Here is a 57,671-nt window from a genome sequence, read left to right on the forward strand (position 1 = left end):
AAAAGCACTTACCAGCAATCCTTAATGCAATGCGGCTGAAGGCATCGAATGGCCTGGCGGAAGCTATAAATGCCAAAATCCAATACATGAAGCTTAGAGCCAAAGGCTTTAGAAACAAACAACGGTTCAAGACAGCGATACTGTWCTATTTTGGGGGGCTTGATATGACTTTCCACCATGAACGGTGAAGAGCCTTATTCATACAGCTTATTGGTAAGGAAAGCCAAATGGTGTGCACGCTTTTTCGAGGCACATTCCAGGGAAAACGCATGAAGATCCGCGCCACGCCTGGGCTAGCAACTTAATGACTAAATTGTCACTTAGGTCTGAAAACCGTGCGTTATGCCATGTTTATTAATTAAAATAAGTGAAAATAAAGGATCAATTTGTTGATCATTTTCAGTGCGATTTAATGGTCTCCTAACGTTTAGGAGATTAAGAATGACAGAAGATAAAAGTCCATTTATGCATTTCGTTTCCATTAGAGACATTCGCCAAGAAGGTAAAGTTGAACATACGTTATCAGATATTATTTTGATAACGATTTGTGCGGTGTTGTCTGGTCATGATACCTGGAAAGGTATTAGTGATTATGGACGTAAGCAGCGTGATTTTTTATTACGCTTTGGCTTCTCAGGTAAAACATCACCCTCGGCAGATACGATTGCAAGAGTGATGGGAACCATCAGTACAAAAGCATTACAAAAAGCCTTCATAGAATGGATGAAGTCGTGTCATGAATTAACGGATGGTGAAGTCATTGCCATTGATGGAAAAACACTGAAAGGATCGTATAACAGAGCAACAGACCAAGCTGCGATTCATATGGTTAATGCGTTCGCAACCGCAAATGGTGTATGCCTTGGACAGTCAAAAGTAAATAGTAAAACCAATGAGATTACTGAAATACCTAAGCTGCTGGAATTGCTCGATATTTCTGGGTGTTTAATTACTATAGATGCCATGGGTTGTCAGCGAAAAATCGCACAGAAAATCATTAATAAAAATGCGGACTATTTGCTCGCTGTTAAAGGAAACCAAGGTAAGTTAGACAAAGCGTTTGATAATTATTACCGACCTTCAATGCTTCAACATTTTGATGGTGATAGCTACTCATCACAAGAGAAATCGCATGGACGTTTAGAAACACGATGTGCACTCATCAATACCGATTTAAGTTTATTAGGTGATTTGGCTTATGATTGGCCTGAATTAAAAACGATGGGCATCATGGTCAGTGTTCGACAAGAAGGCAAACATGCCGACGAATCCGATATTTCTGTGCGCTATTATATAAGTTCAAAAGCACTGACAGCGAAAGAGCTTCATGATGCCACTCGCTCGCACTGGTTAATTGAATCAATGCACTGGCAACTCGATGTTGGATTAAAAGAAGACGCATGCCGAATTAGGGTAGATGACCGAGCGGAAGTTTTTGCACGAATAAGGCAGATGGTTTTGAATTTATTAAAGCAAGAGAAGAGTTTCAAAGCCGGCATCCAACGCAAGCGAATGATGTGTGCGATGGACCAAGATTACTTAGCGACCGTGCTGGGAAGCCTTTCATGACGCGGATGTTCATGCGTTTTCCGTGNCGCATGCCGAATTAGGGTAGATGACCGAGCGGAAGTTTTTGCACGAATAAGGCAGATGGTTTTGAATTTATTAAAGCAAGAGAAGAGTTTCAAAGCCGGCATCCAACGCAAGCGAATGATGTGTGCGATGGACCAAGATTACTTAGCGACCGTGCTGGGAAGCCTTTCATGACGCGGATGTTCATGCGTTTTCCGTGACAGCGGGCGATAATCCGATCGCTTAAGGTAAATTCGGCGCTATACAGATAAAACGGCTCGTTTTTCACTGCTTGCCATGTCAGGCTTTTTTGCGCACGCCACGCGGCTTGGTTAGGCAGCACTGCATAAATGGGGTGAGTTTGTAAGGGTAAGCTTTGTAAGCACTCAGGCTGGGTGTCGGTGAGCATAGTGATTGCCACATCAATCTCACCATTGATCAGGGCTTGTTCGGTGCGCCGCCCCCCGTATTCAACAATACTGAGCGCGACATTTGGGTAACGTTGACGGTATTCACGTAACACATTGGCATACAGCGGCCCTATCATCGGTGGCATCCCTAATCTAAGCTGGCCGCGCGCCAGTTGGTTGAGATCGTCGAGCTCAGTATTTAGCTGCTCAAACTCAGCAATAATGCTCTGCGCACGCTGATACACCACCTCTCCAGCATCGGTTAACCAAAACCGCCTTCCCTCTCGGTGCAACAATGGCTGACCCACATCTTGCTCAAGGTTACGCACCATTTTACTGATTGTCGGTTGCGTCACATGCAATGACGCCGATGCGGCGGTAAAGCTCTGCTGTTCCACCAAGGCAATAAAATAGCGCAACGCACGAATATCCATAAACGGCCCTTAAAAGCTAATCGTTAACTATGCCATTTTGGCATAGTTTAAATAAAAAAAAGTCACTTTATTCACTCTCTGCTAAGACGTAAACTATGAGCCATCTCACAGATTCTTGGCACGCCTTCGATGCAATTGATTAAAAACGCCTTACTTACCCTACTACAAGTCTTTGTCCTTGCTGGCATTTGGTTCTTGTCTGATTGGTTGGTCACCACCTTTGCTATTCCACTACCGGCCAACCTCACCGGTATGTTGCTGTTATTAGGCGCATTAATGTTGAAAATTGTCCGTGCCGATTGGTTGCGTCGCGGGGCAGCCTGGCTGTTAGCCGAGATGTTACTGTTTTTTGTGCCGGCGGTGGTGGCGGTGGTCAACTACCAAGATTTATTGCTGCAAGAAGGCGGTAAGATCATGGTTGTCCTGATTCTAAGTACCGCGATGGTGATTGCGTCAACCGCTTGGGTGGTCGATAAAGTGTATCGTTTTGAGGTTAAAATGGCACGCCGCCGCAGTAACCACCACGCGCACCACCCTGATCTAAAACCGGAGTGCTAAGCCATGATGTCTGCTTTACCGACTTGGCTTCATGCCTCGTTATTGAGCGTCACCTGCTTTTTAATGACCCTTGGCTTTTATTACATGAGCAAATGGCTGTATCGCCGCCACCCCTCCATTCTGGTGATGCCATTGTTGCTCGCGCCCTTGCTGATTGTCGCGGTGGTGGTTGGGTTTAAGATCCCGTATCAAGACTACATGGCGCAATCTTACTGGCTGCTGTGGCTGCTGGGCCCGGCGACTGTGGCGTTTGCGATCCCTGTGTATGATAACCGCGCGCTCATCCGCCGCCATTGGTTGTCACTGTCAATCGGTGTGACTGTATCGGTGCTGGTCGCGATTACCAGTACTGTGGTGTTAGCGCGGGTGTTTGAGCTGTCTGAACTGCTGCAACGCAGTTTGGCGATGCGCTCAATTACTACCCCTTTTGCCGTGGAAGCCACCAAAGCGATTGGCGGGCAAAGCGATCTCACCGCGCTGTTTGTGGTTCTCACTGGCGTAATTGGGATGGCAATCGGTGAAAGTATTTTGACCGTGATTGCGATTCGATCACGCTTGGGACGCGGCGCCAGTTTGGGTGCATCAGCCCACGGTGCCGGTACCGCTAAAGCGTATCAAATTGGTCACGAAGAAGGAGTTGTATCTAGCGTGGTGATGATGATTGCCGGCATGGTCACTGTGTTACTTGCACCTGTGTTAGGCCAGTTGCTTTGGTGATCCTAACCGCTTTATTGATCCTTGTGTGACTTTGTACGCTATCTATTGCTATAAATAAAAATGAGTGAGTTGATGAAAGTTTCTGCGCAGTAAGCAGGTCTTACACAGACAAACTCTGATAACGAGGCAATAATGAAACAGCGTAAGTCAATTTGGCGAGTCATCGCGTTCACAGTATTCAGTTTGCTATCGATAGCAAGTTATGCGGCGGTGAAAGATACCGCCACTACAGACCAAGGCTACCAAAAAGCGACCCTTGCTGGCGGCTGCTTTTGGTGTACAGAATCTGATCTTGAAAAGCTCGACGGCGTGATTGATGTGGTGTCTGGCTACTCAGGCGGTGAGCTTGAAAACCCAACCTATAAAGAAGTCTCGTCCGGCACCAGCGGGCATATCGAGGTAATTGATGTCACCTACGATCCCAACTTGGTGAGTTATGAGCAGGTGTTAGACCAGTTCTTCCGTCATATTGACCCCACCGATGACCAAGGCTCGTTCGTTGACCGTGGCCCGCAGTATCGCCCCGCGATCTTTTATCGATCTGAAACGCAAAAACAAATTGCTGCCGATTTTATGGCGGAAATTGACGCGTTAGGCGTGTTCACAAAGCCGCTGAAAACCGAGTTGATCCCATTTGAGAAATTCTGGCCAGCGGAAAGTTATCATCAGGATTATTACAAAAACCACAGCGTGCGTTACAGCTATTATCGTTACGCATCGGGTCGTGATCAGTATCTGGACGAGATTTTTGGTGACGATCGCAAAGACAACCCGCTCACCTTGCGAGAGATGATTGATGCGCAAAAAGCGGAGGATAAGACATCAACGAATAATCGCTACTCGCGCCCCTCGGATGAAAAAATCCGCGCGATGTTGTCAGACATAGAGTACGAAGTCACACAAGAAGACGGCACTGAACCCGCGTTCCAAAACCCGTATTGGGACAACAAGCAAGTCGGTATTTATGTCGATATCGTTTCGGGCGAGCCGCTGTTCTCCTCCACCCATAAATACAAATCCGGTACCGGCTGGCCAAGCTTTACGCAGCCCATCGATAAGCAGTATGTGGTTACCAAACCGGACAACTCGCTGTTTTTCAGCCGCACCGAGGTGCGTAGTAAGGTGGCGGATTCGCACCTTGGCCATGTGTTTGAGGATGGTCCCGCACCCACCGGCTTGCGTTATTGTATGAACTCAGCCGCAATGCGCTTTGTGCCCGTCGATAAAATGGCCGAGGCAGGTTATGAGAATTACCTCTACCTGTTTGAATAAGTCTTCCTTTGCGTACGTCCTTTGCGTGATTGGCTTGGAAACCTGCGGTAGAGTATAGCTCTACCGCTTTTTTACGCGAGGCATTGGATGCACACGATATTGATAACCGGATTTGAACCCTTCGGCGGCGAGAGTGACAATCCATCTTGGCAAGTGGCACAAGCATTAGAAGGCTGGCAGCCCAATGAAGAGTGCATCGTTAAAGCCGTGCGCCTGCCCTGCACCTTTGACGATAGCTTACCGACGTTACACAGCGCGCTAGAATCACTCAGTCCGGTGATGGTGATCGCCCTTGGCCAAGCCGGTGGCCGCGCCGAGATAAGCTTAGAGAAGGTAGCGATCAATTATCAGAACGCGCCCATCCCGGACAACGCCGGTAAGCAGCTGCATGGCACGCCGGTGGTGCCATCTGGGCCCAACGCCTATTTTTCTACCTTACCCCTCAACCGTTTAGTGAACGCATTAAACGAAGCCCATCATCCTACCAGTATGTCTTACACCGCGGGCACCTTTGTGTGTAACCACGTGTTTTATGGCTTGATGCATGCGCTGGCTCATCACACCGAGGTACGCGCCGGCTTTATTCATATTCCCTACAGCCCAGCACAAGCGTGCAAACACCGCGCCCCGAGCATGCCGGTGGGTGATGTGGTAGCAGCGATGAAGATAGCTATTGAGTTGAGTTTATTGGATGATGATGCCACTACCGTGTGTGAAGGCATGTTGCACTAACACGCGTTAGATGGCGCTCAGACGATGAAGCTCAAACAATGACACCTAGCAGCGGAGCACAGTTACGGTTACCGTGCTCCTAACCTAATCGCTTAAAACAGCCACTCAGTGACGAGATCGTTGTCGGTCAGCACGCTATCGAGAAAGGCAAACAAATGCGCATTCATCGGTGCCGTATCAAAGGCGCGAATGGAGGCAGGGTCTTGAATAAAGCGCTTGTTAGCGGCCTCGCCCTCTGGATAGGCGGCTTGCAGTAAGCCTTCAATCGCCAGCGGCGTCAACTCAAGGTGGCATTGAAAGCCATATACCCGTGGTCCGTACTTCACGATCTGGCGCGGACAGCCTTCGCTGCTAGCCAATACACGACTATTGGGTGTCAGCCCCGGCATATCATGGTGCCAATGGCCCACAATTTCTTGTGGGGCAAAATGCGGCATATGCTCATCAATGTGGCCATCTTCGGTTAACTGGATGGGGAAATAACCAATCTCTGGCTCGGGGCTTTTCTGATACGACGCGCCCAATGCTTCACCAATCAGTTGCGCGCCGAGGCAAATCCCTAACACCGCGCTGCCTTGTTCGATACACTGCCTAATCAGCGCTTGCTCGCGTTGGCTATCAAAATGGGGGCACTCAGACTGTGGCGTATTTGGACTTTGCGGCCCGCCGAGTACCACTAGCAGATCAATGCCTTCACCGCTTTCCGGCAATGGCTCGTCCCGATATAAGTGACTGGTAGTCACATGATAAGCACGCTCATCACACCAATCTAAAATAGCACCTGGGCCTTCAAACGCCTCGTGAATAACAAGATGGACGCGCATTCCTCACTCCTTGGGATTTGTTTTACGCACGATTGCGGCTAAGCATACTATATTGAGCCGCGGCCTCAAACCTTGCCCACCACGAGTGGCGGGCGCGCCATAAACGCTTGAGTCAACAACTGAAACAGCTGCTCGGTTGCCGGCAGTTCATCTAAGTGCGCGGCTAATGGAGTATGCACCTCGGCCTCAATGCGATCGGCGTGACCACACAACTGATTACACAGCGATACAGGGGCAACAATATGTTGGCAATCGGCATCAATCAGCAGACACGCTTGCGCCAGCATCACCGTTTGTTTGGCATCGTCTGCGCCCATTCCTGCACCCGCGCTTAAACGCAGGATACGCTGGGCGGTTCCCACCACTTTTTTGCCATCAATATTGAGGTTGTAGTCACCATCACAATACGATCCGGGCGTGTCACCCACCGTCGTCGCAATGCCTAACTGCTGGAAAAAAGACTGTAAAATGGTGCAAAAATACTGGTAAGCCGTCTGGATATGATAAGGGGTGTTATTCGGCCACACCGTCAGATAAGACACGTTAATCACGCCGGGCAGTTGCGGCACCGGCGCACCGCCAGTTCGGCGGCTTTGTATTTGCCAACCTAACGCTGATAGGGCGCTGCGCAATTCAGGCGTTTGTGGCCATTTTTGGCCCGCCGGCAGCACCAAGGTTTGCGCATCTGGCTGCCAAAGCAGTAATGCCTCGTTGAGCTCGCTCTGCTCTATCCGGCGGATCAGCGCCTGCTCTTTATCGAACGCAGACGCCACCGACAGCGAGGGATAACGCAAAATCGTTTTTTGAGTCGCCATCATGCACCTGCTGTCGTTATATTCCTATTATTCGGCTATTAACCGAACAAACGCTGCCAAATGCTTGGGTTGCGTTTGTCGTGGTACTCTTCACGCAAGGCATCGATTTGGCGCATGCCTTGTTGTGCCTTATCGAGGTCGCCTTCGCTCAGCGCGGCATCAATTCCCTCTACCGTCACCGCCAGTTTATCGAACCCTTCCATGAAGGTCTCTGCTTTTTCCGGTGGATAGCTGCCCGCTTTGGCTTGCGCGATCAGGGTTTCTAATTTCGCGACCGGTGCTTGCATCGCTTCGATACTTTGTGCGCTCGCCGCCTCTTTAAAGGTCATTTTCATTTCTTTCATGATCGGCTTGAGCTCAGAGGCTGAGACATTCAGCGACAGCAACACCGCCACCGCGCCCATAAGTATGACTTTCTTCATTTTTGCTCCATGTGATTGTTTTTTAGTAATAATAATGCGCCATTATATTACTCACTTCTCACGGCATTGCCTAGCTAAGAAGCGTAAAACAATGTAAAGCACTTACACATCTCGCATCCAGATGGTATGATTAATTGTAAATGATAATGATTTTAAGTCAGAAAATATGAAACAGCCTAGCTATCACCTCACGCACGTTATTGATACCCAAACCATCACACCCAATATGCAACGCTTGACCTTACAAAGCGACGCATTCGCGAACTTCCCCGCTGACTGTGAAGGCAGCTATATCAAGTTACTGTTTGATAAAACGGGCAGCACGGATCTGAGCGGAGTAGCAGAAGGTGAGCGCCCTGTGATGCGCACCTATACCATTCGCCGTTTTATGCCTAGTCAGCACCAAATTGAAGTGGATATGGTTCGCCACCAAATCGAGCAAGCCGACTGTGGCTTTGCCGCGCGCTGGGCGCTGAATGCCCAAGTGGGTGATACTATTAACATTGCCGGCCCTGGAACGATTGCGCCGATTAATCGCGACGCGGATTGGTTCTTTATGGTTGCCGACATGACCGCGTTGCCGGCACTATCAGCCAAGATCAAAACCTTGCCTCGCGATGCCAAAGGCTATGCGGTGATCCAGCTCGATACCGCAGAGGATGCCCAACCACTCGACGCCCCCGCAGGCATGGAGATCATTTGGCTAACTACCCCGACGTTGGCCGAGACGGTAAAAGCACAGCCTTGGTTAGCCGGGCAAGTGTCGGTATGGTGTGCCTGTGAATTTGAAAGCATGCGCGCACTGCGCCAGTACTTCCGCAACGATCGTGATGTTGAGCGCGAATTTATCTACATCAGCAGCTATTGGAAAAATGGCGTGACTGAAGAAGGCCACAAAGTGATCAAGCGCGAAGATGCGGAGAATAATCAGTAGGCCTAAACACCTTTTTTCACCTGCAGTGAGCGTGCTTATCGCGTCTCTACCCGCATAAAAAAAGCGCCGATATCGGCGCTTTTCTCGTTTAAGGGGGTTACCCTTTGATTATTTTGCTTGCTTATCGAGCAAGTCGAAGAAGAAGGCATATTCCAATGCATCTTCTTTAATCCGCTTAAAGCGCCCCGATGCGCCGCCGTGGCCGGCTTCCATGTCGGTTTTAAACACCAGCGTATGGTTGTCGGTTTTCAGCTCACGCAGTTTCGCGACCCATTTCATCGGCTCAAAGTACTGCACTTGTGAGTCATGCAAGCCTGTGGTGACCAACAAGTTGGGGTAGTCTTGCGCGGTGACATTGTCGTACGGTGAATAGCTAAGCATGTACTCGTAGTAGGTTTTGTCGTTGGGGTTGCCCCACTCGTCATACTCGTTGGTGGTCAGTGGAATTGACTCATCCAACATGGTGGTGACAATATCCACAAACGGCACATGCGCGGCCACCCCTAAATACAACTCTGGCGCTTGGTTGATGATCGCGCCCATTAGCAAGCCACCTGCTGAGCCGCCGACGGCAAATACCTTGTCTTTATCGCCATAGCCTTGCGCAGTCAGCGCTTTGGTCACATCAATAAAGTCGTTAAAGGTATTCTTTTTGGTAAGCTTTTTACCATCGTCATACCAAGGACGACCTAGCATTTCAGAACCGCGAATATGCGCAATCGCAAACACAAAGCCGCGATCCAACAGGCTTAAACGCGTGGTGGAGAACGTGGGCTCCATGGTGGCGCCGTATGAGCCGTAACCGTATTGATAAATCGGGTTGGTACCATCTTTTTTGAAGCGGTCTTTACGATACACCAAAGACACAGGCACCTGCGCACCATCACGCGCGGTGATCATCACCCGCTCTGACTGGTAGTTGTCCGGATTAAACTCACCCAGCACTTGGTTTTGTTTGAGCATTTCACGCTCGCCCGACGCCAAATCAAACTCGTAGTAGGTGCCCGGTGTGGTCAAGCTGGTGTAGTACACACGCACAGCGGTGTTATCCATCTCTGCATTACCCGTCAGATAAGCCGCATAAGCCGAATCATCAAACTGCAACGGATATTCATCACCGTTAATCAGGTTTCGCACCGTGGTACGCGGCAACCCATTTTCGCGCTGCTCGTACACCAAGTGGTTGTCGAACAAGGTGAAATCAACCAACTGCACTTTATCATTTGGCGCGATCACATCTTGCCATTGGCTGCGATCGTCACGCTCGCTTTGATGAACCTTCATCAAGCGGAAGTTCACCGCTTGGTAGTTGGTATAGATGTAATACCACTCACCACGCTTCGCCACGTCATATTCGATGCCGGTTTCTCGCGGATAAAACGCTTGGGCGGTGGCATTCGGATCATTGGCATCCACGAGCGATACGCCGCTGGTTTCAGTGCTAGAGTGCCAAATAAAGATTTGCTCACCGTCTTTGCTTTTGCTCAAGCCGGTGTAGTAGCTGGTATCGGTTTCTTCGTAAATTAAATCATCAGCGGATTGCGGCGTGCCCAGACGGTGGCGATACACCTGATACCCCAGCAAGGTTTGCGGATCTTTTTTGATGTAGTAGAAGGCTTGGTTGTCGTTCTGCCACACAACACTGCTCGACGCGCCTTCAACCTTATCATCGAGGTACTCACCGGTGGTGAGGTCTTTGACTTGAATGCTATAAACGCGGCGGCTGAGGGTATCTTCCCCATACGCTAATAGGTTTTCGTTTGGACTGACGCTCAGTTGGCCAATGCTGTAAAACTCATGTCCTTTCGCGAGCGCGTTGACATCTAAAATTACCTTTTTGTCGGTGCCCGCAAAGTCTTTCGCACGCACATAGGTGCGATATTCATCGTCGCCTTCCACTTCACTGGAATAGAAATAACTGCCTTTTTTGACGGGCACCGAGGCATCGTCTTTGACAATACGCCCTTTGATTTCATCGAATAGTTTGGCCTGCATTGGCTCAGTGTGCGCGAGCACCTGATCGGCATAGGCGTTTTCTTGGTTAAGATGGGCGATCACATCGGGATCTTGGCGTGCATCGTCACGCATCCAATAGTAGTTATCCACGCGCGTGTCGCCGTGAATGGTCATTTCATGAGGGATTTTTTTCGCGACAGGCGCACTCAGTTCGCCTGGGCTGGAAGCTTTCACGTGTGACTCTCCTTGAAAACTGCACCCTGAGAGCAAAGACACCGCCAGTGCTCCGGTGAGTAAAATGTGTCGGGACATACTTTTCCTTCAGGTTTATTTAGCCATAACAGTAATTTAACAAACAAGCATTACTTTACTGACCTGAGGGCAGCAAGCAAGTTCCAATAAACAATCTTCTTTTTATCGTTCGTAAAATGACTCTCATTCTAATGCGTCCGGGGTACAAACATCATTGTTTTTAGCTTTAAACGGCAAATTACCGTGTTTTAGCCGTGTGGGGTTAAATCATCGACACACTTCGTAGACGTAAAGAACGGCCGCTCGCAACAGCATTACGCCGGCACGAGCATCATTGCCGATTGGGCGGCGACATCAATGCCCTGCCCGCTCGAGACCGTGACGCCCGTTAGCATATCGCGCCAATCATTTTCCAACGTCACTGAGAGTGATTGCGGCTCCAGGGATTTATTTAACACCAATATGCCTGCCTCTCCCCGTTGAATCACCAACCAGTCATCGGTCGCCTCCAAGACACGCATGGGCTCACCATGGGTCAAATTATGGAAGGCGATCATTTGCACCATCTTTGGATCTTTCCACGCATTTTGCCAGCGTGGTTGGCCGTCTCCCCCTTTGATACCACTGGTATCAAGATCGGTATAAATCAGTGGCACACCACCATCACGCCCCAAGATATACCCGTAAGCCAGCCACTCGCTCGCTTCGTCCATCACCAAATCCAAGAAAACATCATTGTTGGGAATGTCATGGGTAATGGCAAACGTGATTGCACGCCCTTTCGATAAGGCTTGGCCGAAGCAATAAGGGTCAATCAATGATTTGAGGCTGCCTTGGTTGGAAAACGCCTGATAAAGCGTTGAGAACAGCGGAAAGTCGTAGGCACCTAAACAGGTTTCTTGTAAATAGGGAGCCAGAAAGAGTTCATATTCTTCTTTGCTTGCGCCACCGTCGGTGATGATTTCACCAAAAATATGCGCATCATGGGTGATATCATCGGTCCACACGCGTTTGAGGTGCTCTAAGGTCATGTGCTTGGCCGCATCAATCCGAAACCCTTTGACGCCAATTGCTTTCAACGCCTTAAGGTAAGCACGTTGCTGCGCAATCACATGATCACACACTCGCAGTGTTGGTAACCCTGGATCGCTAGGCCCGCCGCTAATACGCCCATTTTGTACTTGCCAGGTGTCCTTCCAATCTTGTATGCCAAACGCATCAACGAAGTCCTGCTCAGTAAACAGTGGCTGAGATAAATCACCGAACAATGTCAGTTCGCGATAGCGCTCTTCATGCGCTTGATAAGTTGCCATCACCGTTTGGCTGGGATAATTCAAATCAGTGCGAGCGTGCGCTTCATTGGCCATATGATTGAAAACCACATCGACGTACGTAAACACACCAACACGGTTTAACGCTGCCACCATCGCTTTGAAATCCGTGGTGTTTCCGAGCGCATTTTCAATTACACGATAATCTTGCGGCTGGTACCTTAGCCACCAGCGTTCATCTTGCTCGCTTTTCATCGGAGGGGATACCAGCACCGAGCCATATCCTAGCGCGCTGATCTCCGCCGCGCGTTGGGCAATATCCGCGTACTTCCAATCAAAAGCATGCAAGATAACATTGGCTCCCATTGATTGGGTATCTTGTAAGCCGTTCATATCTGTCTTCTCATCGCGTTTAGGCATCGACTGTGATCCCGTTGTTGATGGCTAATTCAATAGCCAAAATTATAAACGCTATACACGCGCCGCCCTCCTCCTTTGGCTTCTTGTGTAAGGATGATAAGCAAGGCGTAGCTAGTGTTTTGCTGAGGATTAAGCGACCCTCGCTGGCCTGTATAACGGATGCCAAAACAGTGAAGGACGAAATGGATTTGGCTCTTCAAGCTGGTTTGTAACCAGCTTTGATCAAGGCATGGCGTGTAGGGGTGTACACCTTAAATGTGTTTTTCCCTTCATGCTTGGCACAATAAAGGGCATCATCCGCTTGCGCCAATAAGCAATCAATGTCGAGCACCTCGATGGTGGTCGTCACTCCGATGCTGGCAGACAAGCTCATTTCAAGCGCTGAGCCGCTGTTTTGAACCGCGCGGAGTAGTTCTGCCGATAACTGTTGCGCATTGGCACTGTCACTATAAGGCACCAAGACCGCGAATTCTTCTCCGCCCAAACGTCCGACAATCCCTTGATCATCCACTACTTGTTCGAAAACGTCAGCACAATGGATCAGCACCTTATCACCAATAGAATGGCCAAATGAGTCGTTAATGGTTTTAAAATCATCCAAATCGATCATCAGTACACTGATTGGGAAAGCGGCTGTATCAACACGCCGTTTGGCTCTCGACAAAAAGGCGCGGCGATTAAACAGTCCAGTTAAGCTATCTCGAGTCGCTTCGTGGTGGAGCTTCTCGTACACTCGCTCTAGCTTATAAAGAAAGATAATTAGGGTATTGATCACGCTATAGGCGATGCCCGACAAAATCAGCCCTGCTTGTAATAGCGAGGTGCCCAGCAGTTGAGTAAACAGATCAGGATAGAAATATGCAAATGTCGCCCTACCTAAATAGGCAACACCGAATCCACCCATTACCAAGATGAGCCAACGCTTTAGACGCTGGCCGCCTGTGTTCGTACTACTCACAATGGTTTGAGTCATCAGCCCTAACTGCATACTGACGATCAAGCTGGCGTAAATCACACGACTCCCGATGTCATCAAGGTATGACGACATCGATACCACGGACAGAAGAACAGGTAGCACCAACTGCCAGCGCGGTACGTCGCGCGCAAAAATTCTTCCCAGCGCCCAATGGCTAAACGAAAATGCCATCATGACACAGGCATTATAAAAAACGATGTCTATGTAGGGATGAAGGTACGGACGAGCAAATAAGACAAGATTGCTAAAGCCATGGATAAATAGAGATACCGCCCACCCATTGATACCAGGTTCTTGACGGTTTTGTAACAACAAAAAACCTGCTAGCAGCCATTGGGTTGCCGTCAGCGTTATAAGGAGTGTTGGTGCATCGAGTTCAAACATAAGGTGGACATTATTCAAGGCATGATCTTACTGTACCACTTTCTCAGTGGCGGCTTGGGGCAATCGATGTGCGCGATATCAATTTCTATACGTTAACTTCTATCACGCTTTCAGTCACCGAGTGCTTATCGCAAGGGATAAAGCGTACCGACTAGTTGCGATATAATACTTTAACGATATGCCAGCCAAATTTGGTTTTTATCGGCCCAAGCGGACGCAATAACTCACCACTGAATACGGCTTTATCGAAAGGCGGAGCCATGTCACCACGACGAAATTCGCCCAGGTCACCGCCCCGTTTTCCCGATGGACATTGCGAGTGCTTTTTCGCAAGCGTTTGGAAGTTTGCACCTTTTCTAAGCTGGTCTAGCAAAGAGGTTGCTTGCGATTTGTCTTTCACCAATATATGAAGGGCTGCTGCTTTTTTGGTCATCAGGACGTCTCGTAAAATTAAAGCCGCTCAGTATACCGGATTTCTTCCGCTGGATAACCAGAATTGTAAGGCGACCAGAGCCGACTTACACGGAGGGAACCCAGGCAATGATATCGGCAAAGATGAGGATTAGCACAAAAATCAGCACATATTCATTAGAGGTGGAAACATAAAATAGAAAAAATCTCACTCCTCCGACCTTTTTAATGCCAGCTCTATCCAGTTTCGTCATTCCCGACTGCTTTTGATTGCTATCTATCGCTATCGCACTAACACCCCTTAAAACGCTGATTTGATCGCATTTTGGTGGAAAAAACACATTAGAGAAAGCAGCGTTTATCGTTATAAAAAGCATCAAAAAGAGATCTATATCACACTGCTGACACGTTGATATTCATCTGACTTTAATAATTACACCTCTGATGGTTAAGCTGTTTGTATTGTCTGTTATTTGTGTAAAAACATTGGCAGATGCTTTTACGGGTATAGGAGAGAGAGGCGAGAACTGCCACCTCACTCACTGAGAAAAGGATCTTAATCACATTCTCGTTCACCACGATTGAAAGCTAATCCACATACCGGAGGGACATGATGTCCATTTATAGCCACCTTAAGCAATTGACTGCAATTTCATGCGTTGCCGCCGCATTAGGCTTCTCAGCCATGGCCAATGCCGACACTTGGCGTTATGCCCACGAGGAGTACGAAGGTGACGTGCAGGACGTCTATGCACACAAATTTAAGGAGTACATTGAAGATAACTCAGAACATTCATTGCAAATTTATCGCTTTGGCGAGCTCGGCGAGTCTGACGATATCATGGAGCAAACCCAAGCGGGCATCTTGCAATTTGTTAACCAATCACCCGGCTTTACTGGTTCGTTAATCCCTGAAGCACAAATCTTCTTTATCCCTTATCTGATGCCAACGGAAATGGACACTGTGGTAGAGTTCTTCCGCCAGAGTAAAGCGGTCAATGAAAACTTCCCTGAGCTGTACGAAGAGCAAGGCCTAGAACTGCTCAAGATGTATCCAGAGGGTGAAATGGTGATGACGGCAGACGAGCCTGTCACCGAACCTGCAGACCTGGAAGGGAAGAAAATTCGTGTGATGACTAATCCACTGCTGTCATCTACCTACGAAGCGTTTGGTGCAACGCCAACGCCATTACCGTGGGGTGAGGTATACGGCGCGCTACAAACCAACATGATTCAAGGCCAAGAAAACCCGATTTTCTGGATTGAATCAGGCGGTTTGTACGAAGTATCACCTAACTTAATCTTTACACACCATGGTTGGTTCACCACTGCATCAATGGCGAACAAAGAGTTCTTTGATGGTTTGTCTTCTGATGATCAAGCAATGATCCGTGATGCAGCTGATTATGCGTTTAACGAAACGGTTCAACACATCCGTGGTCTTGCAGAGAAATCGCTCGATAAAATTCAGTCGGCAAGTGACGAGGTGACCGTGACACGCTTGACCGATGCACAGATCGAGAAATTTAAAGCACGTGCACCACAAGTGGAAGAAACCTTCTATGAAATGACCGGTGAAAGCGGTAAAGCACTTCTTAACCAATTTAAGAAAGATTTGGAAGCCGTTACTAACTAGTTGTCAGTCGTACAGGCACCGCCCCACGCGGTGCCTGTTTATTTGAGGAATACGCAATGACCGATTCCGACTCTCTCAAGTACCACTCCGAGCTACCTGGCCTCCTTGGTAAACTGGATACCCTGATTTGTAAAATCGAATCCTTTATGTTGGCTGCCGGTGTGCTCTTAATGGCCCTGAATACCTGTGTCAACGTCATTGCACGCTTTGGCTTTGGACAAGGGTTATTTTTTTCAGGCGAAATTAATCGCATTTTAATTATATTGATCACCTTTGCAGGAATTGGTTATGCCGCTCGTCATGGCCGCCATATACGGATGTCTGCCCTTTATGACACCTTGCCATTCACAGGCAGAAAAATTCTAATGACTACGATCGCGCTTGTGACCGGCCTGATAATGCTGGTATTGGCCTATTTTTCTTATCAATACATTGCCTCTGTCTATGATCGTGGCCGTATTTTACCTGCCCTCGGCTTTGAAATTTGGTGGATCTATATTTGGGTGCCGCTTGGGTTTGCTATCACCGGTATTCAATACGGACTCACTGTTTATAAAAATCTCACATCACCCGATGTTTATCTCTCCGCTGGCGTGCTTGACGGTTACGCTGAGACTGAAAGTGAAGTTTAAATAGGCACCAACCACTATGGCCATGACTTTAATGCTCATCATGATTGTCTTGCTCGTGCTCGGCTTTCCGATGATGATCCCACTTACGGCTGCCGCCTTAACCGGTTTTTACATGATGTTTGGCGGTGTCGGTCAAATGGATACCTTTATTCAGCAAGTGTTAGGCGGCATTCGGCCCGCCTCGTTAATTGCTGTGCCCATGTTTATTCTTGCTGCTGATATTATGACTCGGGGACAATCAGCGAATCGCTTAATTGATATGGTCATGACCTTTATCGGCCATATTCGTGGTGGCTTAGCGATCAGCACCGCGACCTCTTGTACCTTATTTGGTGCGGTATCAGGTTCTACCCAAGCCACTGTTGTCGCAGTAGGCTCAGCCCTACGCCCTAAATTGCTTCGAGCAGGCTACAGTGATTCGTTTTCGCTTGCCTTAATCATCAATGCCAGTGATATCGCCTTTTTGATCCCACCCAGTATAGGCATGATTATTTATGGCGTGATCTCGGAAACATCGATTGCTGAACTCTTTATCGCCGGGATAGGCCCAGGCCTAATGATCCTCACCTTTTTCTCGCTTTATTGTTTGTATTACGCCACTATCAATAAAGTACCAACGGAACCCAAAGCCAGTTGGAGCGAACGTCTAACGGCGACGCGCAAAGCATTATGGCCACTGATGTTCCCACTCATCATTGTTGGGGGTATTTATGGCGGCGTCTTTAGTCCAACCGAAGCAGCGGCCGTGTGTGTGCTTTATGCCATGATTCTTGAGTTTGGCGTATTCCGATCATTGAGCCGTAAAGACGTGGTCATCATTGCACGGTCAACGGGCTTAATCACCGCGGTGGTCTTTATTCTTGTTGGCGTCGGTAATGGATTTTCTTGGATTATTTCATTCGCGCAAATTCCGCAAACCATTCTCGAGGCCGTGGGGATCAACCAAATGGGGCCGATGGGTGTCTTGGCATCTATCTCTATCGCCTTTTTCGTTGCTTGTATGTTCGTTGATCCGATTGTAGTGATTTTGGTATTAACGCCCATATTTGCACCTGCGATAGAAGCGACTAGTCTTGATCCTGTCCATGTTGGGATTGTGATCACCTTGCAAGTAGCGATTGGCTCAGCCACTCCGCCATTTGGTTGTGACATTTTCACGGCCATTGCCATTTTCAAAAAACCCTATTGGGAAGTTATCCGCGGAACGGGGCCTTTTATCGCGATGCTGCTTCTATCAGCCGCGCTGTTGGTGATGTTCCCGCAGATTGCGTTATTCCTACGTGATATCGCGTTTGGGTAACTAAACAACAGGAGTCATTGATGTTTAAACGAATACTGGTAGCCGTCGATGGCTCATATTCTGCATTAAATGCGTTAGATAAAGCGATTGAGCTGCAGCAACTCACCCATGCTGAACTCTACTTATTGTGTGTGTTTAAACATCACAGCTTGTTCGAGGCGTCATTGTCGATGGTTCGCCCCGATCGATTACAAATCCCAGATCAAACCTTAAGCGAATACGCCCGCAACATTGTCGAGCAAGCCAAGCAACACGCACTTGAAAATGGCGGCGAAGGTGTGCGCGGGTTTGTCAAAGGCGGGCGTCCTTCCAAAACCATTATCAAGTTTGCGAAAAGCAAAGAAGTGGATTTGATTGTCATGGGCGCACATGGCACGCACTCCGATAAAGACGGGATGTTTCTTGGCAGTGTGTCTCACCGTGTGGCAGGGCGGGCACATTGCCCCACGATGGTCGTTTAACTCTGTGTTGATGGCCTGGTACCTGTATTAACGGCGTCCCTGTATTGACGGCGTAGTATCGGCCATTCAATCACCCATGCTATCGACGATAAAAACGCCGGTCGTTTAAGACCGGCGTTTTTTGCTTACAACGAGGTTTTTCTCGAACAGAACGCGGGCTTATTGAATATGGAAATAGTGGCTATTGAGCACTAAATGCACACCAATCGCTGCGATATAGCCCAACATGATCACCGGCGCCCATTTTAAGTGCCCAAAGAAGGTATATTTACCGTGCGCTTGCCCCATCAGCGCGACACCGGCCGCAGAGCCAAGAGACAACAAGCTCCCCCCCACACCCGCTGTTAACGTAACTAACAGCCAGTTACCGTGTGACATCTCAGGGCTCATGGTTAATACCGCAAACATAACAGGAATGTTGTCTACCACCGCCGATAGCACACCGACAAGTGTATTGGCCCAGATCGGATCCCATTCTAAATACATCACATTCGACACCAGCGACAGATAACCAATCAAACTCAAGCCACCCACGCACATCACGACACCATAAAAGAACAGCAGTGTGTCCCACTCTGCATGGGAAATACGGCGAAAGACATCAAACGGGACCACTGAACCGAGACGACTCAGCGCGGCTTCATCATTTTTGGCTTCAGCAATCGCCCGTTTCCGCGCCAGAGAACGTGGTAACGTTCGGCGCAGGTAAAAACCAAAGAACTGCAAATACGCGAGGCCCATCATCATGCCCATGACCGGAGGGAAATGAATCAAGCCGTGGAAGGCAACTGCCGTTGCAATCGTGAGCAAAAACAGCACCATAATTCGTCGAGCGCCACGCTTTAACTCGACATATTCTTGCATCACGTCCGGCTGAGTGCGTGGAATAAAGCGTGACATGATAAAAGCTGGGATCACGTAGTTCACAACAGATGGAATAAACAAAGCACCAAATTCGGTGAAAGTAACCTTGCCCGCCTGCCAAACCATTAAGGTGGTGATATCACCAAAGGGACTAAACGCTCCGCCGGCGTTCGCTGCAACCACAATATTGATACACGCGAGGTTTACAAAACGTGGATTGTCGCCCCCAATTTTCAACACAATGGTACACATCAGCAGTGCGGTTGTGAGGTTATCAGCAATCGGCGAGATGAAGAAAGAAAGTACCCCAGTAATCCAAAACAAGGTTCTTAGGTCATAGCCTTTACTTAAGATCCATGCCTTTAATCCATCGAACAGGCGCCTCTCTTCCATCGCCGAGATATAGGTCATTGCCACCAGCAAGAAAAGCAACAACTCTGCGTACTCCAGCAAGTTGTGCTCAAGCGCGGCATGCGCCGGTGCCATATTTCCCCATTGTGAGTATGCAAACCCGATCAGTAACCAAATCAGCCCCGCGGCTAACAATACAGGCTTTGATTTTCTTAAGTGGAGCTTTTCTTCCAACATGACTAGGCTATAAGCAACCGCAAAGATTGCCAAAGACACATACCCTACCCATGACTGGGTGAGATCCAGTCCCTCGCCTGTTGTAGCGGCAAAAGCCGTTGGCGACACTACCGCCAACGCCGCAACCAAACGCTTCATCCTTGAGCCTCCAAATTTTATTTCCTTATTTTTGATATAACAAACAGCGCGCTCTGTGGCATTCACTCCGAACGCTAATTGTTTATTTTGTCGTCTTAGGTCACCACAGAACAAAAACGAACATAATATTAACAAATATGGCGATAACGTCTATTGATAACCATGATGAAATCACAAAAAAGAAGTGACATTCTCTACTGTCAAGATTAATAATATCAATTTACTAGTCGATGTTCGCTGTTATATCTGGCAAAAATCGACTAGGTTTAAGAAAAGTGTACGAAATGTGCCATCGCACGCTGTTCGACTAACAATAACAAATAGATAACATCGCAACTGCATCGTCGCGGTTGCGCAAGGATGTGTGAGTAACAAGAAGGGAGTCACCATGAAAACACTAAAAATTGCTGCCGTTGTATGTGCAGCGGTCTTATCACTGGGGCATGCACCATTCGCATTTGCCGAGACCGCTCGCGTCGCCGTATCCCAAATCGTTGAGCACCCCGCTCTTGACGCGACCCGCAACGGTCTGCTTGATGGCTTGGAGAAGAAAGGATATATCCAAGGTGACAACTTGTCGTTTAAATATCAAACTGCGCAAGGTAATCCAGCAATTGCGGTGCAGATTGCGCGTCAATATGTTGGAGAACAACCTGACGTCTTAGTCGGTATCGCGACACCATCAGCGCAAGCGCTCGCGGCTGCAACACGCGACGTACCCGTCATTTTTACGGCGGTAACAGATCCTATCGGCGCCAAATTAGTGAAAGATATGGCTGCGCCAACGGGTAACGTCACCGGCTTATCTGATCTTTCTCCTGTTGCCCAGCATGTGGGGCTGGCCAAAGAGCTGCTTCCCAACCTGTCGACGATTGGAGTGGTTTATAACCCCGGTGAAGCGAACGCAGTGACATTGGTTGATCTGTTAAAAGACGCGGCAGCAGAGCACGGGATAAAAGTGATCGAAGGCACGGCATTGAAAAGCGCAGATGTGCAATCTGCTGCGCAAGTTGTTGCCACCCAATCCGATATTATCTATGCGCCAACAGACAATACTGTTGCCAGTGCGATTGATGGTTTAGTGGCCGCTGCAAACTCAGCAGATACCCCTGTCCTAGGTGGATCGACGTCCTATATCCCCAATGGCGCGGTCGTTGCACTTGGCTTTGATTATTACTCCGTCGGGGTGCAAACAGCGGACTATGTTGCGGCCATCTTAGACGGCGAGCCGATTTCATCTCTACCTGCCAAAGTTGCGGAAGGGTCTGACTTAGCCGTGAACCGTTCGGCTGCAGACAAGTTGGGGATCGACGTGCCAGCTTCTATCTTGGATCGCGCCTCACGAATCGTAGAGTAGTTAGGCTCAATCTAGGAGTAGTAAATGACGGCAATTGCGTTTTTCGGCACCCTAGAAGTCGGCCTAGTTTATGGCTTGGTTGCGCTAGGTGTCTATCTCACTTTTCGTGTACTCGATTTTCCCGATTTAACGGTTGACGGCAGTTTCCCGATGGGCGCCGCCGTTGCCGCTACTATGATCGTGGCGGGTTATAACCCATGGTTTGCGACCGCAATGGCGATTTTGGCTGGCGGCATCACCGGATTAGTCACTGCTTTTCTCACTGTAAAGTGCGGCATCCTCAACTTGCTCGCCAGTATTTTGACCATGATTGCCGCATTTTCGGTAAACATTCGTATTATGGGGCGACCCAATATTGCCTTACTCGGCGAGGAAACCATCCTAACGCCATTTGAATCACTCGGTATTGCACCCGTCTATTTGCGTCCCTTAGTCGTGGGCGTATTAGTGATTATCAGTGGGCTACTCGTGATCCGCTTATTAGCCAGTGATTTTGGCTTGGGGTTACGCGCAACGGGCGTTAATGCGCGAATGGTTCAAGCACAAGGCGGCAGCACGGCGATGTACACCTATTTTGGTCTCGCCCTTTCAAATGCCTTTGTTGGCTTTGCCGGTGCATTATTTGCGCAAACCAATAGTTTTGCCGATGTGACCTCTGGCGTAGGGACCATTGTTGTCGGTCTCGCCGCCGTGATCCTCGGACAAACATTACTGCCTGGACGTAAAGTCTGGGTCGCCGTTGTGGCGGTGATTCTGGGTTCCATTTTATATCGCCTCGCCGTCGGCTTTGCACTATCGAGTGGCATGTTTGGTCTTCAAGCCTCTGATCTCAACTTGGTTACCGCGGTACTGGTTGCCGTGGCATTGATCGCTCCCAAAATGCGCCAACAGTATCAAAAGTCCAAACGCGCAAAACAGGCGGAGGTGTCAGGATGATCTCGTTGAACAATATTCAGGTCACGTTTAATCCAGGGACCGTCCTCGAAAACCGTGCTCTGCGCGGCGTAAGCTTAACCATTCCCGAAAACGAGTTTGTCACCATCATTGGTTCCAATGGCGCAGGCAAATCAACCTTACTGGGCGCCGTCACCGGTGAAACGCCGATGATTGGCGGCCAAGTTATGATTGACGATATTAATGTGACCAAGAAGGCTGTGCATCAGCGCGCCACCCTTGCCGCACGCGTATTTCAAGATCCACTTGCGGGTACCTGCGCGTCGTTAACCATCGAAGAAAACTTGGCGCTGGCTTATCGGCGAGGTAAAGGGCGCGGTTGGTCACGTGCGCTTGGGAGTAAACGTCGTAAATTGTTCCAAGAGCGCATTGCGATTTTGGGGTTAGGTTTAGAAGATAGACTAGGGGATAGCATTGGTCTGCTGTCTGGAGGTCAGCGTCAGGCCGTAAGTTTGGTGATGGCCACCCTGTCAGACAGCAAGCTTTTATTGCTCGATGAACACACCGCCGCTCTGGATCCACGCATGGCCGCGTTCGTGATTGATTTAACCAAAACTATCGTCAATGAGTTTAACCTCACTGCCATGATGGTCACGCACTCGATGAAAGACGCACTGGCATGCGGTGATCGAACCGTAATGCTACACCAAGGTAACATTGTGCTAGATGTCCATGGTGATGAGCGCAAAAATATGGACGTGCCACATCTTTTAGACATGTTCAACAAAGTGCGCGGCGAAACCCTCGCCGACGACAGCTTGCTACTCGGTTAACTTGCTACGGCGCTTGCTGTTATATAAGCGCCTAGTCATCTATTTTCTATGACTTATTTTTGCTCGGCCACCACTGATTAATCAGGCGTCCTCCTAATGAGGGCTGGTAACGCCAACAGTGATCGAACATGGCCATTAATTCAGGGTTGCCATATTTGGATAAGCTTACCGCATGGAAACGGTTTTGCTTTAACTTCAATGCATCGATCTTTTCGATCATCGTCTCGGACTGCTTAGGAGCAATAAAGTCCGACACCACCACTAGATCGGCGTTTTGATAGCGTTCACCGGCCATCAGATTAAGCGCTTTTTCGATCACAGGTGCCATATCTGTCCCGCCGTGGAACCGATATGAAAGAAAGCTCATCGCTTCTTGCAAACCGCGCTCACCGGTTAACTCGTAGCTGATATGGTCAGTGGAAAAGAGCATGACATAGCAATCACGATGCTCGGTCGCGGCAATCCGCATCAATACATAGGCGAGTGCTTTGGCGCATTGCTCTGGGAATCCACTCATCGAGCCTGAGGCATCGACGGCTATGATAAAGGGTCCCTTTTTTTGCTCTGGCTTGGATTGACTGGGGGCATACGTCTCTACTTTTTTCCGGCGATGGGCTTGGCCCGTCATTTGATAATTTAGCAGTTGTTTATCGACAAGCTGTTTATAAAAAACAACCTCGAGCGCAGGATCAGCCAGCAATACCGCCTCATTGGGTAAGAGACGGTCAACACGATCACTTTGGCAGATGCCGGTGATGTCATCAGGGACATCAACTTGCTTTTCCGGCACGGTTTTTAGCGTTTCCGTCGGCTGCTCGCTGGGCCCTTGCGCATCAACATGGTTTGCCATTCGCCCTAACTGTTCGGCAATCGCCTGAAGCTCTGGGTTCTTCTCTAAAAAAGTAATAAACCGTTTAAGTAAGGTGACGTCTTGCTGGGAAAGCGAGCTGGCCGCCATATCCCATAGCCGCCCCACTTTGCTGATATCACCCGATTGATCCACGCCATTCATTTTTTGATAGGTCGAGATACGGCGATAGAGATCGTCGAGTAATTTTTGTTTTTGTGATTCAACACTGTCGGACTGGTTTTTTTGTATTTCCGCTTTTAAATGCGCGTGCCATTTGTTGCAAAAGTACGACTGAAACATAGGATCAGCATGTTGAGCTTGATGGGCTGCGAGCCTTTCTGCCTGCGGATAGAAAGAAGAAACAGATTTTAAGTGGCTTAGTAAAGTATCAATGTCTTTTTCAAACGCGCGCGCGGTTTTTTCGGTGGCCTGCTCGTAGTATTGAATTTCTTGCTTCAGAGAGGCTGACAACCCTTGTTGAACCAGTTTGCGCTTTGTTTGCCCCCGCCAGCGGTGAAGCTGTTTTTTTACTGCTCGCTTAATCGCTGGGCTTCGTTCTGTCAACACAAGTAACTGGGGGTGAGACATCAACTCTGTCATCGCCGCATCCAGTAACCCAGACTCGGCGAGCATCAACCCCATGTTCAGGCTCTCAGCGCTCAGCATCACTGGCTCCTGAGAAGAACTCACCTAAGCGCGCTAAACGATTAACTTGGCGCTCTAGGTTATTAATCTGCGTTTTGACCTCATGTTCGACGTCGACCAAACTCGCTGACGCGGTTTCAAGCAGATCCGGTTGCGCAAATAAATGGGGCAACCCAGCATTGAGCTGACTGCGCGCGCGACGAATTAAAAACTGCGCATGCTGCAATTGTTCAAGCGCATGATCTGTTTGTTGTGTCCATGTGGCCAGCTGTTCCTCGCTCGGATCGTTCACGCCCACCAGGGCCATAGGCACCGGCCGATTAGCAATGTCTTTGATGACTAAGGCGTGCTGCGCATCCCACTCCAGAGTGAGCCGGCACAGGTGATTATTTTTATTCACATAGCCATACAAGTCTGTGCTGCCTGTTTTCAACTTTTTCTCAATGTCAGCCGCATCAAGATACACCCAACGACTGTCACCTTTTTCTTGCTCTGAAACCGATGGGTTGGCTCGAAGTAGAACAAAACGAACCAAATCTCGACTTTGGTTGACCGTGAAGCGAGGCGACTGGCTCAAGTCAATCATCGCTTTGCGCGTGAGCCCAGCGTTGGCCGTGTCTTGTCGATAGGTCAGCGCTTCAGCTGTGTCTTGCTCAATATCTTCTAACGCCACTTTGACGTCATCGAGCAAGGCAAGCACTTCTTGTTGATCGAACAGAACTTCTTTGGCAAATGCCTGCATCACGGTTTTCACCACATCACGCGATTCTGGGCTATGCCATAGGCAGTCTTCCAGTAACAATAAGTCCAATGGGGCGACTTCATCACGACCATTGAAAAAAGCGGCCGCTTTTAGCAAACGCACCGCCTTTTTCCACCGGCGATCGGACACATAAAGTTCACTTGGGTCGAATTGTGATTGTTCACTGCCGGCATTTTCTACCCGCTGTTTTAGTGTGTAGAGTTTTTCGAATATCGCATCCGGCAGACCCAAGGTGGGAATAATGGTCTGCCAATCCTGATATTCTTGATGGCTAATTTTCAACTTATCGGCCACCGCCACTTCGTCCTGGCTGGGCTCGGTAAGCATCAGTTTGAAGTTTTTCTTCTCTTGGATACGATTGACGAAAACGCGGAGTAACATGCGATCATAGAGCGCATCAAGGCCACTATCGGGATCAGGCAGTTCATTGGACGCGGTAACCAACAAGCGCATAGGGACAGGATAAACATGCTCACCGTTTTTAAAAGTGCGTTCATTCACAACGGTTAAAAGAGTGTTAAGAATGGCAGGTCCGGCTTTCCATATTTCATCCAAAAATACCACATCAGCATTGGGTAGATAGCCGTCGGTTAGGCGTACGTATTTGCCTTCATCTTTTAGCGCTTGAATCGAAAGCGGGCCAAACACTTCTTCCGGTGTCGAAAAGCGCGTCATTAAATATTCAAAAAATTGGCTGTTATCAAACGCCTCTATCAAACGTTTCGCAATATAGCTTTTGGCAATGCCTGGCGGGCCGAGTAAAAACACACTTTCACCCGCGAGTGCGGCCAATAGACACATTTTGATAGTGTGCTCGCGTTCGTACACCCCACTAGATAGTGCATCAATAAGGCTTGCAATACGCTCGGGTAATAGCGCGCGACGGCTGACGGTGGCAAGATTTTGAGACAAGTGGCACTCCGCTATTTGTGGCTAGGTGTCATCGTTAACGCATTTGATTAAAATCGGTAAAAAGCTTCACTGCTCTTTAACCATGGCAAGATTCCAATACTTTGCCATTCGCTAGCGGTTTTTGTGCGCAAAAAACCGCCTAATGTGTAACTTAATATTACTTTATGTATTGATATATCATTAGCGCATCAGCTAGATAGTGACATAGATCACTATCAAGTCAATCTTGCCACTTACCGCCTTCGCGTTTGCATAGATTTTAATCTTCCCGGACAACAGGCCAAAATTGATGGCCACCCCACTCCGTCCAAGAGCCGTCATACACCGCAAGCGGATAAGCAAAATAGTGCTCAGCCACCGCGGCTAAGATACAAGCCGTCACGCCTGATCCACAGCTTGCTACGTTCAAACGTGTATCACTGAGGTGAGGTAAAACGATGTTACGTGCGATGTCTGAACTGATCACAAAACCGCGCGGATCCGTCAATTCGCTAAAAGGTAGGTTAATAGCGCCGGGCATATGACCACTTCGTATACCTTCTCGAGGCTCTGGCACCTGTGCATAAAATCGTGTTTCAGGACGGACATCAATCACATTGATTGCGGCCAGCTTTTCGGCCAGCGTGTCGCCATCAATGTAACGATACGCTTTAAAATCGGCGTGGTAAGTTGCCTCGACACGCGGCTGAGGCGGTGTATTATCTATCAGCCCCTCTGATGCCATCCAAGCAGGTAGTCCGCCATCAAGAATAAATACATCCCGATGGCCCATCACTTTACACATCCACCACACGCGAGCGGCAGAGAATAAGCCTTGCGTGTCATAGACCACTAACGTGTCTTGCGAGGCAATACCTAGCGTTCCCATATGTCGCGCAAAACTCGTTTCATCCGGTAACATATGAGGTAAAGAGGAAGATTGATCTTTGACTGTATTATCGAAATCAAAGTAAACGGCACCCGGAATACGCCGTTGGCGCCACTCTTGGAAGCTATCTCGGGATACATCTGGCATAAACCAGCTAGCATCGACAGGAACGACGGTATCGAGGCGCTGAGCGAGCCATTCAGGGGTTACAAACACTGACATCTTGACGGTTCCTTTTCATCGTTGATTGGCGGATGACAACACTTTCACAAGATATTGACTTATCTTATCTAGTATCAGCCTAATTTTTTACTCATACTGAAAGCCTCGCATTAAAGATGCAACTCAATGAGGATATGAATGACACCATCTCGCGTGATCTCAGGCGCTATTTTATTGTTTCCCACACTACTGCTGGCACCCACAGCGGCTTTTAGCGCGGGGGTCGGTGTAACAATTGAAAACGACAGTCCGTTAGGCGTTGATAATCAATACACCAGTGGTGTTTATGCGCACTGGCATGCGGATTGGTCCGATGATGTCACCACCACCGCTGTCACGCCCATTCGTTGGTTTGCTCAACAGCTACCGCTTAACGAACAAGCACGCCAAAGCTGGAGCATCGATGTTGGACAAATGATGTGGACGCCCAACGATATTGAATGGGAAACGCCCCATCCCAATGAACGTCCCTATGCCGGTTTGATTTTTATCGAGCCTGGCATTTATCAGCAGACATCAGAGCGGGTCGATAAGTGGTCATTTATGCTCGGAATGGTTGGCCCCGCATCGCAAACTGAAGAAGGACAATCTTACGTTCATGACCTCATCGACTCGCCCGACCCAAAAGGATGGGACTACCAAGTGGAAAACACGCCAGTGGCGCAGTTTGCTTATGAACGCCACCAGCTCCTGCACCGTAGCGAGAACCAAGAATGGGGAGTGACTGGACGTGCCGATATCGGTAACTTCCGCAGCGAACTCTCTACAGGATTGAGTTATCGTATTGGTCTTGATCTGGCTAATACCTTTGGCGGCATTAGCTTCGAGCCAGGCCGCCATTTAGACAGCCGTTTGTTCGACGCAAGCGAACAGGGCGCATTCTTTTATGCCGCGATGCAAGGCCGATATCGAGCCAATGACATCACCATCAATGGCGATAAACCGCCAGAGAATGCCGACATCGATATGACCCACTGGCAAGCAAGTGCCGCTACCGGGCTAGCATTTTACCAGCCTCACTGGGGCACAGATATCAGTGTTGTTGTACACACGAAAGACTATAAGCAAGCTACCGATGACACCTATAGCTACGTATCTTGGACCGTGCATTATCGGTATTAACATCCATACTCTCGTTTCGCTTTCCGTCGCCACTATCGAGGTGTGGCGGCAACGGCTTGTTTAGGCGACTGACTCTTTCGTTTATCCGTGAGTTTCATCAACACCAATGACGCTAAAATCATCGCAATACCTAACCACTGTAACGGCTGTAACGTTTCATTGATCCACAGTACACCAAGGGTTACCGCCGTAAGCGGATTAAGAAACATAATGATAGATTGACGATTTGGGCCAAGTACAGTGATCGAGCGAATATAGGCCCAGTAACCGACAGCAGTATTGAGTAAAATAACCCAAGCAAGTCCTGGTACGGCCTCCATGGTTATCGCCTTTGGCGGTCCCGCAAAGAGCCAAGCAAAAGGAATAAGCATGATGCCACCAAGGACTAACTGCCAAGCGGTTAATCCAAAAATGTCTTTCGCTTCCCATCGCTTCATCCATAGTGTCGACTGAGCAACAAAAAATGTGGCAAGTAACATGGCACCGGCCCCTATCCAATCGATATTGGAAGATGGATTCAATAATAATACCACGCCGAAAAGCCCTAAAATCGCCAGCCCAAGTAGTTTAGGCTGAGGCCGTTTCCCTTCTGTTAACCACTGAAGCAGCATCAGTACCAAAGGTAAGGTCGCGCCTAAAGTCCCAGCGATAGCGCCGGGTAGCCGATAAGCGGCAATAAAAAGCAGTAAAAAGAAAGCCGCGATATTAAAAAAGCTTACAGCAAGCATTCTCGGCAAACTTAAAGGTAAACCACGTCGACTGATCATCAGCATTAACAGGCCCGCTGGTAATGCTCGCCATACTGCCATCCAATAAGGGGAAAGATCCCCCAGGAACAGAGCAACCGCTGAATAAGTACTGCCCCAAAAAATCGGGGCAAGAATAGCGATAAAATAATGCATAACCTTTCTCTATGTATCTTCACGTAAAGATACAGTAGCTGTTATGTTAGTTGACATCAAGTATCTTAATAGTAAGAAAAATGTATTAGCGCTCAAAAAGACAACGCCATAGCGAGAAGGTGCTATGCTTATTTGCGTGATAAAACAGGGGGATAAAACAATGATCAATACTGAGAATGCGGTCGTTTTGTTGATTGATGTACAAGGCAAACTGGCACAAAAGGTAACAGGCAGCGAAGCACTACACCAAAAGGTGGCCCAACTAATGCGTGCCTGTCAGTACTTTGATGTGCCCGTGGTGTGGGTCGAGCAACTGCCCGATAAGCTCGGCGCGACCACTGAGAGTTTGGCTGAGTTAATCCCAACGGATACGCCCATTGCCAAGCAGACATTTAGTGCTTACGCAAACCCCGATGTTAAAAAACGACTCGATGATCTTAACCGTAAACAAGTCATCCTATGTGGCATCGAAACCCATATTTGTGTTTATCAAACAGCCTGCGATCTACTCAGAGCCCACTATCACGTTCACCTAGTCACGGATGCAACCTCATCCTGTGACGCGTCTCATTACCACACCGGAATTGCAATGATGCAGCAAAATGGCGCCTGGATCACTTTGGTCGAAGCCTTGTTGTTTGAGTGGCAACAAGCAGCCGGCGGTTCAGACTTTCGATCTTTTTTAACGTTAATAAAGTAGAAAGAAAATAGATCTCTAAGTAAWGGGCGTGAAGATCTAGGGGTTGAATACGTATACTCCTAAAATATCCAGTATTTATGAGATATAGATCGCACAGTAGGCGCTAACATTTTCATTAGTGGTCTAATATTATTCATGACGAATGTATAAAAGAGAAAGGAAGCACTATGTACAAACGACTACTCTCTGCAGCCCTATTAACGCTGTCTGCAGTCCCGGCCAGTGCCGATGATCATGGGTGTGGCAACGTCACGATTGCCGATATGAACTGGAATTCAGCGAGCCTGATTGCCAACATTGATCAGTTTATTTTAGAGCATGGCTACGGCTGTGATGCTGAACTCGTACCTGGTGATACCATGCCAACCGGCACATCCATGATAGAAAAAGGCGAGCCCGATATTGCACCGGAGTTTTGGAGTAACTCCATGCGTGAAGGCCTTCAGCGAGGTATTGACGAAGGACGTATACGCTATGCAGGACAAGCCTTTGTTGAAGGCGGCGAAGAGGGATTTTGGGTCCCTAAATACATGGTCGATCAGCACCCCGAACTTAAAACCATTTCGGGCGTTAAAGCCAATGCCGATCTTTTCCCTCATCCCGAAGATCCGTCAAAAGCAGCCTTTTACGGATGTCCCGCGGGATGGAGCTGCCAAATTACCTCGGAAAATAATTTTAAAGCATTGGATCTCGCCGACAGTGGCTTTGAAATTGTCGACCCTGGCTCCGGTGCTGGCTTAGCCGGCTCCATTGCCAAAGCTTATGAACGCGAAGAAGCTTGGTTTGGTTACTACTGGGCACCGACGGCCGTGTTAGGCAAATATGAAATGGTTAAAGTCGATTTCGAAACGGGTACGGATGTCGAGCACTATAAGTCATGTATTACATCTGACGAGTGCATAACGTCGAAAGCAACAATGTATCCAGCCGCTGATGTTGAGACTGTCGTGACAGAACGCTTTGCTAAACGAGCTCCCGAGGCCATGGCCTATATAGAAAATCGTGGTTTTACCAACGACCAGATGAATGGATTACTGGCATGGATGGAAGATAACCAGGCTGACGGTGAATATGCGATGATCAATTTTTTAATTAATCATGAAGACATTTGGACCCAGTGGGTGCCAAATGATGTGGCGAGCAAAGTAAAAGACGCGTTGTAACTCAATAACCCGCACAGTATTGCCACTGTGCGGGATTTCTTTTAGCAGTATAGGAATAATAACAATGGCGACTTCATGGCTAACGGATGTGCCAGAAATGAGCAGGCGCGATCTGCTCACCATCCGACAAACACTGGATGGTGCCTATCGGAATTTTTCTCGCGAATATGGCGAAGGTATCGAAGCCTTTTTTGACCCCCTCCTCCACTTTCTTGTTTGGTTCGAAGATTTACTCCTTGCCACACCTTGGTGGCTGGTGATTGCCGTACTTGCCGGTATCGCGTATCTCGCCAGTCGCTCTTGGAAGCTCCCTGCGGCTGTGGTTGTTTCTTTCACTCTAATTGCTTACTTAGGGATGTGGGAAGATACCATGAGCACCATGAGTATCATTTTGGTCTGTACGCTTGTCGCGATAGGTGTCGGTGTACCTATCGGGATTGCGATGGCGAAGTCCAATCGGACCCAAGCGGTGGTTACGCCACTCCTTGATATCATGCAGACCATGCCCGCTTTCGTCTATTTAATTCCTGTCGTGATGTTACTGGGCATTGGTAAAATTCCGGGGGTCATTGCCGTCGTGATTTACGCCATTCCACCGGTCATCCGCTTAACGAACCTTGGGATTAGGCTGGTCGATAAAGATGTGCTTGAAGCAGCGACTGCGTATGGCGCCAATGGCGTTCAGCGCCTTTTTCAGATTCAGCTACCACTGGCAATGCCCACCATTATGGCCGGCATTAATCAAACGATTATGATGGCACTCGCCATGGTCGTGATCGCCTCGATGATCGGTGTTTCTGGCTTGGGTCAACCCGTTCTTAAATCGATCACTAACCAATATTTCACCTTGGGCCTGCTCAATGGCCTCGCGATCGTCGTGATTGCTATTATTTTCGATCGCGTCTCGCAAAGCTATGCCAAGCGATCACAGCAGCACTTAAAGGGAGGTGATCATGACTGATTCTGAGCAGAACACCTTGATCGAAATTCACGGTCTTTACAAAGTGTTTGGCAACCATCCGCGTAAGCTCATGCCCGATGTTAAAGCAGGTAAAAGCAAAGACGCATTGCTACAAGAAACAGGACATACTATCGGACTTAGTGACATCAATCTGTCTATTCGGCGCGGTGAAGTGTTCGTCATCATGGGCTTATCTGGCTCAGGAAAATCAACACTGATTCGCCATTTCAATCGTTTGATCGATCCGACAGAAGGTGAAATTCGCATTGATGGCACGGATATAATGCAGTACTCACAAAAAGAGTTGCAGCAATTTCGTCGTCATAAAATGTCGATGGTTTTCCAGCGATTCGGCTTGCTTCCTCACCGTACTGTCAAAGAAAACGTCGGTTTTGGTCTTCGCATTCAAGGAGAAGCCAAAGCACTGCGAGATGAAAAGGCTCAACAGTGGCTCTCTACGGTTGGCTTAGAGGGCTATGCTGACCAATACCCTGCCCAGTTATCCGGTGGGCAACAGCAACGCGTCGGTTTAGCACGGGCCTTGTGTACGGATGCGGAGATCCTATTGATGGACGAAGCGTTTTCTGCACTGGATCCGCTCATTCGCAGTGAGATGCAAGACCAACTCATTGAGCTACAAGAAAAGCTGCATAAAACGATTATCTTTATTACCCATGATCTCGACGAAGCGTTACGTCTTGGTGATCGTATTGCCATTTTACGGGACGGTAAGCTGGTACAAGTGGGTGAGCCGGTTGATATTCTACTTCAACCAGCAGACGACTATGTCGAAGCATTTGTTAAAGACGTCAACCGTGCTCGAGCCCTAACCGTTGAAACCGTGATGCAGCCGCAAATCTGTCGTATCAGTGCGACCACAATTGGTGATGCCATTCAGCAGATGCGCCATCAAAAAGTTAATTATGGCTACTACATTACCGAGGAGGGTTACCAAGGTACCTTGAGCCAAAAAGCACTGAGTGACAAAGATCCAAGTGGCCATATCGAGGCTAGCTTACTTGAGGATGTTCCCGCGATTGATCAAGATTCTTTGCTCGAGAGTGTGATTCCAGATACCTTGGAGTCGAAATGGCCACTGCCCGTCTTCGACGATCATGGGGAGCTTATCGGGCATCTCTCACGACAGACTGTTGCCAACATTCTCAGCGAAACAGGAAAAAGCGCGACCGAAACGTTATCCACAAACCCACCCCAAAAAGCGAGCTAATTATATCAATGCGCCCTACCTATTGGGGCGCATTATTTTCACTCCAATGAAAAGGTATCTCTTCTCATCACCACAATAGTGAGACAAGTGTCATTTTGTTGAAACACTTTCTCCCTAACCTGCTGCGCATATCAGGACTCGCAGTTGGTAGGAAGTTATATGAGTGTACGTCAGCGGTTATTGATCGCCTTTACCCTCTTCATCGCGTCGACCTTAGGATTAGGTAGTCTCGCGCTTTGGATATCATCTCGCTCAGCGGATGCTTCAGCCGAATATGTGAATCAACAACTCCCCGAAGTCTGGGCATTACTCGCGCTTGAGCGTGATCACCGAGACTTAGTGAATCTGTCACAAAAGATCAAAGCCCAAGTGTTGTTTTGGAATGAAATTACGCCTGAGTTTGAAAAGCTCCATAAACGCTATCAGCAAAGCTGGCAGGCGTTGTCCCAGTATCCTTCTCTCTCAAACTGGCGTTCTGAACAAAAAGATAAAAAAAAGAAGTTTGATCAATACCTTAATAAGCTCGCTAAAACGGTCGAAAGTAAAAGTTTTTATGACGCAGGCCGCCTTGTGGATTTCGATCTCTACCCAGCCGTTGATCCTATGCTATCAGTGATTAGCGAAAAACTAATAGAGCGTCAGGATAATGCTAAGGCATCTGCTTCAGGATTGATCCTCTTCTTGCATCAGCAGTCCAACTTTGTGTATGCCGGTAGCGGTGCCACTTTGATCCTTGCACTTATTTTAATGACCTGGCTTCGCAAAACCGTCATTGTACGCTTGGACGATATCGCGACCTCGCTGACGGATATTGATAATCGCTCCGATCTTTCAATACGTCTGTCTGACAAGTATCACGACGAAGTCAGTGCCGTCGCTCGCGCATCAAATAACTTGCTCGATAAGTTCAGTCACTTTGTTACCGATATACAATCGCGAACATCAGCGCTTGATCAACAGTCAGATACCTTAGACCAACAAAGCACGCAAGTGGCGACGATTAATCAGCAAACACGGCAAAACGTTAACGATGTCGCGCAATCGCTTACCGTTATGGAAAGCGCAACCACGGAAATCGCGAGTGCTATTCATGATACCCGCGAGTATATCGGCAAAGTATCCCAAGACAACGATGAGATTCAGACCCAAATGCGTGCTACTGAAGCCTCAATAACGCACAGCGTCAAAGTGGTTGAAAATGTATCAAATACCATGGCAACGCTAAAACAAACGAGCAACCAAATTGCCGGTGTTATGGATGTGATTGAAGGTATAGCAGAGCAAACTAACCTTCTCGCGCTCAACGCTGCCATAGAAGCGGCACGTGCAGGGGAGCATGGCCGTGGATTTGCGGTTGTCGCGGATGAAGTGAGAAATCTATCTCAGCGCACAGCACAATCGACAGGAGATATTCGAGAATGGATTAATGACTTACTTGGTCAAGTCGATACCGCCAGTCATCTATTATCAGAAACACAATCGGCCAGTGCAGATAACCAGCAAGCAAGCATCCGACTACAAAGTTATCTTGGTGAAATGCACACTACTTTCCAAGGGCTGGAGCAACTCAGCGCTGAAGTTGAAGCAGCCCTCGATTCTCAACACAAAGAAATTGCACACCTTACTGAGCAACGTCGCGCTCTCAAACATGGCAGTCAGTCACTGACCGATGCTATCGATACAACCAGTGATGTAAGCGGTCAGCTTAGCCATCAATCGAGCGCATTAACCCAGCTGACCGATCAGTTTCAGACGTGACGACGAAATAGCGAATCGTGATCACCTAGCGCCCTGTTGTCCGGAAGCTAGGTGTTTCGAAAATAGATATGATTACGTCTTATTCACTCGTTCAAAACCAGCGGCAAGATCAGCGATTAAATCCTCCACCTGTTCGAGACCAATATGCAGTCTAACGAGTGTCCCACTGAAACTCACTTTAGCCACGGGCCGGATCCGATTAAGCTGTTCGGGTTGATTGGCAAGTAACAAAGACTCGTAACCTCCCCATGAATAAGCCATGCTAAAATACTTCATAGAGTCGCAGAATGCTTCTAATTGCGTATCGGACAAACGTTCCTTAAAAACGAATGAGAACAGTCCGTTACTGCCACTAAAATCACGGGCAAAATAGCGATGCCCCGGACAATCAGTGAATGCGGGATGAAGCACTTTCGCCACTTCAGCCTGCTCATTCAGCCAGTTGGCAACATGTAACGCATTTTCTTGATGTTGCGCTAGCCGTACATCGAGCGTTCTCAGTCCTCGCGCCGCCTGGTAGGCAGTGTCAGGATCAACGGTTTGTCCCATCAAGTAGGCACGCTCTCTCAGCGTTGGCCAACAGCGCGCATTGGCAACGGCGGTGCCTAGCATATTATCTGAATGACCAATAATGTACTTGGTGCCAGACTGAATAGAAATATCGACACCCTGTGTTAACGGCTGGTATAAGCGACCTGCCGCCCACGTATTATCCATCATGATCACAGCATCTGGGGCGCGATTGCGAACCGCTCGCACAATGGCTGGCGTATCGTGCACTTCCATGGTGTACGACCCGGGTGACTCTAAGAACACGATACGTGTATTCGGCTTGATACGATGACTAATCTCGTCACCTTCAAGTGGGTCAAAATACTCGGTCTCGATCTGCATGTCGGCCAGTATTTTCTCACAAAAGTCCTGAGTAGGCTCATACGCCGAACCCGATACCAGTATGTGATCGCCCGTTTTAACAAATGCGAGAATACTGTTAGCAATCGCCGCCGCGCCACACGGAAATAACGCACAACCTGTTCCCTGCTCAAGCTCTGTCATTGCGTCTTGCAGCGAAAAGTGAGTGGTCGTACCTCGTCGGCCATAAAACAGCGTTTGTTGGTGACGATTTGCAACCGCGTGTTTCTTTTCTGCTAATGAATCAAAAATGATTGAAGAAGCGCGCTGTACGACTGGATTAACCCCGCCTAAGGTGTAGCCTTTTTGGCGTCCAGCATGGATTAGCTGCGTACGATTTTGTTTCTTTTCCATGGCTCACTCATCCTATGTTGCCCATATCTCTAGCCTAAGCGTTTCGCCGTAAGCAGTAAAGACATTTAGACGTCCATATTGTAATTTTCTACCTATCGATTCAATGATATGTCATCGCGCTAAACGCTAAGTCATCGCGGTTAGCGAAGCGTGTTTAGGTTGATGACTATCCACTCCGCATTTTGGTTCGAACACTAAACAGATCACATTTTTATCTATTTGACTGGAAACACAATGTAAGTGTATATACATTGTATATCTAAGCGATAGGCTAAAAAACATGGCAAAAAAAGAAAAAGTCAAAAAAGACAGTCAATTACTGATACGAATCAATAGTGAGCAACGTGATGCGTTTCTGCAAACATGTGACGAGCTTGATACCTCAGCGGCTCGAGAAGTCAGACGGTTTATCAAACAATTTTTAAAAGACCACGAAACAAAAAAAGAATCATAACACCCAGTTTACGGTGCAACTTGCCGGCACCCGACCACAGCATTGAAGCTGTATTGCAGTGGCAAACGCTTCGGCAATCTATACTTAAGGAGAGAAAATCATGGCGAAAGTATCAAAGAAAGATCTGAAAAAATCGATCAAGAAAACCAAAGCGAAAGTTGCGAAACAAGAAGGCAAGCTGAAAAAATTGAAAAAGCAACTAAAGCAAGCCTAAGCCACGTTTAGTTAAGCAATAAGCATAAAAAAGCTCGGGGGTTTCCCGAGCTTTTTGTTTGTTATGGTCACGCTTTATTGGCGCTACACTTACGTTTCAGCGCGTCCGATTTTAATCCTCAATTTTCTGCTTCACCCTCAGTTGATGATAAAACGGGCTCAACAGTAAACCGGCCCACATCCACACCGATCACTTTCACTTGCTCACCAGGCTGCAGGACAATATCCCCTGCGTTAGCACTAAGTTGCAATTGCCATGTCACTCCAGAGTACTTGGCCGACGACAGTTGTTCGCGACTTAATGGTGAAGTCAGGACGAAGGTCAGTCCAATAAAGTCGCTATGACGATTGTCCGGACTACGTTCTTTATGCTGTAACCGTTTAAGCGGTCGCCACAGCGCTAAGGTAAGTAATCCTGCGCCGATGCCAGTACCACTAAACAATGCGGTCACGGTTTCGGGCAAGACCCCGATCATGGCCAGTAACCCAACTAAAACCGCAGCACAACCGGTAGCTAATAAGACAATTGTTGACAAACCGAGCAGCCAAACTTCAGCGGCTAACAACAGTAAACCAATGATAATAGTTAACTCTGCAAGATAGTGACTCACGTATTTACCCTAACTACTTTTTGTTTTGTTAAGCGATTCAATGATGGTCATCGCTTCTGCAACCACGTTCGCAGCTCCCGTACCCGAATCAGGCAACAAGACGACCGATGACTCTTTGGCAATTGCTTGTTTCGCGCGAATTGCTTTCTCTGCTAAATCAAGCTGAATCGCTTTTTGACCTTCTTCGGTGATAGCTCGTGTCCCGACAATTTCAAGCGCTTCGGCTTGAGCTTGAGCGACGGCTAGAATGGCTTGCGCTTCACCCTCCGCATTCAGAATTTGTTCCGCTTTTTCCGCTTCTGCCGCTAAAACCCGTGACTGCTTCTGACCCTCTGCCACGTTAATATCTGATTGACGAGCCCCTTCAGACTCAAGGATCACGGCACGTTTCTCACGTTCGGCCTTCATCTGACGCTCCATTGCTTCGAGCACCGACCGTGGAGGATCAATATCTTTTATCTCGTAACGAAGCACTTGTACACCCCAAGGCTGAGCCGCTTCGTTGATGGCCGAGACAATGGCAATGTTCAAGCTTTCACGTTCTTCAAACGTTTTATCCAGCTCCATTTTACCTACTTCACTACGCATGGTGGTTTGCGCAAGTTGCGTGACGGAATAGACATAATCATTCACGCCATAGCAGGCTTTAAAGGGATCAAGCACTTTGATATAAAGTACACCGTCCACACCCAACGAAATGTTGTCACGCGTAATCGCAGACTGACTAGGCACATCATACGCTTGTTCTTTCAAAGTCCGTGTATACGCCACACGGTCGATAAAGGGAACAATGACGTTGAGCCCCGCTTCCATCGTTTTATAGTACTTACCAAACCTTTCAACCACATAGGCAGTATTTTGTGGCACAAACGTAATGGCACTGCGCAATACGACAATCACTAAGATCGCCAGTACTATCCACACGCCAATAAAACTCGATATTTCAAAAAAAACGTTATCCATTAAGGGATCCTATGACTGTCGCTAACACGACGCTGATAGAGGGTGACAATGACTCAGACATGACGACAACGCTTGCATGCCTGAAGTTTAAGCATACGCCAATGTCAGTGTAGAAAGACAGATAACGATGGTAAATTTGACACTCGTCTCACTCAGATCGCTTTTTCCCCTCTTTTTATCTCGATTGAACGACATGACTCTCTGAGCGTGATCCCACTTTTGTAAAAGCCTGTCGCAACGATGGCCATATCATTGGAAAAAGGATTTTACCTTATCTTTTTTTGGGTGTACTCTTAGACCTGTTCAACCGTGTTGGTTGGCGGTGCTCATTACCGTTGACACCTTGACATACAGTGTCAAAAAATGAGCAAACTAACGCGCAAACAACGCGTAGTCCTGTTGAAGCTGTTTTTGAGCTTTAATAATCGGAAATTTATGCAGCAATTGAATATAGATACATCGAAACACCCCACCGTTAGGCTGGAAAGTTAGTTGTCCTGAAGATATTCGCTACATTTGCCCATAGAGTCGATTAACGGCACTCGCGTCACTGCAACACCTAGTTAATATATTCAGGAGACACCATGTCCAAAGCTAATGGTTCCGTTAAGTGGTTTAACGAAGAAAAAGGTTTCGGTTTTATCCAGCAAGAGAACGGTCCAGACGTATTCGTTCACTTCCGTGCTATCGTTGGTGAAGGCTTCCGCACACTAGCAGAAGGCCAGCAGGTTGAGTTCGATATCGAGCAAGGTCAAAAAGGCCCACAGGCTGCGAACGTCGTTCGCCTGTAAGCCAAACCAAATTTAAGAAGAAAGGCGCTCATCAGAGCGCCTTTTTTTATACCTGTCATTTAAAGTTATGACACTAAGCCACATTGATATCGCATTCAGCCCCTATGCGAGTAGACGCTCTTGTTGCTATCCACTAGGCTGTGAGTACATCATATTGTCAGGAGGACGTATGCTATCTCCGTGCTTGATTGTCGACGATCATGAGATGATCCGAGACACGATTGGATTAATGGCACAGGCACTCGGTATTAAATCAGTGATCACCGCAGCAGACGGCGCCGAGGCGATATCTCGCGCCTATCATGACGAGCCGAGCCTTATCATTACCGATTTACAAATGGATCCTATCGATGGTTTAGAAATGTTGCGTCTCATGCGAAGTGGCCGCTATCATCTACGCCACGACACACCCATCATTATTCTGACCGCAAACGCTTCTAAAGCCGTGATCAGCGAGTGTATCCGCTTTGATGTTGACGCGTTCATGATAAAACCTGTTAAAAAGCAAGACCTTGAAAATCGTGTCAAGCAACTGTCCAAACATACCAAGGCGAAAAAACCCCCACAGTTCTATTTCGAGATGTACCAGTCTGACCCGGCCAAATCGACAGAGTTCGAGCACAATGGTGCGGTTGTGTTTACGGAAGAAGAACAACAGCAAATCGAATGCATCACCGAACCTGTAGAAGAGACGCCGATAGCGCCCGATACACTAGGAGATGTAAAGGCATCACCGCAACCCTCTAGTGAGCCCAAAGATCGTAAATTTATACGTTGGCAAGAGAAGTACACAGTCGGTCATCAAGAATTGGATAACAGCAATAAGCAATTGTTGGCTATTATCAACGATACCTACGAGGCCATTGCTTACCATCACGATGATGATGACAAAGCTGACTTCGATGCCTTAGCTCAACGTTTCCGTGACTATATTGCTGCGCACTTTCTGCTAGAAGAAGACATTCTTGAAGCACGCGCCTACCCCAAATACAAAGAGCATGCAGCCATCCATCAACGCCTAGCGCGACAGGCTCAATATGTACTGCTTCAGTGCCAGGCCGATCCCACGCTTTATCGCTCCGAGTTTTTTAAATTTCTACGCTATTGGTGGATTCATCACGTGGTTCACGAAGACACGAAATATCGCGACTTCCTGGTACAAGGTCTTTAATACTTTCATCCCGACTCACAGCCTTGCTCAGCGCTGTGAGTCTGCCCTACTTCCGCAACTTACCATCCACTAGACAGCCAAAGCAGTCTGTTTAGCAAACCATCGTATCGATTGGGAACCTGCCCACACCTTTAGGCCAGTAAATGTTACGCCTCGAAACACTTACTTTAATAAAAAATTTAACAATATAAATATTATTATAAATCAACATCTTAATTATTATTGACAGGCCAAACACAAAAAATCGGGGTTGATAAACCAAATCAATCGCCTATTATATAAAACGAATTCGTTAGAGCACAAAACATTATGTGGCGATCAAAAACGACAGATACGGCAGTGCTGGATTCTGAAGTACTCGACCGTAAACAGACAAAATCTAACACGCAGTTCGTGTTTCGTAAGCCTGCCATCAGCGATGGTGGCAACATTTATCGACTAATCACGCAATGCCCGCCGCTGGACGTGAACTCCGCTTACTGTAATTTTTTACAGGCGACGCATTTTAAAGAAACGTGTGTTGTTGCAGAGCGAGAAGGCGATGTGCAGGGCTTCATCTCCGGTTATATCCGCCCTGAGCAGCCAGATACCTTTTTCGTCTGGCAAGTTGCGGTGTCGCCAAAAGCACGTGGTGAGGGGCTTGCCCTATCGATGATTGAGGCGCTACTGGCTCGCAAAGTCGCGCAAAACGTTCACTTCATCGAAACCACAATCACAGAAGACAACGCCGGTTCTTGGGCGCTGTTTAAAAAGGTAGACCGCCTCTATGGCTCTGGTGGTCAACGCTCGGTGTTCCTTGATGAACAAGAGCATTTCAACGGTGAGCACGACACCGAATACCTTTTCCGAATTCCACTCAAAAAATAACAGGATGAGTTATGGATATCTTTAAGTCGCAGGAATCAAATGTTCAATGTTATGCCAACAACTTTCCCGTTGTATTTGAGAGCGCAAAAGGCTGTTGGATGACTGACGTAGACGGTAAGCGCTACCTTGATTTTCTAGCCGGCGCTGGTTCACTGAACTATGGACACAATAATCCGACGCTGAAAAAAGCGCTGATCGAGTATATCGAGAAAGACGGCATTACACACGGCCTAGACATGTATACAGAGGCGAAAGCACGCTTTCTCGAAGTATTTAAAAATCACATCTTGGCCCCACGTGGTTTGGACTACAAGTTCCAATTCACAGGCCCTACTGGTACCAACGCTGTGGAAGCGGCAATGAAGCTAGCTCGCAAAGTGACTGGGCGTTCAAACATTGTTTCTTTTACTAATGGTTTCCACGGTTGTACTTATGGTGCACTCGCGGTGACAGGTAACCATCACCATCGTGGTGGCGGCGGTATTCCAGTCAATAATTCAGTTACGCGTATTCCGTATGACGGCTATGCGAACGTTGATGGTCTCACCTTGTTTGAGACGATGCTTAATGACGCTTCAAGCGGTTTAACCGGTGGTGATAAACCTGCCGCTGTATTACTTGAGGTCGTTCAAGGTGAAGGTGGCTTAAATGCCGCATCTAATGAATGGTTACAACGCTTACAAACTATCTGTAAAGCACACGATATCCTGGTGATTGTCGATGATATTCAAGCAGGTTGTGGGCGTACGGGGACTTTCTTTAGCTTTGAGCCTTCAGGCATCAACCCTGATATTGTGACCTTGTCCAAATCCATTGGTGGTTACGGCTTACCTATGGCAGTCGTTCTACTCAAACCTGAGCTAGATCAATGGGCACCGGGTGAGCATAACGGTACATTCCGTGGTAACAACCATGCCTTTGTGACCGCTGCCGAAGCCATCGAAACCTATTGGCTAGATGATCAGTTCCAAACCCATATTCAATCGCGTGCGGATCAGCTCAACAAAGTCCTGCAAGATATGCTTGCTAAAAATAGCGACTTATTTGAGATCATCAAAGGACGAGGATTGATGCAGGGTATTGCCTGTAAGAACGGTGATATTGCCGACGACATTACCAGCTTGTGCTTTGATAATGGCATGATCATCGAAACAGCCGGCCCAGAAGACGAAGTGATTAAATTCTTCTCTCCGCTGACCGTCAGTGAAGCTGAAATGGAGAAAGGCTTACAAATTTTCGTTAAGTCCGTTGAGCAGTACAAGAAAGAGAAGCTCAAAAAAGCATCATAAAGACATAACGAATAGACAAATAATAAGGAACAATCATGATTGTCCGCACATTAGAAGAATGTCAAAACAGTGATCGCCGCGTGGTCGCAGAAAATTGGGAAAGCGTACGCATGTTGCTACGTGATGATAACATGGGATTTTCATTCCATATCACCACCATTTATGCGAACACAGACACGCATATCCATTATCAAAATCATCTAGAATCAGTCTATTGCATGTCTGGTGAGGGTGAGATTGAAACGACTGACGATGGCAAGGTTTATCCAATCAAGCCCGGCACGCTGTATATTCTAGATAAACATGACGAGCACCAGCTACGCGCAAATAAAGGTGTTGATATGGTCATGGCCTGTGTGTTCAACCCGCCCATCACAGGGAAAGAGACACACGATGAAAACGGTGTTTATCCATTAGTCGATTAACCGTCAAGGGGCAGCGGGATGCTGCCCCTGTAAACCCAATCGACCTTTTTGTTCATAAAGCCCACAAGGAGCTCACATGAATCATACCGTTGAAAAGATCGGCGGTACGTCGATGTCAGCCTACGACGCTGTCATGGATAACATCTTTTTGTACCCGTCAAACCCATATAACCGAATTTTTGTTGTTTCTGCTTACGCTGGCATCACGGATGCATTGCTGGAGTGTAAGCGTTCGGGTAAACCAGGCATTTATCGCTTACTCGCCGCGAACAATCCAAAATGGCGCGATGCTATGGATGAACTAGAACAGCGTATGCTATTGATTAATAGCAACATGTTCCCTGACCCTGTTTTTCGTGAGCGTGCCGATAATTTTATTCGCCAGCGAATGGAAAAAGCGCATAGCTGTATCGAAGGCATACTCGAAACCTGTAACTATGGGCAGTTTTCTCTGGAAAGCTATTTGCCGCAAGTCCGTGAGTTCCTGTCGTCAATTGGTGAAGCACATAGTGCACACAACTCGACGCTGCTCCTCGAAAGTGTTGGCATCAACTCACGATTTGTCGACCTGTCTGGCTGGGACAATCCGGATGAAGGTAAAGGTGATCTCAATACAGTCATCGCCAATGCGATGGACGACATTGATTTCAGCAATGAGCTGCCCATCGTTACCGGCTACGTCTACTGTGATGAAGGTCTGATGAAGACCTACGACCGCGGCTACAGTGAAATGACCTTTAGCCGAATTGCAGTGCTGACCAAGGCAAGCAGTGCCGTGATTCATAAAGAATACCATTTGAGCAGTGCAGACCCCCGCATTGTCGGTCCAGAACGTGTACAGCCAATGGGCCTCAGCAATTACGATGTGGCTGACCAACTGGCAAACCTTGGTATGGAAGCGATTCATCCTAACGCGGCCTCTGGCATGCGCGCTGTAGGCATTGAGTTGATCGTTAAAAATACCTTTGAACCTGAGCATGCTGGTACGGTGATCTCTCACAAATACCGTCCAAAGGACAATGAGATCGAAATCATTGCTGGCCGTGACAAAGTGCTTGCGCTACACATTTTTGACCAATCAATGGTCGGACATTGTGATCAAGTCAGTTACGACGTGATGGAAATCATTCGTGAAGAGAACGTTCAGCTAATCAGTAAAGAGATGAACGCTAACTCCATTACTTACTACTTAGATGGTAAGACTGCGAGCCAAGATAAGGTCATCAATCGGGTTGAAAAGCTATATCCAAAAGCGAAGATTACCGGTGAAATGGTCGCACTGATTTCTGTTATCGGCAGCCGTATCGACTCAAACCAAACAATGAGTAAAGGGATGCTTGCGCTACTTGATGCGGAGATCAACCCTAAAGCGGCTCACTCTTCAATGCGCGATGTGGATGTGCAATACGTTGTCCTTGATAAGTATTACCATGCCGCTATCTGTGCATTACACGCTTGCTTTATTGAAAAGCCCGCACCAAAACCGACAGTGCGTGCTGCATAACCTAGCAGCAACACATTGTGAGTTTGAAAATGCCTCCAACTTGGGGGCATTTTTATGCGTATTTTTCGCGTATTTGGCCAAGCTTATCCTTATAAACCACCAGCCTAATGTTTAATCATCATTGATAATGCCTAGATAGAAGGTAAAATGCCGCACTTTATTTGGTTAAGTGCTCTTCGTTTATGATCGACCCTAATTTGCTTCCTGTTTACTTAACAGCCGTTGCCGCGTTGCTATTCGTCCCCGGGCCAGATATGTTATTGATTATTAGCGCGAGTCTTAGCTATGGTCGACGGGTCGGTGTTGCCGCGAGTTTAGGCAACGCTACCTCTGGACTGATTCTTACCGTATTAGCGGCCACTGGCGTTTCAGCCGTGATTGCAATGTCCCCGATTGCGTTAACGGTTCTCCAGTATGTTGGTGCAGCGTATCTACTCAAAATGAGTATTGATACGTGGAGAGCATCACCTGCTGAAAGCGAAGCGGTACAGTATCAACAAAAAATGGGGCGCTATCTCTATAAGCGTGCCGTGATGACGAACCTGCTCAACCCTAAAGCGTTACTCTTTTTTGTTTTATTCTTGCCGCAGTTTATCTCACAGCAGATACAAGCATCATCGAGCACTCAGCTATTAACGCTCGGCCTTCTACTTAATGCACTCGGCCTTGCGTTTAATATCATACTGGTCGCGATCGTCGGTAAACTTGGCAAGCAGATGCTGACCAACACCCACATTCAAAGCTATCAACACAAAATTATGGCCATCGTCTTTGCATTATTGGCTATTTGGCTTTTTACTCAGCAGTTATCTGTATAGCGAGCTCCGCAGCGAAGCGGTAAGCCTGCAAAGATGAAAATCCAGCAATCAACAAACGTGAACTTAGACATCAAACTTTGTCATAATAGTCGCTCAGCTATCAATAGGAGAACGTGTCATGGATGAAAACACCGCCACGCTACTTAACTTGCGTGTTATAGAAGTTAGCGATTATCAACCCTTAGCAGAGTTGATGGACCTCGTCTTTCCAGATGTCGGCGGTGCTTGGCCAAAAAGCACGATCATGCAACTGGTAACGGCCTTCCCTGATGGCCAGATATGCATTGAAGATAACGGTAAAATCGTCGCCGCTGCCCTCACACTCAAAGTCTCTTACAACCGTTTTTCTCTCCCTCATACTTATAGCGATATCATTACTGACGACGGCGTAGTGTTTCATGATGCCAAAGGTGATGCGCTTTACGGGTTAGATGTGTTCGTGCATCCGGACTACCGCGGGCACCGCTTGGGACGTCGTCTCTATGAGGCGCGCAAAGATCTTTGCCAAGCATTAAATCTAAAGGCAATTCTAGCGGGTGGGCGCATTCCTGGTTATCACAAACATACCGATGTGTCAGTGACTGACTACATTAACAAGGTAAGACGTAAAGAGATTCACGATCCTATCCTCTCGTTTCAGCTGTCTAATGACTTTGACGTCAAACGGCTAATGAATCGTTATTTGCCCGAAGATGATAAATCCGCAGGTTACGCAACATTATTGGAGTGGGATAACTTCTTTTATGAGGAAGACGCATCATCGGTGCACGATATTGATAAAACCATTGTGCGCCTCGGGGTTGTGCAATGGCAGATGCGCCACGTGTTATCCGTTGACGACCTGCTCAACCAAGCCGAGTTTTTTGTTTCTTCTTTAGCCAATTATCAATCGGACTTTGCCCTATTCCCGGAATTTTTCTGTGCACCGTTAATGGGGCTTGCACCAGATAAACGCTCGGTGGAGGCGATACGTTTTCTTAGTGAGTTTACCCAAGCCATTAAACAACGCTTTTCTCAGCTTGCGGTGACTTACAACATCAATATTATCGCAGGGAGTATGCCAGTCCTCGAAGATGGCAAGCTCTACAATGTGTCTTACCTGATGCATCGAGACGGCAGCATTGACGAACAGTACAAAATCCATATCACGCCACATGAGCAACGAGACTGGGTGATCGATGGCGGTGATACAGTAAAAGTTATCGAAACCGACGCAGGCCGCGTTGGCATTCTTACTTGTTATGATGCGGAATTCCCAGAGTTAGGGCGGATCCTTGCCGAGCAAGGGGTACAGATTTTATTTGTTCCTTTCTGGACAGATACCAAAAATGGTTATCTTCGAGTCCGTTTGTGCGCTCAAGCTCGCGCAATTGAAAACGAATGTTATGTTGCTATTGGTGGTAGTGTCGGCAACTTGCCCCGTGTCGATAACGTTGATATTCAATATGCCCAGTCGGCGGTCTTTTCACCGTCTGATGTGTATTTCCCTCACGATGCGACACTCGCAGAGGCGAACGCAAACACGGAGATGATGATCTTCGCGGATGTTGACCTTGATAAGCTCAAAATGCTGCATGAACGAGGCTCGGTGACGAACTTGAAACACCGTAGGCCCAAGCTCTATGCTAGCCATTTAAGTCAAGAGTAGCCTTAATCCAGCCTCGCCGAGTGCGAGGCTTTAATTTGTAAACAGGAGAAAAAAAAGACTAGATTCCCATACACATTTACCAAAAGCTTCTATCCTTACTCAACAAACTGCTTATTTTTTATTCAGTGCGATATTGAGGTGAGATTATGAAGCTCAAATATAAAATGTTACTGAGCCTATTAGGTATCGGAGCTATCCCTGCCTTAATCATTAGCTTTCTTGCTTTAAGTACGGCTTCGTCATCCCTTGAGAATCAGACGTTTAATCAGTTAGAAGCTTTAAGGGAAGTAAAAAAGTCAGCGATCAAACGTTACTTCCAAACCACTGAAGGACAGATAATTACCACCGCTGAGACTCCCTCTGTATCCGCAGCTATGGCCAATATGATTGCTGCGATGAAAACACTCCCGTCCACTTCTTCAACGCAAACACGATCAAAATTGATCAATTATTATCAACGCCACCTGATTGAGCCGCTTGAAAACGTGAGTACCCAGGCACCAGCAAGCGCAAGCAATATAGTGAGTAACCTAACGCCACAAGCTGTAGCACTGCAAAACGCTTATGTGCTCGACAACCCTTACCCTAAAGAAGAGAAAGGCGCCTACGTCTCCAGCGGGCAGTTCAAACAATATGATCAAACCCACCAGAATATTCATTCATACTTACGCGATGTTCAGGAGAAATTTGGTTACTACGACATATTTATGATCGAAGCCAATGAAGGCCAGATCCTTTACTCTGCGTCTAAAGAACTTGATTTCGGCACCTCGGTAGAAACGGGTCCTTTTAGTCGCTCTGGGCTCGCCGAAGCGTTCCGTCAAGCCAGGACATTGGCCGATGGCGATACCGTCATTATCGATTTTTCACCCTACGCAGCCTCGGCCAACGAGCCAGCAGGGTTTCTCGCATCACCAATTTATCAGGCTGGTCGCGTAATTGGAGTGCTTGCTTATCAGTTTCCGATAGATAGGCTCAGTGCGATTATGGCAGAGCGGGAGGGGCTCGGAAATACAGGCGAAACCTACTTAGTAGGCCAAGATAATTTAATGCGTTCAAACTCTTTTCTCGATCCAGATAATCGCTCAGTTCTTGCTTCATTTATGCAACCGGCACAAGGCAGCGTTAAAACCCTTGCGGTTCAGCGTGCGATACAGGGCGAAACTGGAATTGATATTGTCAACGATTATAACGGTAATCCCGTGCTATCTGCTTATGCCCCGCTCACGGTAAGTGGTTTAAGTTGGGCAATTATCGCAGAAATGGATGTCAACGAGGCCTTTTCAGCACTCAACCAATTGCGAACTCTCATTGCCAGTATCGTTGTCATTGCGGTAATTGTTATTGTGGTCATCGCGATCGTTTTAACCCGTTCAATCACCCGCCCAATTGGTGGTGAGCCAAATGAGATGGCTAAAATAGTACAAAAAATTGCTGATGGCGATCTGAGGGTACGTTTCAATTCAGACTCAAAAGCGACCGGGATCTACCATTCCATGCGTGCCATGGTAAAAAACCTCACAGCAATGGTATGTGACATTATCGGCGCCACTAACCAACAAGCGACTGCAGCAGAGCAGCTATCATCCTCGAGCGTGCAAACGTTAACTAACTTCGAAGCGCAAAATGCACGAACAGAGCAAGTTGCAGCAGCGATGGAAGAAATGACAGCCACAGCGAACCAAATATCTTCGAGCTCAGCATCCACAGCTGATGCAACAGAAAAAGCTCGCTCGTTGATTCATCAAGGTGATCAGCAAGTGACCCAATCGGTAGACGCTATCCAAGACCTTGTATCTCGCTTAAATCATGCCAAGGAAAAAACGGATGCACTCGGGAAAAGCGCCGAAGAAATATCCAGCATCCTGGTCACAATTAGCCAAATTGCCGATCAAACCAACCTATTAGCATTAAACGCGGCTATTGAAGCAGCCCGTGCTGGCGAGCAAGGGAGAGGGTTTGCTGTCGTCGCCGACGAAGTACGCACACTGTCTCAAAGCACACAACAAGCCACCAGTGAAATCACTCAGATGATTGATAATCTTCAACACAACTCCAGCACCACTACACAAGCAATCTCCGCGAGTGCGACAACAGCCAACCATGTATCAGAGCGGGCAGAGAAAAGCCTATCGTCGCTCAAGCAAGCGGTAAACGCGGTGGATGAAATTGCAGACATGGCAATGCAAATGGCCAGTGCCTCTGAAGAGCAATCGCTGGTGGCAACCGAAATTAATCAGAACTTAGAAGATATTAACACCATGACAGGAGAGAACCGCCAGGCAATGGATCAGATCACTCAAGCAACGCAGGATCTCAGTGAACTGTCCCATACACTAAAAGGGCACACACAAAAATTCCACTGTGGATAAGGTAACATGTCAATGCTTGTGCAATGGAGTCAATCGCACTGACTTTGTCCAAGGTCAGTGCATTTACTGGTGCAAAGGAACACTCTCTTGATAGAATCACCCCGTATCTGCGAAAGCGTTATTAAGAGAGATTCCCAATGGGACGAAGTTTTGAAGTTCGTAAAGCGTCAATGGCCAAAACCCAAGGCGCAAAAATTAAGGTTTACTCAAAATACGGTAAAGAGATTTACGTATGTGCTAAAAATGGTGGCTCAGATCCAGAGAGTAATCTATCACTGCGCCGTTTGATTGAAAAAGCCAAGAAAGATCAAGTGCCTGGGCATGTCATCGACAAGGCTCTTGATAAAGCTAATGGCTCTGGTGGTGAAAACTATGAAGTGGCTCGGTACGAAGGGTTCGGCCCTGGTAGCTGTGCGGTGATTGTTGATTGTTTAACCGACAACAACAGCCGTACCTACATGGATGTTCGCCAATGCTTTGTCAAAAATGATGCGAAAATTGGTACACCGGGCGCGGTGTCTCATATGTTTGAACATCAAGCGGTGTTTCAATTTCAAGGTACAGATGAAGAAGGCACGCTAGAAGCGTTGGTCATGGCTGATGTGGATGTCTCCGACATTGAAGCGGACGAAGGGGTGATTACGGTTTTCGCGCCTCATACAGAGTTTTTCAAAGTGAAAAATGCGCTGAGCGACTTCCTTGGCGACACGCCGATTGATCTTGAGGAGATCACCTTTGTCCCTCAAATCGATACTGAGGTCAGTGGCGATGATGTTGAACGTTTTGAAAAGTTCCTCGACATGCTTAATGATTGCGACGACGTACAAAACGTCTATCACAACGCTGAGCTAGTATAGTTCCGAGCTTGACACACTAGAGCGCCTCACCTCAGAGATGGCGCTCTACTTTTCATCAAGTTGGGTTAATAACATTTGTGAGAACAACGCCCAACTCTGACGAAACCGATCCTCGCCTTGCGATAAATAGCTTTGTAAGCCCGCCCCGAGAAAGAAAGCGTCCACTACCCGAATTGCCGTATCTATCTGATACTGCGGAATCTTCCCTTGATAAAAGTACTCAATTGCTCGGGTATATTCGGTTAAGCCGTGCTGAGAAAAACGTTGTATTGCCGCACGAAATTGCCCATCAAATAATGCTTGAGTCGTGAAGCTATACATCGCCTTCATCGCATAAGGCTCGCATTGCATGGTCAGGTATAAGGTATCGCCTGTCACCGCTAAATAACTTTCAAAGTCTTCGAAATTAGCCGGCTCAGCCACGGCTAAAAACATCGAAATGAGCTCATCCACAGCCGCATACTTTACTGCATCAAGATTATCAAAGTGATGATAGAGCGCGCCTTTGCTGATCCCCGCTTTTTTACCCAACTTTGTTGCTGTGAGTGCCGCAAGCCCTTCATTACCAACGATTTCCAATGTGGTTGAAAGAATATGTTGCCGCATCGCCCGCGACGCAATTTCATGCTTATTCATCGTTATTTGATCAAATTTGAAAGTCCAAGTGAAAAAATAAAACATACCGAATGTTCATTCAAATATTTACGCGCAAAATGTGACCGATAACCGAATGATTTATCGACAGCTATGCGTGCCAAAAAAGGATAAGTGAAAGTCGATGTTGTAAAATAACAGCCGAGCACGCAAAGACAGGTGCGGTCTCTGTGTCTACAATAACAAGAGGAAAATCAACGAAAGTCGGATAGGAACGATGAAAAGATTATGGGCTTTATTACTGATTATGAGTGTCTCGGTATCCGTGAATGCCAAAACGACTTATGTAGTAGGCGTACAGAGCTTTTCTCAGTATTATCCCTTTTCAGCATATTCTAATCGCAGTTATTCAGGGTTTAATCGCGAGTTACTCGATATGTTCGCCAACACGCATCACTATCGATTTGTGTACAAAGCTTTACCACTCACAAGCCTTCCTTCCCGTTTTGTCGATGGTGTCGTTGATCTTAAATATCCAGATAGTCCCGATTGGGATCGCGACATCAAAAAAGGCGTCAATGTCATTTACAGTGAGCCTGTGGTTGATTATATCGACGGCGTCATGGTTATCGACCAAAACTATGGTCAACCTATTGACCAATTACATCGACTAGGAACCGTCGTAGGCTTTACCCCTGAACTTTATCAATCACGTATCCGTTCGGGCCAAACACGCATAAATGAGAGTTACAAATATGATTCTTTGATGATGAAGCTTGTCAGCGGTCGTATTGATGGCGGCTATGCCAATATCGCTGTTGCACAGTTTTATCTTGATCAAATGGGCTTTAAAAAAGGATCGGTACGCTTTGATGATACCTTGCCCCATGAAAAAGGGACTCGACGGCTTTCCACCATCCATCATCCCAAGCTCATCGACGAATTCAATCAGTTTCTATCCGATAAGCAAGAGGCGATATCTGCACTAAAAGCGCGCTATGGCATAGAGTAAGTGAGAATTATCAGAGCAACGCTGTCAACGCCTTCCTTTGAGGGAGCGAATCAGTTAATGCTTTAATTCAGTATACGATATTGTATACTCGAGCCGCCCATTCAGGCAGGATAAGTGTGTTGTGCCAATATAGTGAAGAGTACTCTTGAATAATCAGCTTATCAGTTTGGATTTATTTTACGCGATAGAGCATCTGATGCCCGGTAAGCGCACGGCGGCATTGTTTCGTCGCTCGATCAAACATCTCCCTGTCACGACCTTGTCTCTCCCTCACTATGATTCTGCAGCCGGACTTCAGCTCGCGCTCTTTCGCCACTGTCGAAACTATGTCGCGTTTACGCAAGGCAAACCTATCTCACCCGATTTTGACTTTTCTGGTACCGCTGAACAGATCCTAGCGGCAGAGTCGGTAATGAAGGCATTTATTCGCGGCGCCTATTGGTGGGTTGAGTATCATATGGGGCTATATCGTGAAGACTGGAGTCAAGAGCAGACGCAACGTTGGTTAAGAGATTTACGGCTGTTGGTACAAGTTATTATTGGGATTGGTAATTGCACGAATGCTGCCTTTTTAATCACCCACCGCGGCCCGATTCAAGCGCTCACTTATGATACGCATTTAGAACCCTTCCTAAACAATTATTAGCGCGGTGATCGAGCGCGCTATTCATTGATGGTTTCGCTGTTTCGTCATGTTTTTTCGATAGCCTGAGTCCAATACTCATGAAATAGGCTCTTGTATGAAGCGATTAAAACGCTATCAATATGAGCGATACGCCATACTCTGTCGTGCCTCTTACCCTACCTATTTTGATCACACCCAGTATGGATTCAGTCCCCATGGTCGGCGTGATATTTATGACCGATGGGGACGATGTATTATCCGGGTGCTGTGGCGGGAAAACGATGACGCGGTCGTGGTCTTTCGTGGTTCGCAAACCGCCTGGGATTGGTTGGTCAACTGTGCGTGCACACCTAAAACGATCACTATCGATGGTAAGAAGTGTCACGTCCATTGGGGGTTTCACTATCTTCTCACACAAAAAAGTTTGTCATGGCAACCGCACAAACGCCAATACCGACACATGACAGACAGCCAGTTTGCGGATATTGCCCAAGCGGCCGATCACACCGTGCTTGAAGGAGAGACAGTACTCACTAAATTAATCTCTGCGTTAACCCCTTTTTTACACGCAGGTAAACATATTTCTTTTATCGGCCATTCATCAGGGGGCGCCATGGCGATTATCGCTGCAGCAAAGCTAAATCATCAATTTGGCGGAGCGATAAAGCGCATCGTGACGTTTGGACAGCCGGCTGCCGGAATGTGGCGTTTTAAGCAATTATACCCTTTCTCAACACGTACCTATCGTATCTGTTGTGATGTCGATATGGTCACATTCTTACCTGCCATTCCCTTCGTGTACTGGCATGTAGGACGATTACTTTGGTTACACGAGAATAAAATTTATACCAATACACCCTCTTTATTTCGAATCTTGCGCGTCCTCTATAGTTGGTTAACGCGCCCGATTGCCTACCATTACATGGATAAATATATCCGGCGCAAGGATTACTTTGACCAGCACTAGCCCTCACATCAGTCATGCGGTGAAGTGTGAACTATGTTGAAGCGTGATCCTGTGCGCACGGATCCCGGCTGACTCAAGAAGTTAACCAATGATTCATGAGGTTTTAACAGTGGCTCACCATCCTTTTGATCGCGCCCACAATTTATGATGGGTCAGTATAACTATTTAATCACGATCAGAAAGGAACCATGCCGTGAGCAAGCATATTGATCAACGTCCATTAGATACAGAGCCTGAGTTCAACCGCTTTATTGATGCAGCATTAAGTCGTCGCCGTTTTTTACAAGGCACCGGAGCGGCCAGTGCTGTCGCTTTTTTTGCTGCCAATCCAGTTGCGAAAGCAGTAGCAGATACAATGAGCCACAGTGAACTGCTCGGCTTTGAGGCGATCCCAACATCAACAACTGATACAGTGAACGTACCTTCAGGATATAAAGCTGACGTACTGGTCTCTTGGGGCGATCCTCTTTTCGCTAACGCACCTGCTTTTTCCCAACAAAATGGCGCCGATGCCCAAGCACTCCAATTTGGTGATAACAATGATGGCATGACGTTTTTCCCTCTCGCCAATGATCGTGCTTTATTAGCGGTAAATAATGAATACATCAATGATGAATATTTATTTGAGCACGGCGGTAAAAATATTTCGGCTGATGATGCACGTAAGTCACAAGCGGCGCATGGCGTCTCTTTGGTTGAGTTGAAAAAAATGGATGGCCGCTGGCACGTCAACCAAGAGGGCCGCTTGAATCGTCGTATTACGGCCTACACTGAAATGGCCATGACGGGCCCCGCAGCCGGGCATTCGTTACTCAAAACCGCCGCCGATCCTTCAGGAAAAACGATTCTGGGCACCTTTAACAATTGTGCTAATGGCGAAACACCCTGGGGCACGTACCTGACCTGCGAAGAAAACTTTAACGGCTATTTTGCCAGCGCAAAAAACGTTACCTTGGGCAAAACGTATCAGCGCTACGGTATCAGCGATTCTGATTGGGGCTATGATTGGTACAAACATGACGAACGCTTCGATGTGGCTAAACATCCCAACGAGCCACATCGCTTTGGTTGGGTGGTTGAAATTGATCCTATGGATCCGAACTCAACGCCGAAAAAGCGCAGTGCACTAGGGCGCTTTAAACACGAGAATGCCGCACTCACTGTTAATGACGATGGTCATGTTGTGGTTTACATGGGTGACGACGAGCGTGGCGAACACCTTTATAAGTTTGTCTCTGAGGGAAAATACGATCCGAGTAAAGGTAGCGCTAATCGTGATTTGCTCGAAAATGGCACCTTGTATGTCGCCAAATTTACTGGCAGCGACGACGAGCTAAACGGCCAAGGTGAATGGTTAGCGCTGACCTTTGGCAAAAACGGTCTCACGCCAGAAAACGGCTTTCCTGATGAGGCCAGCGTGCTCATTTTTGCCCGAGAAGCAGCAACACAAGTGGGGGCCACTACCATGGACCGCCCAGAATGGGTGGCCGTGCATGCCGACAAAAAACACGTTTTCTGCACGTTAACCAATAATAAGTACCGCGGCGTCAAAGACAATCAACCCCTCAATGCCGCTAACCCCCGCACGGAAAATCCTTATGGCCATATTATTCGTTGGGCTCCTACTCAAGGCGATCATACCCGTGACACCTTTGAGTGGGATATTTTTGTGATGGCAGGCCATCCTGAAAAGCAATCTGGCCTAATGGCAGGCACAGACAACATCAACAAAGACAATATGTTTAACAGCCCGGATGGCATCGGCTTTGATCGCGCCGGACGTCTTTGGATCCAAACCGACGGCAATTATTCCAACGAAGGCGATTTTGCCGGCATGGGCAATAACCAAATGTTATGCGCGGATACTCAAACAGGCGAAATTCGTCGCTTCCTCACGGGGCCTACCTCATGTGAGATCACAGGGCTGACGTTTACCCCTGATTCACGCACTATGTTTGTCGGCGTCCAACACCCTGGTGCTCACTTTCCTGCTGGTGGCAACGCTATACCGCGCTCTTCGGTCATCATGATCACCAAAGAAGACGGCGGAGTCATTGGTAGTTAAGCCGTTTAACTCACGAACTCCCGACAAAGCCCTTATTTTTATGAGGGCTTTTTATATGTCCTTCAAACCACCACACCCGACGCTCAAACACGCACGACCCATAAGCTTATATCTTGGTGACGGACAGCGGAATGAACACTATTTGCAAAGTATGCGTTTTATTTTTGTTCACTTGGGGGCAGAATAGCGCCATCACTCGGGTAGGCGTTAACGGAAACCATGGAGATAGATTTTTTGTCTGAGTTAAGCAATATTGTCCAACTACTGTTAGAAAACAAGTTATTAACCACCGTCGGAGTGGTTGTCGTAGTCAGTCTTGTTCGCCGACTGATCCTACGCCACATTCGTGGTGACAGTAATTTTCTTAGCGAAGATCAGCGTAAATGGATGTCTCGCACGAAAAACGGGGCGTTTACTACCCTGTTACTCTTTCTATTCCTGTTTTGGAACACCGAAATCAATGAATTTGCGTTATCATTGACCGCCATCGCCGTTGCTGTTGTCGTCGCCTCAAAAGAGATCATTTTATGTTTTACCGGTTCAATTCAACGCGCGAGCTCTCGCTCGTTTCGTATTGGCGATTGGATTGAAGTCGGTAACACACGCGGTGAGGTGATCGAACACAATTTAATGGCGACGAAAATTCAAGAAATTGATACCCATAATGGCCATTATTGCTATACCGGAAAAACCGCGACCCTCCCAAATAGCTTGTTCTTTGCCACCACGGTGAAAAATCTTAACTTTATGAAGCGGTATGTGTATCACCATTTTCATCTGGTGATCCGCGGCGATATTAATTTATATCCGCATATTCCCGCGTTATTGGCACGTATTGACGATCATAGTGAAGATTTTATGGATATCGCTCGGCGATACAATCATGTGATAGAGCGTCATGCGGGCGTCGATTTACCCGGCCCTGAGCCGCATTTATATTTATCGCACACCGAAACAGGCGAACAGCTTGTTCACGTTCGACTCTTTTGCCCAACAGAGCGCGCAGCGGAACTGGAGCAGCTGATCCGTGAAGATATTATGACATTGTATTGCGAGAAGCTGCTTCCCATCGCAGACGGTAAACAACTGGAAGCGGAAGAGCCACAGACAACAGATACCTCTGTGCCGTTGGCCAACGCGTAACAACTAGAAGCGCTCATTCCCCTCATGAGCGCTTTTTTGATCGAAAGCACTTTTTTCGAAAGATTTTGGGGTCGAAAAAAGCAAATTATCGTCGAAAAAAATTATAGCAGAAACAGTGTCCCTAAACCCAAAAAGGCGACAAAGCCGACAATGTCCGTCACAGTGGTTAAGATCACTGAGCCGGAGAGTGCTGGGTCAATTTTCAGTTTATTTAATAGCACTGGAATAAATATTCCTGCCAAGGCGGCACTGATAATATTAGCGACTATTGCACTCCCAATCACCGCACCTAAGCCCCAACTATCAAACCAATATCCTGCAATAACACCAATCACCACAGCCCATAAAATCCCATTAAATAAGCCGACTTTGAACTCTTTCGTAAGCAGGGGTTTTAAGTTGGACTTAGAAATTTGTCCAAGTGCTAAACCACGTACGATCAAGGTGAGCGTTTGGCTGCCGGCAATTCCTCCCATGGATGCAACAACCGGCATTAATACCGCCAGCGCCACCACTTGTTGTAGCGTAGCTTCAAACAAACCGATAAACCAGGAGGCGAGAAAGGCCGTCATTAAGTTGATACCCAGCCATAGTGCGCGATTTCGAGCACTTTTCATCACCGGCGAGAATAAGTCCTCGTCTTCATCTAGACCCGCAGAGGCCATAATTTGCGCTTCGGCACGCTCGGCCTGCATCTCATAGGCGGTGCCCAAATCGAAACGACCAATCAAGAGCCCTCCCTCGTCGAGTACGGGTAAGGCAATCTCTTCACTGTTTGCCACTTTGTCAGCACTGGCGTAGATGTCATCGCGCGCATTCAAGCTGGGAAATTGGTCTCGAACCAGCTCACTAATTTTTA

The 57,671-nt window shown here is 47.6% G+C and carries 54 protein-coding genes and 1 pseudogene (1 of these 55 running past the window's edge); 37 read left to right on the top strand and 18 right to left on the bottom strand.

Annotated elements, in window-relative coordinates:
* The 3 genes and pseudogenes from BZG75_RS08190 to BZG75_RS15410 all read left to right on the top strand — a co-directional run.
* The coding region (locus BZG75_RS08190; protein WP_199878874.1) for a transposase at window positions 1-188 on the top strand (188 nt) is incomplete at its 5' end.
* Between the two features lie 253 nt (window positions 189-441).
* On the top strand, window positions 442-1,569 hold the full coding sequence (locus tag BZG75_RS08195) for an ISAs1 family transposase (RefSeq protein WP_077576683.1): 1,128 nt from the start codon (window positions 442-444) through the stop codon (window positions 1,567-1,569).
* Window positions 1,570-1,596: 27 nt separating this feature from the next.
* A pseudogene (locus BZG75_RS15410) lies at window positions 1,597-1,767 on the top strand (ISAs1 family transposase); the annotation flags it as partial.
* Here the strand turns inward: BZG75_RS15410 and BZG75_RS08200 are convergent.
* Window positions 1,685-2,416 (bottom strand): LysR family transcriptional regulator, encoded by a 732-nt coding sequence (locus BZG75_RS08200; protein WP_077576684.1) that lies wholly within the window; start codon window positions 2,414-2,416, stop codon window positions 1,685-1,687. The pseudogene BZG75_RS15410 and the gene BZG75_RS08200 overlap by 83 nt on opposite strands.
* A gap of 129 nt (window positions 2,417-2,545) precedes the next feature.
* Here BZG75_RS08200 and BZG75_RS08205 point away from each other — a divergent pair, with 129 nt between their 5' ends.
* The 4 genes from BZG75_RS08205 to pcp all read left to right on the top strand — a co-directional run bounded on the left by BZG75_RS08205 (window position 2,546) and on the right by pcp (window position 5,695).
* On the top strand, window positions 2,546-2,974 hold the full coding sequence (locus BZG75_RS08205; RefSeq protein ID WP_077461392.1) for a CidA/LrgA family protein: 429 nt from the start codon (window positions 2,546-2,548) through the stop codon (window positions 2,972-2,974).
* A gap of 6 nt (window positions 2,975-2,980) precedes the next feature.
* The gene (locus BZG75_RS08210; RefSeq protein ID WP_028569767.1) at window positions 2,981-3,691 is read left to right on the top strand and encodes an LrgB family protein; all 711 of its coding nucleotides are present in this window, start codon (window positions 2,981-2,983) and stop codon (window positions 3,689-3,691) included.
* Between the two features lie 132 nt (window positions 3,692-3,823).
* Window positions 3,824-4,963 (top strand): peptide-methionine (R)-S-oxide reductase MsrB, encoded by a 1,140-nt coding sequence (gene msrB / locus BZG75_RS08215; protein WP_077576685.1) that lies wholly within the window; start codon window positions 3,824-3,826, stop codon window positions 4,961-4,963.
* An 87-nt stretch (window positions 4,964-5,050) separates the two neighbouring features.
* Window positions 5,051-5,695 carry a pyroglutamyl-peptidase I gene (gene pcp / locus BZG75_RS08220; RefSeq protein ID WP_077576686.1) on the top strand — a complete coding sequence of 215 codons (645 nt, stop codon included), beginning with the start codon at window positions 5,051-5,053 and terminating at the stop codon, window positions 5,693-5,695.
* Window positions 5,696-5,787: 92 nt separating this feature from the next.
* Here pcp and BZG75_RS08225 read toward each other — a convergent pair whose 3' ends face one another.
* From BZG75_RS08225 to BZG75_RS08235, 3 genes are all read right to left on the bottom strand, one after another.
* Entirely contained in the window at window positions 5,788-6,519 is a 732-nt protein-coding gene (locus BZG75_RS08225) for a glutamine amidotransferase-related protein (protein WP_077576687.1), read from the bottom strand.
* Between the two features lie 65 nt (window positions 6,520-6,584).
* Window positions 6,585-7,334, bottom strand: coding sequence for a lipoate--protein ligase family protein (locus tag BZG75_RS08230; RefSeq protein WP_443216192.1), 750 nt, complete (start codon window positions 7,332-7,334; stop codon window positions 6,585-6,587).
* 38 nt (window positions 7,335-7,372) lie between these two features.
* The gene (locus tag BZG75_RS08235; protein ID WP_021024242.1) at window positions 7,373-7,756 is read right to left on the bottom strand and encodes a cytochrome b562; all 384 of its coding nucleotides are present in this window, start codon (window positions 7,754-7,756) and stop codon (window positions 7,373-7,375) included.
* A 166-nt stretch (window positions 7,757-7,922) separates the two neighbouring features.
* Here BZG75_RS08235 and BZG75_RS08240 point away from each other — a divergent pair, with 166 nt between their 5' ends.
* Window positions 7,923-8,690 carry a siderophore-interacting protein gene (locus BZG75_RS08240; protein ID WP_077576689.1) on the top strand — a complete coding sequence of 256 codons (768 nt, stop codon included), beginning with the start codon at window positions 7,923-7,925 and terminating at the stop codon, window positions 8,688-8,690.
* 108 nt (window positions 8,691-8,798) lie between these two features.
* On the opposite strand, the gene BZG75_RS08245 is transcribed toward BZG75_RS08240, so the two are convergent.
* From BZG75_RS08245 to ppiC, 4 genes are all read right to left on the bottom strand, one after another.
* The gene (locus BZG75_RS08245; RefSeq protein WP_077576690.1) at window positions 8,799-10,958 is read right to left on the bottom strand and encodes a S9 family peptidase; all 2,160 of its coding nucleotides are present in this window, start codon (window positions 10,956-10,958) and stop codon (window positions 8,799-8,801) included.
* Between the two features lie 254 nt (window positions 10,959-11,212).
* Window positions 11,213-12,562: an alpha-amylase family protein gene (locus tag BZG75_RS08250; protein ID WP_077576727.1), complete on the bottom strand. Its 1,350-nt coding sequence runs from the start codon at window positions 12,560-12,562 to the stop codon at window positions 11,213-11,215.
* Between the two features lie 223 nt (window positions 12,563-12,785).
* Window positions 12,786-13,949: a GGDEF domain-containing protein gene (locus BZG75_RS08260; protein ID WP_077576692.1), complete on the bottom strand. Its 1,164-nt coding sequence runs from the start codon at window positions 13,947-13,949 to the stop codon at window positions 12,786-12,788.
* 151 nt (window positions 13,950-14,100) lie between these two features.
* Complete coding sequence (gene ppiC / locus BZG75_RS08265; RefSeq protein ID WP_077576693.1) at window positions 14,101-14,382, bottom strand: peptidylprolyl isomerase PpiC; 282 nt, start codon at window positions 14,380-14,382, stop codon at window positions 14,101-14,103.
* 588 nt (window positions 14,383-14,970) lie between these two features.
* Here ppiC and BZG75_RS08275 point away from each other — a divergent pair.
* Genes BZG75_RS08275 through BZG75_RS08290 form a run of 4 tightly spaced genes read left to right on the top strand, consistent with a single transcriptional unit; the run spans window position 14,971 to window position 18,389 of the window.
* Window positions 14,971-15,996, top strand: coding sequence for a TRAP transporter substrate-binding protein (locus BZG75_RS08275; protein ID WP_198532339.1), 1,026 nt, complete (start codon window positions 14,971-14,973; stop codon window positions 15,994-15,996).
* A 56-nt stretch (window positions 15,997-16,052) separates the two neighbouring features.
* The gene (locus BZG75_RS08280; protein ID WP_021024504.1) at window positions 16,053-16,628 is read left to right on the top strand and encodes a TRAP transporter small permease; all 576 of its coding nucleotides are present in this window, start codon (window positions 16,053-16,055) and stop codon (window positions 16,626-16,628) included.
* Window positions 16,629-16,644: 16 nt separating this feature from the next.
* Entirely contained in the window at window positions 16,645-17,928 is a 1,284-nt protein-coding gene (locus BZG75_RS08285) for a TRAP transporter large permease (protein ID WP_077576695.1), read from the top strand.
* 20 nt (window positions 17,929-17,948) lie between these two features.
* Window positions 17,949-18,389, top strand: a complete 441-nt coding sequence (locus BZG75_RS08290; protein WP_077461402.1) for a universal stress protein — start codon at window positions 17,949-17,951, stop codon at window positions 18,387-18,389.
* A gap of 159 nt (window positions 18,390-18,548) precedes the next feature.
* Here BZG75_RS08290 and nhaD read toward each other — a convergent pair whose 3' ends face one another.
* The gene (nhaD, locus tag BZG75_RS08295; protein WP_021024507.1) at window positions 18,549-19,979 is read right to left on the bottom strand and encodes a sodium:proton antiporter NhaD; all 1,431 of its coding nucleotides are present in this window, start codon (window positions 19,977-19,979) and stop codon (window positions 18,549-18,551) included.
* 388 nt (window positions 19,980-20,367) lie between these two features.
* On the opposite strand from nhaD, the gene BZG75_RS08300 reads away from it, so the two are divergent.
* From BZG75_RS08300 to BZG75_RS08310, 3 genes are read left to right on the top strand one after another with little or no spacing between them, the layout of a single operon-like run.
* The gene (locus BZG75_RS08300; protein WP_077576696.1) at window positions 20,368-21,336 is read left to right on the top strand and encodes an ABC transporter substrate binding protein; all 969 of its coding nucleotides are present in this window, start codon (window positions 20,368-20,370) and stop codon (window positions 21,334-21,336) included.
* A gap of 24 nt (window positions 21,337-21,360) precedes the next feature.
* On the top strand, window positions 21,361-22,272 hold the full coding sequence (locus tag BZG75_RS08305; protein WP_025744904.1) for an ABC transporter permease: 912 nt from the start codon (window positions 21,361-21,363) through the stop codon (window positions 22,270-22,272).
* Complete coding sequence (locus tag BZG75_RS08310; RefSeq protein WP_077461405.1) at window positions 22,269-23,063, top strand: ABC transporter ATP-binding protein; 795 nt, start codon at window positions 22,269-22,271, stop codon at window positions 23,061-23,063. Before BZG75_RS08305 ends, BZG75_RS08310 begins: the two co-directional genes overlap by 4 nt.
* A gap of 46 nt (window positions 23,064-23,109) precedes the next feature.
* Here the strand turns inward: BZG75_RS08310 and viaA are convergent, their stop codons facing one another.
* The 3 genes from viaA to BZG75_RS08325 all read right to left on the bottom strand — a co-directional run bounded on the left by viaA (window position 23,110) and on the right by BZG75_RS08325 (window position 27,323).
* Window positions 23,110-24,579: an ATPase RavA stimulator ViaA gene (gene viaA, locus BZG75_RS08315; protein WP_077576697.1), complete on the bottom strand. Its 1,470-nt coding sequence runs from the start codon at window positions 24,577-24,579 to the stop codon at window positions 23,110-23,112.
* Entirely contained in the window at window positions 24,566-26,233 is a 1,668-nt protein-coding gene (locus BZG75_RS08320) for an ATPase RavA domain-containing protein (protein ID WP_077576698.1), read from the bottom strand. The genes viaA and BZG75_RS08320 overlap by 14 nt, the downstream gene beginning before the upstream one ends.
* Before the next feature lie 259 nt (window positions 26,234-26,492).
* Window positions 26,493-27,323 (bottom strand): sulfurtransferase, encoded by an 831-nt coding sequence (locus tag BZG75_RS08325; protein ID WP_077576699.1) that lies wholly within the window; start codon window positions 27,321-27,323, stop codon window positions 26,493-26,495.
* Between the two features lie 138 nt (window positions 27,324-27,461).
* Here BZG75_RS08325 and BZG75_RS08330 point away from each other — a divergent pair, with 138 nt between their 5' ends.
* Window positions 27,462-28,445, top strand: coding sequence for a lipid A deacylase LpxR family protein (locus tag BZG75_RS08330; RefSeq protein WP_077576700.1), 984 nt, complete (start codon window positions 27,462-27,464; stop codon window positions 28,443-28,445).
* Window positions 28,446-28,477: 32 nt separating this feature from the next.
* Here BZG75_RS08330 and BZG75_RS08335 read toward each other — a convergent pair whose 3' ends face one another.
* On the bottom strand, window positions 28,478-29,347 hold the full coding sequence (locus tag BZG75_RS08335) for a DMT family transporter (RefSeq protein ID WP_025744900.1): 870 nt from the start codon (window positions 29,345-29,347) through the stop codon (window positions 28,478-28,480).
* Window positions 29,348-29,507: 160 nt separating this feature from the next.
* On the opposite strand from BZG75_RS08335, the gene BZG75_RS08340 reads away from it, so the two are divergent.
* From BZG75_RS08340 to BZG75_RS08360, 5 genes are all read left to right on the top strand, one after another.
* On the top strand, window positions 29,508-30,047 hold the full coding sequence (locus BZG75_RS08340) for an isochorismatase family protein (RefSeq protein WP_077576728.1): 540 nt from the start codon (window positions 29,508-29,510) through the stop codon (window positions 30,045-30,047).
* Window positions 30,048-30,214: 167 nt separating this feature from the next.
* Window positions 30,215-31,210 carry an ABC transporter substrate-binding protein gene (locus tag BZG75_RS08345; protein WP_025744836.1) on the top strand — a complete coding sequence of 332 codons (996 nt, stop codon included), beginning with the start codon at window positions 30,215-30,217 and terminating at the stop codon, window positions 31,208-31,210.
* 64 nt (window positions 31,211-31,274) lie between these two features.
* Window positions 31,275-32,171, top strand: a complete 897-nt coding sequence (locus BZG75_RS08350; RefSeq protein ID WP_025744837.1) for an ABC transporter permease — start codon at window positions 31,275-31,277, stop codon at window positions 32,169-32,171.
* Complete coding sequence (locus tag BZG75_RS08355) at window positions 32,164-33,399, top strand: quaternary amine ABC transporter ATP-binding protein (protein WP_077576701.1); 1,236 nt, start codon at window positions 32,164-32,166, stop codon at window positions 33,397-33,399. The genes BZG75_RS08350 and BZG75_RS08355 overlap by 8 nt, the downstream gene beginning before the upstream one ends.
* Before the next feature lie 159 nt (window positions 33,400-33,558).
* Window positions 33,559-35,157: a methyl-accepting chemotaxis protein gene (locus BZG75_RS08360; RefSeq protein WP_077576702.1), complete on the top strand. Its 1,599-nt coding sequence runs from the start codon at window positions 33,559-33,561 to the stop codon at window positions 35,155-35,157.
* A 72-nt stretch (window positions 35,158-35,229) separates the two neighbouring features.
* Here BZG75_RS08360 and metC read toward each other — a convergent pair whose 3' ends face one another.
* A complete protein-coding gene (metC, locus tag BZG75_RS08365; protein WP_077576703.1) occupies window positions 35,230-36,423 on the bottom strand; it encodes a cystathionine beta-lyase in 1,194 nt (397 codons plus the stop codon).
* 280 nt (window positions 36,424-36,703) lie between these two features.
* Between metC and BZG75_RS15415 the strand changes: the two genes are divergently transcribed.
* The gene (locus tag BZG75_RS15415; RefSeq protein ID WP_164837586.1) at window positions 36,704-36,877 is read left to right on the top strand and encodes a hypothetical protein; all 174 of its coding nucleotides are present in this window, start codon (window positions 36,704-36,706) and stop codon (window positions 36,875-36,877) included.
* Between the two features lie 332 nt (window positions 36,878-37,209).
* On the opposite strand, the gene BZG75_RS08370 is transcribed toward BZG75_RS15415, so the two are convergent.
* Together BZG75_RS08370 and BZG75_RS08375 are read right to left on the bottom strand one after the other, a co-directional pair.
* Complete coding sequence (locus BZG75_RS08370; RefSeq protein WP_077461414.1) at window positions 37,210-37,701, bottom strand: NfeD family protein; 492 nt, start codon at window positions 37,699-37,701, stop codon at window positions 37,210-37,212.
* Window positions 37,702-37,710: 9 nt separating this feature from the next.
* Window positions 37,711-38,664 carry a slipin family protein gene (locus tag BZG75_RS08375; protein ID WP_021024036.1) on the bottom strand — a complete coding sequence of 318 codons (954 nt, stop codon included), beginning with the start codon at window positions 38,662-38,664 and terminating at the stop codon, window positions 37,711-37,713.
* Window positions 38,665-39,248: 584 nt separating this feature from the next.
* On the opposite strand from BZG75_RS08375, the gene cspE reads away from it, so the two are divergent.
* From cspE to BZG75_RS08425, 10 genes are all read left to right on the top strand, one after another.
* A complete protein-coding gene (gene cspE / locus BZG75_RS08380) occupies window positions 39,249-39,455 on the top strand; it encodes a transcription antiterminator/RNA stability regulator CspE (protein WP_025744354.1) in 207 nt (68 codons plus the stop codon).
* Window positions 39,456-39,624: 169 nt separating this feature from the next.
* Window positions 39,625-40,626 carry a response regulator gene (locus BZG75_RS08385; RefSeq protein WP_077576704.1) on the top strand — a complete coding sequence of 334 codons (1,002 nt, stop codon included), beginning with the start codon at window positions 39,625-39,627 and terminating at the stop codon, window positions 40,624-40,626.
* Between the two features lie 309 nt (window positions 40,627-40,935).
* Window positions 40,936-41,493 carry a diaminobutyrate acetyltransferase gene (ectA, locus tag BZG75_RS08390; protein WP_077461416.1) on the top strand — a complete coding sequence of 186 codons (558 nt, stop codon included), beginning with the start codon at window positions 40,936-40,938 and terminating at the stop codon, window positions 41,491-41,493.
* A gap of 11 nt (window positions 41,494-41,504) precedes the next feature.
* Window positions 41,505-42,782, top strand: coding sequence for a diaminobutyrate--2-oxoglutarate transaminase (gene ectB / locus BZG75_RS08395; protein WP_077576705.1), 1,278 nt, complete (start codon window positions 41,505-41,507; stop codon window positions 42,780-42,782).
* A gap of 35 nt (window positions 42,783-42,817) precedes the next feature.
* On the top strand, window positions 42,818-43,207 hold the full coding sequence (locus BZG75_RS08400; protein WP_021024031.1) for an ectoine synthase: 390 nt from the start codon (window positions 42,818-42,820) through the stop codon (window positions 43,205-43,207).
* A 76-nt stretch (window positions 43,208-43,283) separates the two neighbouring features.
* Window positions 43,284-44,711 carry an aspartate kinase gene (locus BZG75_RS08405; RefSeq protein WP_077576706.1) on the top strand — a complete coding sequence of 476 codons (1,428 nt, stop codon included), beginning with the start codon at window positions 43,284-43,286 and terminating at the stop codon, window positions 44,709-44,711.
* A 182-nt stretch (window positions 44,712-44,893) separates the two neighbouring features.
* Window positions 44,894-45,529, top strand: coding sequence for a LysE family translocator (locus BZG75_RS08410; protein ID WP_021024029.1), 636 nt, complete (start codon window positions 44,894-44,896; stop codon window positions 45,527-45,529).
* Between the two features lie 118 nt (window positions 45,530-45,647).
* A complete protein-coding gene (locus BZG75_RS08415) occupies window positions 45,648-47,177 on the top strand; it encodes a bifunctional GNAT family N-acetyltransferase/carbon-nitrogen hydrolase family protein (protein WP_021024028.1) in 1,530 nt (509 codons plus the stop codon).
* Window positions 47,178-47,323: 146 nt separating this feature from the next.
* Window positions 47,324-49,549, top strand: a complete 2,226-nt coding sequence (locus tag BZG75_RS08420; RefSeq protein WP_077576707.1) for a methyl-accepting chemotaxis protein — start codon at window positions 47,324-47,326, stop codon at window positions 49,547-49,549.
* A 137-nt stretch (window positions 49,550-49,686) separates the two neighbouring features.
* Window positions 49,687-50,406 (top strand): YebC/PmpR family DNA-binding transcriptional regulator, encoded by a 720-nt coding sequence (locus BZG75_RS08425; protein WP_077576708.1) that lies wholly within the window; start codon window positions 49,687-49,689, stop codon window positions 50,404-50,406.
* Between the two features lie 45 nt (window positions 50,407-50,451).
* Here the strand turns inward: BZG75_RS08425 and BZG75_RS08430 are convergent, their stop codons facing one another.
* Complete coding sequence (locus BZG75_RS08430; protein WP_158009973.1) at window positions 50,452-51,042, bottom strand: TetR/AcrR family transcriptional regulator; 591 nt, start codon at window positions 51,040-51,042, stop codon at window positions 50,452-50,454.
* Window positions 51,043-51,277: 235 nt separating this feature from the next.
* Between BZG75_RS08430 and BZG75_RS08435 the strand changes: the two genes are divergently transcribed.
* The 5 genes from BZG75_RS08435 (at window position 51,278) to BZG75_RS08455 (ending at window position 56,812) form a co-directional block, all read left to right on the top strand.
* Window positions 51,278-52,012, top strand: a complete 735-nt coding sequence (locus tag BZG75_RS08435) for a transporter substrate-binding domain-containing protein (RefSeq protein WP_077576710.1) — start codon at window positions 51,278-51,280, stop codon at window positions 52,010-52,012.
* 145 nt (window positions 52,013-52,157) lie between these two features.
* Window positions 52,158-52,658 (top strand): hypothetical protein, encoded by a 501-nt coding sequence (locus BZG75_RS08440; RefSeq protein ID WP_025744358.1) that lies wholly within the window; start codon window positions 52,158-52,160, stop codon window positions 52,656-52,658.
* 94 nt (window positions 52,659-52,752) lie between these two features.
* Entirely contained in the window at window positions 52,753-53,604 is an 852-nt protein-coding gene (locus tag BZG75_RS08445; protein WP_077461419.1) for a lipase family protein, read from the top strand.
* 193 nt (window positions 53,605-53,797) lie between these two features.
* The gene (locus BZG75_RS08450; protein WP_077461420.1) at window positions 53,798-55,669 is read left to right on the top strand and encodes a PhoX family protein; all 1,872 of its coding nucleotides are present in this window, start codon (window positions 53,798-53,800) and stop codon (window positions 55,667-55,669) included.
* A gap of 234 nt (window positions 55,670-55,903) precedes the next feature.
* The gene (locus BZG75_RS08455) at window positions 55,904-56,812 is read left to right on the top strand and encodes a mechanosensitive ion channel family protein (protein WP_025744772.1); all 909 of its coding nucleotides are present in this window, start codon (window positions 55,904-55,906) and stop codon (window positions 56,810-56,812) included.
* Window positions 56,813-56,913: 101 nt separating this feature from the next.
* Here the strand turns inward: BZG75_RS08455 and BZG75_RS08460 are convergent, their stop codons facing one another.
* Window positions 56,914-57,671 carry the 3' portion of a magnesium transporter gene (locus BZG75_RS08460; protein WP_077576711.1) on the bottom strand. Its footprint extends 583 nt past the window's final position, so only the last 758 of its 1,341 coding nucleotides appear in the window; its start codon lies off the right edge, out of view; it ends in the stop codon at window positions 56,914-56,916.

Origin of the sequence: Salinivibrio sp. AR640 (genome assembly GCF_001995405.1) — a bacterium.
Taxonomy (GTDB): Bacteria; Pseudomonadota; Gammaproteobacteria; order Enterobacterales; family Vibrionaceae; genus Salinivibrio; species Salinivibrio costicola.

Bases quoted from the DNA above. Each gene is read 5' to 3' on its own strand.
- BZG75_RS08385 (WP_077576704.1), top strand. From the start codon at position 39,625: ATGCTATCTCCGTGCTTGATTGTCGACGATCATGAGATGATCCGAGAC.
- BZG75_RS08300 (WP_077576696.1), top strand. From the start codon at position 20,368: ATGAAAACACTAAAAATTGCTGCCGTTGTATGTGCAGCGGTCTTATCA.
- msrB (WP_077576685.1), top strand. From the start codon at position 3,824: ATGAAACAGCGTAAGTCAATTTGGCGAGTCATCGCGTTCACAGTATTC.
- BZG75_RS08205 (WP_077461392.1), top strand. From the start codon at position 2,546: ATGCAATTGATTAAAAACGCCTTACTTACCCTACTACAAGTCTTTGTC.
- ppiC (WP_077576693.1), bottom strand. From the start codon at position 14,382: ATGACCAAAAAAGCAGCAGCCCTTCATATATTGGTGAAAGACAAATCG.
- BZG75_RS08310 (WP_077461405.1), top strand. From the start codon at position 22,269: ATGATCTCGTTGAACAATATTCAGGTCACGTTTAATCCAGGGACCGTC.
- BZG75_RS08240 (WP_077576689.1), top strand. From the start codon at position 7,923: ATGAAACAGCCTAGCTATCACCTCACGCACGTTATTGATACCCAAACC.
- BZG75_RS08445 (WP_077461419.1), top strand. From the start codon at position 52,753: ATGAAGCGATTAAAACGCTATCAATATGAGCGATACGCCATACTCTGT.
- BZG75_RS08285 (WP_077576695.1), top strand. From the start codon at position 16,645: ATGGCCATGACTTTAATGCTCATCATGATTGTCTTGCTCGTGCTCGGC.
- BZG75_RS15415 (WP_164837586.1), top strand. From the start codon at position 36,704: ATGGCAAAAAAAGAAAAAGTCAAAAAAGACAGTCAATTACTGATACGA.
- BZG75_RS08345 (WP_025744836.1), top strand. From the start codon at position 30,215: ATGTACAAACGACTACTCTCTGCAGCCCTATTAACGCTGTCTGCAGTC.
- viaA (WP_077576697.1), bottom strand. From the start codon at position 24,579: ATGCTGAGCGCTGAGAGCCTGAACATGGGGTTGATGCTCGCCGAGTCT.
- BZG75_RS08340 (WP_077576728.1), top strand. From the start codon at position 29,508: ATGATCAATACTGAGAATGCGGTCGTTTTGTTGATTGATGTACAAGGC.
- BZG75_RS08330 (WP_077576700.1), top strand. From the start codon at position 27,462: ATGACACCATCTCGCGTGATCTCAGGCGCTATTTTATTGTTTCCCACA.
- BZG75_RS08305 (WP_025744904.1), top strand. From the start codon at position 21,361: ATGACGGCAATTGCGTTTTTCGGCACCCTAGAAGTCGGCCTAGTTTAT.
- BZG75_RS08405 (WP_077576706.1), top strand. From the start codon at position 43,284: ATGAATCATACCGTTGAAAAGATCGGCGGTACGTCGATGTCAGCCTAC.
- BZG75_RS08325 (WP_077576699.1), bottom strand. From the start codon at position 27,323: ATGTCAGTGTTTGTAACCCCTGAATGGCTCGCTCAGCGCCTCGATACC.
- BZG75_RS08350 (WP_025744837.1), top strand. From the start codon at position 31,275: ATGGCGACTTCATGGCTAACGGATGTGCCAGAAATGAGCAGGCGCGAT.
- nhaD (WP_021024507.1), bottom strand. From the start codon at position 19,979: ATGAAGCGTTTGGTTGCGGCGTTGGCGGTAGTGTCGCCAACGGCTTTT.
- BZG75_RS08275 (WP_198532339.1), top strand. From the start codon at position 14,971: ATGATGTCCATTTATAGCCACCTTAAGCAATTGACTGCAATTTCATGC.
- BZG75_RS08280 (WP_021024504.1), top strand. From the start codon at position 16,053: ATGACCGATTCCGACTCTCTCAAGTACCACTCCGAGCTACCTGGCCTC.
- BZG75_RS08335 (WP_025744900.1), bottom strand. From the start codon at position 29,347: ATGCATTATTTTATCGCTATTCTTGCCCCGATTTTTTGGGGCAGTACT.
- BZG75_RS08235 (WP_021024242.1), bottom strand. From the start codon at position 7,756: ATGAAGAAAGTCATACTTATGGGCGCGGTGGCGGTGTTGCTGTCGCTG.
- cspE (WP_025744354.1), top strand. From the start codon at position 39,249: ATGTCCAAAGCTAATGGTTCCGTTAAGTGGTTTAACGAAGAAAAAGGT.
- BZG75_RS08400 (WP_021024031.1), top strand. From the start codon at position 42,818: ATGATTGTCCGCACATTAGAAGAATGTCAAAACAGTGATCGCCGCGTG.
- BZG75_RS08410 (WP_021024029.1), top strand. From the start codon at position 44,894: ATGATCGACCCTAATTTGCTTCCTGTTTACTTAACAGCCGTTGCCGCG.
- BZG75_RS08435 (WP_077576710.1), top strand. From the start codon at position 51,278: ATGAAAAGATTATGGGCTTTATTACTGATTATGAGTGTCTCGGTATCC.
- BZG75_RS08375 (WP_021024036.1), bottom strand. From the start codon at position 38,664: ATGGATAACGTTTTTTTTGAAATATCGAGTTTTATTGGCGTGTGGATA.
- ectA (WP_077461416.1), top strand. From the start codon at position 40,936: ATGTGGCGATCAAAAACGACAGATACGGCAGTGCTGGATTCTGAAGTA.
- BZG75_RS08425 (WP_077576708.1), top strand. From the start codon at position 49,687: ATGGGACGAAGTTTTGAAGTTCGTAAAGCGTCAATGGCCAAAACCCAA.
- metC (WP_077576703.1), bottom strand. From the start codon at position 36,423: ATGGAAAAGAAACAAAATCGTACGCAGCTAATCCATGCTGGACGCCAA.
- BZG75_RS08420 (WP_077576707.1), top strand. From the start codon at position 47,324: ATGAAGCTCAAATATAAAATGTTACTGAGCCTATTAGGTATCGGAGCT.
- BZG75_RS08225 (WP_077576687.1), bottom strand. From the start codon at position 6,519: ATGCGCGTCCATCTTGTTATTCACGAGGCGTTTGAAGGCCCAGGTGCT.
- BZG75_RS08245 (WP_077576690.1), bottom strand. From the start codon at position 10,958: ATGTCCCGACACATTTTACTCACCGGAGCACTGGCGGTGTCTTTGCTC.
- ectB (WP_077576705.1), top strand. From the start codon at position 41,505: ATGGATATCTTTAAGTCGCAGGAATCAAATGTTCAATGTTATGCCAAC.
- BZG75_RS08260 (WP_077576692.1), bottom strand. From the start codon at position 13,949: ATGTTTGAACTCGATGCACCAACACTCCTTATAACGCTGACGGCAACC.
- BZG75_RS08200 (WP_077576684.1), bottom strand. From the start codon at position 2,416: ATGGATATTCGTGCGTTGCGCTATTTTATTGCCTTGGTGGAACAGCAG.
- BZG75_RS08250 (WP_077576727.1), bottom strand. From the start codon at position 12,562: ATGAACGGCTTACAAGATACCCAATCAATGGGAGCCAATGTTATCTTG.
- BZG75_RS08415 (WP_021024028.1), top strand. From the start codon at position 45,648: ATGGATGAAAACACCGCCACGCTACTTAACTTGCGTGTTATAGAAGTT.
- BZG75_RS08230 (WP_443216192.1), bottom strand. From the start codon at position 7,334: ATGGCGACTCAAAAAACGATTTTGCGTTATCCCTCGCTGTCGGTGGCG.
- BZG75_RS08430 (WP_158009973.1), bottom strand. From the start codon at position 51,042: ATGAATAAGCATGAAATTGCGTCGCGGGCGATGCGGCAACATATTCTT.
- BZG75_RS08360 (WP_077576702.1), top strand. From the start codon at position 33,559: ATGAGTGTACGTCAGCGGTTATTGATCGCCTTTACCCTCTTCATCGCG.
- pcp (WP_077576686.1), top strand. From the start codon at position 5,051: ATGCACACGATATTGATAACCGGATTTGAACCCTTCGGCGGCGAGAGT.
- BZG75_RS08195 (WP_077576683.1), top strand. From the start codon at position 442: ATGACAGAAGATAAAAGTCCATTTATGCATTTCGTTTCCATTAGAGAC.
- BZG75_RS08290 (WP_077461402.1), top strand. From the start codon at position 17,949: ATGTTTAAACGAATACTGGTAGCCGTCGATGGCTCATATTCTGCATTA.
- BZG75_RS08355 (WP_077576701.1), top strand. From the start codon at position 32,164: ATGACTGATTCTGAGCAGAACACCTTGATCGAAATTCACGGTCTTTAC.
- BZG75_RS08210 (WP_028569767.1), top strand. From the start codon at position 2,981: ATGTCTGCTTTACCGACTTGGCTTCATGCCTCGTTATTGAGCGTCACC.